Below are 57,671 nucleotides of genomic sequence, written 5' to 3'. Positions count from 1 at the left end.
GGCCGCAAGCCGCTGTTGTGGATCGGCTCGCTGGGCATGGCGGTGAGCCTGGGGCTGGTCACGGTCGCGTTCGCGACCGGCTCGCTCGACAGCGAAGGCAAGCTGGCGCTGAGCGACAACATGGGTCTGCTGGCCCTGGTCGCGGCCAACGTCTACGTGATCTTCTTCAACCTGTCGTGGGGCCCGGTGATGTGGGTCATGCTCGGCGAGATGTTCCCCAACCAGATCCGCGGCTCGGGCCTGGCGGTCGCCGGACTGTTCCAGTGGGGCTCGAACTTCGCGATCACCATGACCTTCCCGGTCATGCTCGCCGGAATCGGCCTGGCCGCGACCTACGGCTTCTACACCATCGCCGCGGCGGTCTCGATCTTCTTCGTGATCCGGTTCGTCCACGAAACCCGCGGCCGCGAACTCGAACAGATGGAGGGGTGAGCGCCCGCGTATAGCAGATGCCCTATCGGCATCTGCTGCGGGTGCGAACGCCCGACCATGGATGGTCGGGCCGGACGACCCGAAGCCGGCTCTTTTGCGCCAGGGATGGCCGCGCATCTGCCCGAAGCCGCGAGGCACTGCCTCGCGCCCTGGGCGAACGCCCCGTGCGCTGCGCGGGGCCGGCCAGCAGGGCCGGACTCTTCGATGAGAGCTTCATCGCGGCTCACGCCGCTCCTGCGAGCATCTCATCGGAGCAACCGATGCCGACCGGCATCCGTTGCGGGTGTCGATACCCGCAGCCTCGTTCAGCGCCGCAGCGCCTCGCCGGGGATGTGCAGTTCCATCGACAGCGCGAGGTGGTCGGACAGCGCCGCCGGCAGCGCGATCGCCTCGGCGCAGACCAGTCCGTCGCTGGCGAGGATGTGGTCGATCGCGCGCTGTGGGCGCCAGCTCGGGAAGGTCGGCACCTCGCAGGCCGGCGGTTGCAGCCGGGTCTCGCGGAACAGCCGTTGCATTTCCGGGCGATCGGCGGCGCAGTTGAAGTCGCCCATCAGCACCGCGTGCGGATGGGCATGCAGCAGCTCGGCGATGAAGGCCAGCTGCGAGGCGCGCGACTGGCTGCCCAACGACAGATGGGCGACCGCGACCAGCAGGCCGGTATCGCCGTCCCCGAAGCGGGCCAGCAGGACCCCGCGTCCGCCGATGCGGCCGGGCAGGGGGTGGTCGGTGACCTCGAGCGGCTCCAGCTTGCTCAGCAGGCCGTTGGCGCTGGAGGCGACTCCGCCGACGCGCCGGTTGGGCTGGTGGCTCCAGTAGTCGAAGCCGCCGCGCTGGGCGAGGTAGTGGGTCTGGTTGGTGAACCCCGAGCGCAGGCTGCCGGGGTCGCTCTCGTTGAGGCCGACGATGTCGTGCTCGCCGGCCAGCCGCGCGATGGTATCGAGCGCGCCGCGCTTGTTGCCGGCCGGGAGCACATGCGACCAGCTGCGGGTCGCGTAGTCGCTGTAGCGGCGGGTGCTGGAGCCGGCCTGGATGTTGGCGCTGAGCAGCCGCAGGCGTTGCCGGTCGTTGCTGGACTTCGACATGGCGACGTGACTGCGGCCGCTCCGGTGGTGCGCTTTACTGGCCGTCGGCGCTGGCGGCCGGCTTCATGGCCGCGCGCTCCATCGCAACCAGATGGTCGGCGATGCGCAACTGGTCCTCGTGGCTGCGGCCGCCGATCACCCGGTACTTGCCGTTGACGACCAGGCTCGGGGTGGAGTCGACGCCGCTGCGCATCAGGAACTGGCCCACGCGCTTCATCCGCGCGTTGACCGAGAAGCTGTTCATCGTGCCGGCGAACTGTTCGGCATTGGCGCCGAACTTGACGTAGAACGCGGCGATCTCTTCCGGCTTGGCCACGGTCGGCGGGGTCGGCATGCTGCGCTCGAGGTGGACCGCGCGGAACATCGCGTCATGGGTCTTCTCGAGCAGGTTCATCGAATCGGCGGCATAGAAGGCGCGCGCATACGGCTCCCAGTAGCCGCCGAACGGCGCCGCCAGCGGCACCACGTTGACGTCGGCCGGCTGACGCGCCTTCCAGGCCTTGAAGATCGGCTCGAACTGCGCGCAGTGCGGGCAGGTGTAGCCGAATACCTCGACCACTTCGATCTTGCCCATCGCCGGCGCGAACGGTTGGCCGCCGGCAATCTCGGCGTAGTCGGTGCCCAGCACCGGGGCCGGGCCCTCGGGTGGCGTTACCGGGTTGTCGTTGGCGGCCGCCGGCTGGGGGGCCTCGGTGCCGGCTTCGGCCGAGGCATCGTCGCCGGCAGCGGCTTCGCCGGCCGGTGCGGCGGCGGTTTCGGCCGGTGCGGTGGCGGCTGGCGCGGCGGAGTCGGCCTCCGCGGTCGGGGCGGCGGTCTCGGACGAGCATGCGGCGAGCATGGAGACGAACAGCAGCAGCGGCAGCAGGCCGGTCTTGGCGAGGCCAGTCTTGAAAATCCGGGAGGTCATCAGGCGTTCTCCACAACGGGGGTTCGGGCGGCCCGCGGACATCGGTGGACGATGGCGTGCGCCGCAGCGTGGGGCAAGGATACCGGCCGTGGGCGACGGCCGGGAGGGCAGGGTGGGCAATGTCGGCACCCGGGGCGACGCGATGCGGGGGCGTGGCCGCCTCAGCGCGTGGTCGCCAGCTCGCGTTTCACCAGGGCACCGGCGATCCGCAGCACGTCCTCGAACGAGCGTCCGATGACCCGGTAGCGGCCGTTGACGATCAGGGTCGGGGTGCCTTCGACACCGCTGTCGATCGAGAATTCGCGGGCGGCCGACACCTGGTCGGCCACCGCCTGCGAGGCCATCGCGCCCCGCAGCCGGGTCGCGTCGACGCCCTTGGAGGCATAGAAGGTCACGACTTCGTCGGCGGTCGGGTTGCGCGGCAGCAGCCCCTCGTCGTGGATCGCGCGGAATGTCGCATCGTGGGTGCGCGCCAGGCCGTCGACGGCCTGTGAGGCGAAGAAGGCGGCCGCCAGCGCATCGTTGGGGCTGCGCGGCAACGGCAGGTAGCTGACCCGCACGCGGCGCCCCTGCTTGTGCTTCCACTTCTCCAGCATCGGCGCGAAGTCGGCGCAGTGATGGCACCAGTAGCCGAACACCTCGACCACCTCGACCTTGCCGTCGTTGGGGCCCATGCGCTGGCCGCCGTGGATCTCGGCGTAGTCGACGCCGGGGACCAGGGCCGGTTCGGCGGCCCTCGCCGCGTCGGGCACCAGCGCGAGCGTGGCCAGGGCCAGGGTGAGCAGCCAGGCGGGCAGGAGGGAGCGGTCGGGGCGTGCAGTCATCGTGGCGACCTCGTCATGTAGTCGGAATGGCTTGGAAATCCGGCTGCGTGCCGACCTGCGCAAACGAAAACGCCGACCGCTAGGCGGCCGGCGTGGATGTTGCTGGCGGCGTCACCCGGAACCGTTGCTCGGACCCCGGAAGCGTCCGGGAAGTTCCGCGGCCACCGGGAGCGGCCCGCCGTCAGGCCTCGGCGGCGTCGCCGGCCTCGGTTTCGGGCTGCGCGTCGTCGGCCGGCGCCGGCTCGGTCGCGGCGGGCGCCTCGGTCGAGGGGGCCGCCGGCAGCGCGGTGGCCGGTGCGTCGGCCGCGACGTAGTCGTCGGCGCGCGGGTGCAGGCCCTGCATGTAGCTGGACAGGGCGCCGATTTCCTCGTCGGTCAGCGCGTTGGCGACCGTCGCCATCACGTTGAACAGGTGCGGATCGCGCTCCTGGGTCACGCCGGCACGGTATTCCTCGAGGCGGCGCTGGGTGTAGGCGGCCTGCTGGCCGGCCACCTGCGGGTAGGCCGGACCGGGGTTGCCGGCGCCGTCGGGCCCGTGGCAGGCCATGCAGGCGGGGATGCCGCGGGCCGGGTCGCCGCCGTGGAACAGCTTCTCGCCGACCTCGTAGAACTTCATGCCCTCGTTCGGGCCGCTGGCGACGACGCTGTCGTCGGCAACGCCGGCGCCGGCCTTCTGGGTCGCGTAGTAGGCGCCGATGTCGCGGGCGTCCTGGGCCGACAGCGCGTCGGCGAACGGCTTCATCACCGCGGCCATGCCGGTGTTGCGCTCGCCGCTCTTGAACAGGGCGATCTGGTGCGCGAGGTAGCGCTCGTTCTGACCGGCCAGTCGCGGGTACTGCGGATCGCTCGGGTTGCCGTCGACACCGTGGCAGGCCGCGCAGGTGCCGGCCTTGGTCGCGCCCGCATCGGCGTCGCCCCAGGTGACCTGCTCGGGGGCGGCGTTCAGCGGCGCGGCTTCCACCGGCTCGCTTTCCGGGATCGGGGTGACCGTGGTCTGGGCATAGGCAACGGCAGCGGCCGCCAGGGCGGCGATGCCGATCATGCCGAGGACGCGGGCTTGGCTCATCAGGCTGGGCTCCGAACTTTCTCTGAAGTGGCGGGCAAGTGCTCCGCCGGAACCTCGGAATTATCGTCTGCGGCCGTGGGCGGGTCAACGCGGGCTGAACGGCGCCGGCTTGCGGGGCCTCTCCGGTCGCCCCGTGGCGGACCGTCGGCAGGGCCACGCCCGGCGTGCGATCCTATGGCCATGGCCCATTCCCCCGATCCCAAGCGCGCCGCCAAGCCCGATACCGCGGGCAAGCCGGCGGCCAACCCGCTCGCCCGTGCCCAGTACCTGCTGGCCGCGCATACGCCGGCCCAGCTGCCGCCCGACGGCGGCTTCGAGGTCGCCTTCGCCGGGCGTTCCAATGCCGGCAAGTCGACCGCCCTCAACGCGCTGTGCCAGCAGAACGCGCTGGCGCGGGTGTCCAAGACGCCCGGGCGCACCCAGCAACTGGTCTATTTCAATGTGCCGCCGACCAGCGACCGTTATCTGGTCGACCTGCCCGGCTACGGCTATGCCAAGGTGCCCAAGGACCTGCAGGCGCACTGGCAGGCATTCCTCGACGGCTACTTCGGAAGCCGCATGGCGCTGAAGGGCCTGGTCGTGGTGATGGACATCCGCCATCCGCTGAAGGACTACGACCGGCAGATGCTCGGCTACGCGGTCAGCCGCGGCCTGCCCGCGCACGCATTGCTGACCAAGGCCGACAAGCTCGGTCGTGGCCAGCAGGCCAAGGCGATGCAGGCGGTGCGCAAGGAACTGCAGTCCGCATACGGCGACAGCGTCGGCGTGCAGGTGTTCTCCGGTGCCGCCAAGCTCGGCGTCGACCAGGCGCGCAAGGTGGTGGCCGACTGGCTGGAAATGTAGCGGCGCCGGCCGCGCAAGGACCCGGGGCGGGTGTCGCCGCGCCGGGTCGTCGGGGCATGACGCCGTTGCGAACCTTGCCTACAACGGCCGGATATGGACCTGGAACGCGAGATCGCGCACACCGCCGGCGTCGAACAACTCGATCCAGCCCGGCGGATTGTCGTCGGCGATGAACCAGCCCTGGCCGCCGGCGTAGTGGCTGCCGTTGGGGCCGGGATGGACGCCGCAGTCGCCGTCCTTCGCGGTCAGGGTGAAGGCGTACTGGCCGGGGCCCAGTTTTGCCGGCGAGGTGAACTCGATCATGCGCATGCCGATCGCGGGGGTCGGAATCGAGGTGAACACGTAGCCGGGCACCTTTTCATAGGCCAGCACACTGCCGTTGGGCTTGCCGCCGCTGGTCTTCTCGAGGGTGACCTGGACGATCGCCTTGGGCTGGCAGCTCATCGGCACCATCACGTGGCTGACGACGCCGGCGCGATCGAGGGTGAACGACTGCGCCAGTCGTTGCGACACCGAGCCACCGAGGGCGAGGATGCTGGCGGCGTCGATGTTCGGCTGTTCGGCCTCGACCTCAGGCGGAGGCGCGGCGAGGGCGGACGGGGCCAGTACGGCGATGGCGAGCGCGGCGGCGAGTGCGCCTGCGGTCGGAGCGCGAAGACTCATGTGCGGATCCTCCTTGAATGGATGCAGTCGGTTCGCTGCAGGATGAACATACGTAAGCCGCTGCCGATACCGGCAGTCGCCATCGCGCCCGCATGGGGCGGCAGCGGACATCGGCAGCGCCGCGTGGGGTTCTCCCGCTGGTGGGCCGCAGTGTTCTGCGCGCCGCGCTTGTCGCATCCGGCCCCCCCGCTACACTGCGCAGAGTCCGTGCCCGTACCGGGTGCGGACGCTGTCGTCCGGACCACCGCGCCGCGGTACCGGCTGTTCGCCAATCCGTGGCGGTCGCGTAGCGGCTGCCCGCGCCTTCCGCCCCACGAGGTGCATGTGTCCGGTCCCAGCAACACCAAGGATGTCGCCATCGAGAGCCGACACGATCTGCTCGAATTCCTCAGCACGGGCACCCGGGCCGCCGTCGACTGGGCGATCGGCACCGAGCACGAAAAGTTCGGCTTCCGCACCGACGACCTGCGTCCGCCGACCTTCGACGGCGAGCGTGGCATTGAAGCCCTGCTCAAGGGGCTCGTGCAGTTCGGCTGGGAGCCGGTCACCGAGCACTTGCCGGGTCAGCCGGAACGGGTGATCGCGCTGTCGCGCGACGGTGCCTCGGTGTCGCTGGAACCGGCCGGCCAGCTGGAGTTGTCCGGCGCACCGCTGCAGAACCTGCACCAGACCTGCCGCGAGGCGACCACCCACCTGCGCGAGGTGCGCGCGGTCGCCGAGCCGTTGGGACTGGGTTTTCTCGGCATGGGCTTCCAGCCCAAGTGGCGCCGCGAGGACATGCCGTGGATGCCCAAGGGGCGCTACAAGATCATGCGCGAGTACATGCCCAAGGTCGGTTCGCTCGGCCTGGACATGATGACCCGCACCAGCACCGTGCAGGTCAACCTCGATGTCGCCGACGAGGCCGACATGGTGAAGAAGTTCCGGGTGTCGCTGGCGTTGCAGTCGGTCGCCACCGCGCTGTTCGCCGATTCGCCGTTCACCGAGGGGCGTCCGAACGGCTTCCTGAGCTATCGCTCGCACATCTGGACCGATACCGACCCCGACCGCACCGGCCTGCTCGATTTCGTGTTCGAGGACGGGTTCGGCTATGAGCGTTACGTCGACTATCTGCTCGACGTGCCGATGTACTTCGTCTACCGCGATGGCCGCTACATCGATGCCAGCGGGCAGTCGTTCCGCGACTTCCTGCAAGGCCGCTTGCCGGCGTATCCGGGTCAGCGTCCGCTGTTGCGCGACTGGGCCGACCACAGCACCACCGCGTTCCCCGAGGTGCGGTTGAAGAAGTACCTGGAAATGCGCGGCGCCGACTCGGGGCCATGGAACCGCATCTGCGCGCTGCCGGCGTTCTGGGTAGGCCTGCTGTACGACGCCACCGCGCTGGACGCGGCCTGGGACCTGGTCCGCGACTTCAGCATCGAGGAGCTGCACGCATTGCGCGACGGAGTGCCGCGGCATGCGCTGAAGCTGCCGTTCCGCGGCGGCAGCGTGCTCGACCTGGCCCGGCGCGCGCTGGAGATCTCCGCGCACGGACTCAAGCGACGCGCCAACGTCAACCCCAGCGGTGCCGACGAGAGCGTCTACCTGGAGCCGCTGATGGAGTTCGCCGAGGCCGGCATCACCCCGGCCGAGCGCAAGCTGGAGCTGTTCCACGGCGCCTGGAACGGCAGCGTCGATCCGCTCTTCCGCGAGTTCGCCTACTGAGAGCCGACGGCGCCGTCGCGGCGCTCGTTAGGCGTTGGCAGGCAGCCGCCGCAGTGTCTGGCGGATACGGTCCAAGTAGGGTTTCTGCAGCTTGCGCGCATAACCGGGCAGGCGTCCGGCGCGCGTCAGCGCGGCTTCGCCGATCCCGCTCGCCTGTGCGTGCTGGCCCCAGTCGGCCAATTGCTCGACATAGCAGGCTACCGGCTCGTAGCTGCTGCTGTAGTCGACCAGAGCCTCGAACTCCTCGCGCGCCTTGTCGCGCTCCCCCATCGCCGCGACCGCGCGGGCATAGGTCAGGTGACCGTCGGCGGAACGGTAATCGGGCTTGTCGGCGATCAGCCGGTCGAGCAACTCACGCGCCCGCGGCGCATGGCCGGACTCCAGGTAGGCGCGGGCGAGCTTGACCTGGATGTCGGGATCGTCGGCGTGGATGCCACGCAGCGCGGCCTGGTAGTGCGGTACCGCCTCCGATGCGCGCCCGGTCTCGAGCAGGGCATCGCCGAGCCGCATCCGGCTTTCGGTGGTCGGGCTGTCCTCGAACGCGGTCATCGCCAGGCGCAGTTCGCGATCGGGATCGACCACCTGGCGCACACCGCGGTGCAGCGCCCGGGCCTGCGGCGAATGGCGCTGCTCCGGCAGCCAGATCGCGACCGCGTAGACGATGCTGCCCAGCAACGGGAACATGAAGAGGATGATCAGCCAGTAACGGTCCTGGCCGCTGCGGATCGCGTGGACGGCGAAGAACAACGCGACGACGATGTGCAGACCTATGCCGATGGGCATGACCGGAAGACGCTCGCAGTGGATACCGGAGCGCATCTTCGGCGAACGACGCCGGCAATGCCAGCGTCGCGCCAGGACGCGACGGTCAGCGAGGGCGCGAGCGGCGGCCTATTCCGCGGGTGCCGGGGGAGCCCATCACCATCGACACGCGCACCGTGGCGGCCTGGCCGTTCGCAGGCGGCGCGAAGGTGTACTGCGCCAGACAGTTCTGCAGCAGTTCCGCCGCCTGGGTATTGGGGACGAAGTTCTCCAGCACGGTGCGCCCGGCTTCGCCCGAGGGCAGGATCTCGACGATCCATGACGCCGATGCCGATCCGATCCGGTCGAGCGGCGTGAGGTAGCAGTCCTCGGGAGTGCTGGTCACGCGTATCCGACTGCTGCTTTGGGCCGAAGCGCGCCGGTGCAGGCCTTGTTGGTCCTCGTGTATGCGGCGGGGCAGCGCGGGTCCCTGCTCGGCCAGGTAGGCATCCAGATCCTGGCGAATCAGGCGGCGCGGCGGCGCAGGTCGCGTGAGTCGACGCCATACGAGCTCGGTGCGCGCGAGCAGATGGCTGTTGTAGGCCGAGCGCTGGAAATGCTTTTCGTCCGCGTCGTCGACGTAATCCGCCTGTACCTCCTGCACGAAGTGCAGGTACACCTGGGTCCACTTCATCGCCTCGCGTGCATTGGCATGGCGCATTTCCATTTCGGCCAGGTCGGCGAAGGCCGGCAGGTAGCCCGCCTCCGCCATCGGCAGAATCAGCTCCCGCGCCTTTTCCACGTCCTGTGGGAGGGGGTTGCCGGGCAGGTACGAACCATGTCGATAGAGTTGGCCGAGTGTGTAGCCGAACTCGGGGCATTCGCGCATTGCGGACAGCCGTTGGTAGGCAGTCAACGCCGCGGTGCGTCGCTCGGTCGGCGCATCGGGGTCGAGCAGATCGAGGATGGTGCCTGACGGAAGCGCCGCGTAGGCCGTCTCGCAGGCGTCGCCGCCATCCGGGGGCGTGGCGCCATCGTCGGCGTTGCATACCAGCGGTGCGCCGCCGAGGGCTGCGCACAGCGCGAACCAATGCCACTTCATTGTTCCCGTCTTCCCCTTTCTGATCCCGATGCTCTGGCAGCGAGGCGTCGCGCGCAGCAGGCCGCGGTAGTGCCCACTATCGCATGGGTGGTGACGTGGAGACAGTCCGCACGGTTGTCGGTGGCGACGCCCCGGCGCCGCGGTCAGGGGCGCCGGGAACCGGGTGGTGTACCCGGAATCCGCGCTCAGAACCTCGAGGTCTCCAGGGCCACATCCGCCCATTGCCAGGCGTCACGGAAGCGGCGCTCGGCTTCGGCGGCGGCGCGGGAGTCGCCGCGCGCGCGCTCGGCGGCGGCCAGCCCGCGCAGCGACCAGCCGTTGTGGGGATAGGCGAGCAGGTCTTCGCGATAGGTCGCGGCGGCGGCGTCGGCACGGCCGGCCTCCAGCAGGGCGGCGCCCAGGTACGGCCGCACCGGCAGCGGCCAGTCCGAGGGCTCGTTGTAGTTGAGCCGGCTCTCGGCGGCGGCGGCCTCGGTCAGCGCGGCCAGCCCGCCGTCGCGGTCTCCCGAAGCCAGTGCGAGTTCGCCGCGCAGCATCGCTTCGGCGACGTCGAGCACGCGGTCGGCCGGATTGATGTCCCACAGCACCAGCGTGGTCATGGCCGGGTCCTCGGCAATGCCGCGCAGCGCGTCCAGTTCGGCGGTCGCCGCCCGGTGATCGCCGAGGCGGGTGTGGGCCATGCCGCGGGCGAAATGCCAGATCGCGGTCGGGTAGGGCTGCGAGGCCGGTGGCGAGGCCGCGAGGATCTCGTCCCAGCGCCCGAACCGTACCCGGGTCAGCAGCGGCGCAACGACGAACTGCTGCATGAAGTTCATCTCGTCCAGGCGCGCCAGGTCGGCACGGCTGGCGGTCTGTCCGGCCGCCTGCAGGGCCAGGGTGCTGGAGCCGTGCAGGCCCGCGGTCAGGGTGGCGAAATGCCAGTTGTGCGGGACGTAGCCGAGCGGATAGATGCCGTTGCTGCCGCGGCATACCGACAGGAAGGCGGCGTCGGCGGTGGTCGCGGACAGGTTGCTGAGGGTCGCGTCGTGGTAGCGGCCGACGCGGATGTAGACATGCGCCGGCATGTGCACCAGATGCCCGGAGCCGGGCGCCAGTCCGCCGAGCAGGTCGGCGTAGGGCTCGGCGCGTCCGGGTTCGGGCGAGGCCTCGACCGCATGGATGTAGTAGTGGGCGGCGCCGATATGGCGTGGGTTGCGCGCGAGCACGCCCTCGAATGCCGCCAGGATCGCCGGCGTGTCGCTGTTCGGGGTGCCGTCCGCGTTCCAGTACGCCCACGGCGACAGGTCCATCAGCGCCTCGCCGTACAGGGTCGCGATGTCGTCGTCCTCCGGAAAGCGGCGGTGGGCGTCGGCCATCGCCTCGGCATAGGCGCGATCGAGCGCGCCGCGGTCCGCCGGCGCCGGGTCGGCATAGCGGGTGGCCAGGGCCTCGATCAGGGCGCGGTCGGCGGGACCGGCGCGGTCGGCCAGTGCCAGCGCGGCGCGCGCCAGGCGGGTGGCGTCGGCGGCGTGGGACGGGTCCATCGGCATGTTGATGTTCGGGCCCAGCACCAGGGCCTGACCCCAGATGCAGATCGCGCATCCGGGATCCAGTCGCGCGGCCTCGGCGAAGGCACGGCCGGCGGCCTCGTGATTGAACCCGTAGGTCATCCGCAGGCCCTGGTCGAAGTAGCGCTGCGCGGCGGCGACGTCGCTGCCGGTATCGCGATGCAGGTCGCCGAAGTCGTCGAACAGCGGCGGCGCCCCGGTTTCCGGGCGGGCATCGGGCGCCTGGCAGGCGGTGGCCGCGACCAGGGCGGCCAGGCATGGTGTCAGCAGGGCGGCGATCGTACGCATGATCATTCACCGGTGTGGGACAGCCAACCAGACGTTGTGGACACCGGATCCCGGTCACCGTCCGTCGGATACCGGAGGCGGGCGTCTCGCAGACGGTTGCGGGCGCAACCGACGCGCATGCGATGTTGCAGTGCGGTACGCTCGGCGGATGAGTGAATCAAGCCAGTTGCACGCCGAGTCTTCGGAAGAGCCGTTGCGGATCGTCGAATTCGCATCCACCGACGCGCTGTTGCGCGAGGACGTCAAGACCCTGGGCGCCCTGGTCGGCGAGATCCTTGCCGAACAACGTGGCGACGCGTTCCTGGGCGAGGTCGAGGCGTTGCGCCGCAGCGCGATCCGGCGACGCGAGGCCGGCGCGCCGGTCGACGAGCTGGCCGCTGCGCTGGCCGGGATCGAGCTGTCCCAGGCCAGCGACCTGGTGCGCGCGTTCGCGACCTACTTCCAGGCGGTCAATCTGGCCGAGCGCGTGCACCGGATCCGCCGCCGCCGCGACTACGAGCGCAGCGGCGCCGGCGCGCAGCCGGGCAGTCTGCGCGACGTGCTGGCGTCGCTGGCCGGACAGGGCGTCAGCGCCGAGGAGGTGCTGGAACTGCTGCCGCGGCTGCGCATCGAGCCGGTGTTCACCGCCCATCCGACCGAGGCGGTGCGGCGCGCGCTGCTGGAGAAGGAGCGGCAGATCGTTGCCTGCCTGGTCGACGACATCGACCGCGGGCTGACCCCGGCCGAACGCCGCGCCGACCGCGAGCGCATCCGCCTGGCGCTGACCGCGAGCTGGCAGACCGCCGAGGCGCCGGCCGCCAAGCCCAGCGTCGCCGATGAGTTCGAGCACGTCGGCTTCTATCTGTCGGAAGTGCTGTACAAGGTGCTGCCGGTATTCCACGAGGCCTTCGACGAGGCATTGCGCGAGAACTACGGCATCGGCGACACGCCGTCCAAGGGCATGCCGTCCGGGGATACGCTGCCGCCGCTGCTGGGCTTCGGCACCTGGGTCGGCGGCGACATGGACGGCAATCCCAATGTCGGCGCCGACACCATCGTCGCCTCGCTGGTCGGCCAGCGAGGACTGGTGCTGGCGGCCTACCGCCGCGACCTGGCCGCGTTGGGCGAGCTGCTGAGCCAGTCGCTGCACCGGGTCGCGGTCGACGCCGCGGTGCTGGAGCGCCTGGAGGACTACCGGAAGCGGTTGCCGCTGGCGGCCGCGCGACTGCGTCCGCGCCATGCCGACATGCCGTACCGCAATCTACTCGCGCTGATGATCGAGCGCATCGACCTGACCGTGAAGGAGGCGCCGGGCGGCTACGAGGATGCGGCCGGCTTCCTCGCCGACATCGAGGCGATCGAAGCCAGCCTGCTCGGCAACGGTGGCGAGCACGCCGGACTGTTCGCGGTGCGGCGCCTGCGCCGGCGCGCGCAGTGTTTCGGCTTCCATCTGGCGACCCTCGATCTGCGCCAGGACTCGGCGGTGCACGATGCCGCGCTGGCGGCGGTGTTCGACGACCCGCAGTGGGCGCAGCGCTCGCCGAGCGAGCGCGCCGGACGCCTGCACGGCATCGTCGACGGCAGCGTCGAGACGCCCGCGGTCGAGCCCGAGCCGGCGGCCGCCGTGCTGGCGGTGTTCCGCGCCGTCGCCGAGTTGCGGCCGCGGTTCGGCGCGCGCGCGTTCGGCCCCTACATCATCAGCATGAGTCGCAGCGCCGCCGACGCTCTGGCGGTGCTGGCGCTGGCGCGGGTCGCCAAGTGCACCGACGATGCCGGCGAAGTGCCGCTGGACGTGGCGCCGCTGTTCGAGACCGTCGACGATCTGGCCGCCGCGCCCGACACCCTCGAGGCGCTGTTCGCCGACCCGCTGTACCGCGCCCACCTGGCCGCGCGCGGCAACCGCCAGATGGTGATGCTCGGCTATTCCGACAGCGCCAAGGACGGCGGCATCGTCGCCTCGCGCTGGGCGCTGCAGCAGACCCAGATCGCACTGACCCGGCTCGCCCACGACAGCGGCATCCGGATCGCGTTCTTCCACGGCCGCGGCGGTTCGATCAGCCGTGGTGGCGGCAAGACCGAGCGTGCGGTGATCGCCGCCCCGCGCGGCTCGGTCGACGGCACCCTGCGCCTGACCGAGCAGGGCGAGGTGATCCATCGCAAGTACGGCATCCGCGCGATCGCGCTGCGCAACCTCGAACAGACCACCGGCGCGGTGCTGCGGGCGACCCTGCGGCCGCGGCCGCCGGAACCGCGCGAGGCCGGTTGGCGGAAGATCGCCGCGCAGCTCGCCGCCGACGCGCGCACCCACTACCGCGCGCTCGTCCACGAACATCCGGACTTTCCGGCCTACTTCCGCGCCGCGACCCCGATCGACGTGATCGAGCGGCTGCGGATCGGCTCGCGTCCGGCCAAGCGCGCCAGCGGTGGCGGCGCGCCGGGAATCGGTTCGCTGCGGGCCATCCCCTGGGTGTTCGCCTGGGCGCAGAACCGCTGCGGCCTGACCGCCTGGTACGGCGTCGGCACCGCGCTGCGCACGGCGCTGGACACGCACGGTCGCGATGCCCTGGCCGAGATGGCCCGCGACTGGCCGTTCTTCGGCACCCTCGTCGACGATGTCGAGATGGTGCTGGCCAAGTCCGACCCGGCGATCTTCGAGCGCTACTCGCGCCTGGCCGGCGAGCTGCACGCGACGATGCACCCGGGCATCGCCGAAGAGTTCGAACGCACCCGCGACGCGGTCCTCGCGATCAAGGGCGAGAACGACCTGCTCGCCCACGACCGCCGTCTGCGCCAGTCGATCCGCCTGCGCAACCCCTACGTCGACCCGATCAGCCTGCTGCAGGTCGATCTGCTCGCGCGCTGGCGCGAGGCTGGCAGCCCCGACGACGAGCGCCTGCGCGCGCTGGTGGCAACGGTCAACGGGATCGCGGCGGGCATCCAGAACACCGGGTAGCCGGCGGGGCGGGCAGCGGTCCGGCGGCGCCGGACGCCATCGCTATGCGGCGCAACCGAGGGACGTGCGGTCCCGTCGGTTTCGCGGCGCATCCCGTCGATCCGGAATTTGGACCTCCGCACCGGCGTCCGGATGCGTCGCGGGCGGCTGTGGCCAGCCGCCGCAATCCGCAACCGATCGGGCGGATCGAATCGCCGCTTCCGGGGCCGGATATTCCGGGTGGACGGGGCTTTTGCGTCGATGCCCGGGCATCACGGTCGCTGTGCTATACGTGCGCCGCGACGACTGTCAACAGGGCGTCGCGTCGGCAAGGGGAAGACACTGCATCAGCATGGCTGCGCCGGCCACCGGCCCGGCGCCAGCACCATACGACTGAACGATTGTCGCGCCAAGATCACTTACCTAAGGAGCATGGGTATGTTCACGAGATGGATCCGAACTCTCGGCCTCGCGTCGCTGGGCCTCGTCGCAATTGCACACGCCGGCGAGCCGGCCAGGTTGAGCGCGCAGGAGTCGAACGACCTGAGACAACTGATCGACAGCGCGCCGGAGCGCGGCGAAGCGGCGCTGATGGATCTGTCCGATCCCGCCAACGAGCGGGCCTATCGGGCCCTGCTGCGGCTCAACGGCCTCACGCCGGAGAACCGCCCGCACCTGTACCGGACGCTGGCGCAGGTCAAGGCATCGCATCTGGCCCTGCGCGCGAACGGCGAGGCGCTGCCGGCGCTGTCGCCGCGCAACGCCGCCTTCATCGGCGCCGACACCCCGAGCGACGACTACGCGGTACTGAACATCGGCACCAACGACTGGAAGACCATCGATTCCACCGCGTTCAGCACCATGTTCAACGGCTCGCACTACTCCAACACCATGGTCACGGTCACCAACGACCAGGGTGAGGTCATCAAGACCAATCATGCCGAGGAGTGGGACGGCGGCCGCGACATGGCCGTGGACAGCGGACTGGGCGAGAACAACACCGGCGGCGCGATCGACGCGCTGGGGGTCTATTACGGCGAGGACAACACCGGCAAGCCGTACGGCCCCGTCTACGCGGTCATGAGCGGTGGCTACTTTCCCAAGCAGATCAACAACGACAAGCCGGTCGTCACCACCACCAACGACCACATCGTGGTATGCCTGAACCGGGCCAATCCCGACCCGTCGGCGCCGACCGAATGCGACTACGGCCCCACCGACCCGGGCCACATGCCGCCGAACATCAAGTTCCCCTTCAAGGGGTCGGTGCAGTATTTCGGCAACATCGACGTGGACCCGGCCACCGGCAAGCCGGCCAAGGGCAGCTACAGCGTGTCGTTGTCGCTGACCGGGCGCACCACCGGCGGCAACTGCAAGCTGGTCGATATCGGCGAGTCGTTCATGAACGACCCGAACACCAAGGTCAACGGCAACACGATCACCTGGGACCTGGAGCCGGCCGACTTCGGAACGGTGTGCTGGCAGAACAACGAGTACTACACGCTGACGCTGGCGTTGATGCTCAATATCGAGAGAGTGCCGGTGTGGGCGACGATCACCAATGCGCCCAACACCAAACCCACGGTATCGACGCTCATCACCAAGGACCTGCAGCTGCAGTACGGCTGCATCGTCGAAGGCACGCCCATCCTGATGGCCGATGGCAGCCTCAAGGCGGTGGAGGACGTGCGCCGCGGCGATCGCCTGCGCGGTCGTGATGGCGGCCCGGTCGTGGTCGAGTGGCGCACCACGGGGTGGGATACCCGATCGGTGGAGCTCACCGACAGCGCGGGCAGGAACGTGCGGCTGACCCCGCTGCACCCGGTCGCTACCCGCGGCGGCATGGTCCAGGCGCGCGAATTGAAGGTCGGCGACGTCATCTACGGTCCCGACGGCGAGAGCCGCTTGGTCGAGGTGTCGATGCAGCAGGTGCCGCAGGCGTTCAACGTCTACAACCTGGGCGTGCTGGGCGGCGACGGCGCCTTCATCGCCGAGCGAGATGATGCCGCCTTCTTCGCCGGCTCCGTGCTGGTGGGCGATGCGGCGGTCCAGGGCGAACTGGCCCGCAAGCGCGCCGCGGCCGACCGTGCCGGCAGCCCGGCGCAGCTGCGCCATCGCGTTCCGGCCGCGTGGCACGCGGATTTCGACAACTGGGTGAAGGAACAAGCCGCCTCGGTGAAGCCATGAGCGGCGCGGGCAGGGACACCACCTCGCCGATGGTGATCACCTCGGCGAGCTATGACGGTTCGGCGGTCACGGTGGAGTGGGAGCCGTTCTCCGAATCGGGACTCTCCGGCTACATCGTCACGCTGCTGCAGGTCTCGGTCGGCATGAACAACGTGCCGGTCGACGACCCCGACGCCGTTTCCAAGACATTCGGGGTCCTGCTCAAGGCCGGCGACGAGTACCAGGTCTGGGTGACGCCGATCCTGCGTCCGGGATTTCCCGACACGGCCAACCAGAGCAACGTGGTTCCGATCCCGTATCCCCCCACCGATGCATCGCAAGGGAGTGCGAAATGACCATGCAGAATATCGGTTCACGGGCCGCCGCCCTGGCGCTGGCGACCCTGTTGGCGATGGCGCCATGGGCGCCATCGAAGGCGCAGGCGGACGCGGCGGCGATGGAATCCGGGCGGCTTGAGCCGGCGCCGCGGGCGCGTCTGCTCGATCTGGACGATCCGCTGCAGCAACGCGCCTATCGCGACCACCTGCGGCATGCCGGCGTTGCGGCGGACAGTCCGCTGTACCGGTGGACGGGCGCCGGTCAGCGGCGGGCCGGCATGAACCTGGCCACCAGAAACCAGGTCCTCACCCTGCTGGGATTCGGCAGCGACGACGCCGGCAAGACAGTGTCCAGCGGTGCCCTGTACGTCTCCGACGACGATGTCTACAAGATCACCCTGACCCTGATGGTGACCGGCCCGGGCGGCGCCGTCGTCGCGAGCGGCACGACCGAGGTCACCGAAAGTCCCTCGGCGGTGGTCAACGTCTCCGGAGGCGAGAACCCGGAGCAGCGTCCGCTCAACGCGCTGGCGACCGCGAGCGTGCTGTATTCGGACGGTTCGCATGACGTCTATTACGCCAGTGGCGACGTTGCCGGCTATCCGACCCGGGTCGAGAACCAGGCCCCGGCGCTCAATGCCGAGGCACCCGACAACACCGACGTGCAGGTGTGCATCAATCGCGCCACCGCCGCCGGAGCGCCCGCGCCGGCCTGCAACTTCGTGCTTGCGGCGATCGACTCGCCGCCCCCGCTGCAGTTGCCGGTGGCCGGGGCGGCGGTGTTCGACGGCGATATCGACGTCGACGGCTCGGGCAAGCCGAGCAATGCCAGCGCGACGCTGGTGATGCTGGCGCCGGACGGGACCGCCTCGTGCCGGATCGCCCAACTGGACGATGCCTTCTTCGACGACCCGGGGACGCGGGTCGAGGGAGACACGCTGAGCTGGTCGTTCGATCCGCTGCGCTTCGACAACGGTTGCGCGATCGCCACCGGGGCGTACGACTTCTCGCTGGTCGTCTCGGTGCGCGTGCAGGGACGCCCGGCCTGGGCCACGGTGAGCAGCCAGATCGACGAGGACACCGTCACCGCGCGCGAGATCCCGCCGGTGCAGGTGGTCGCCGGCTGCATCGCCAAGGGCACCCGGGTCACCCTCGCTTCCGGCGTCGCCCGGGCGGTGGAGCAGCTGAAGGTGGGGGACCGGGTCCAGAGCGAGGGCGGCGACCTGGAGATCGCCGCCATTGCCTCGGGCATGCGCGAGGCGTCGGTGACGCTGACGCTGGCCGGCGGTCAGAGCGTGCAGGTCAGCACCATCCACGCGATTCCGACCCGGCGTGGCATCGTCCAGGCGCAGGAGCTGCGGCTGGGCGACGAGTTGACCACCAGCCGCGGGACGTCACCGGTGACCCGCATCGTCGCCGAGGTGTTGCCCGAACCGCTGCAGGTCTACGACCTGGTCCTGACGCCGGCGCGGGTGTCGCCGAAGCAGGGGGCGACCTACTTCGCCGGCGGCATCCTGGTCGGCGACGGTGCGATGAAGGCGGCATTGGCCGGGGCGAAAGCGGAAGCAGAGGAGCAGCATCCATGAGCGCCAAGAACACGGACAACGATACCCGCAGCGCCGGCGGTTCCACCGCGGCCGCGGAGCAACCGATGGTGGTCACCTCGACCTCCTACGAGGCCGATGTCGTCACCGTGAACTGGGAGGCGGTGAACTACAACGGGGGCGAGGGCTTCGTCATCGGCATCATCACCGGCGCCACCCGGCTCAACAATTTCGAGGTCGGCGATCCCGCCGCGACCGGCAATCAGGTCGACTTCACCTGCGATCCGGGCGGGGTCTACACCGTCGTGGTCGAGCCCATCATCCGGGGCCGGCCCAAGGATTCGTTGAGCTCGACCCCGGTGGGGATTCCATACCCCTGATCCGAGCGGCCTGATCCGGCCGGCCCGATCTGTCCGGCCGGATCAGGCCGGGCCACCGCCTTCCCCGACGGGAGGGCGGCGGCAGGACGTTCAGGCCACCTGTCCGCTGAAGGTCAGCACCAGGTAGATCCCGACCAGCCTGGCCGGGTCCAGGCGGTCCCCCAGCTTCAGTTCGGCGGGGATGTCGGAGCGCTTCACCTGCAGGACCCAGTTCGCCGCCGCGTCCAGCTCCACGTCGAGCGAAGTCGCCACCGAAATGGTGTCCTTGGCGAAGGTCAGCGGGGTCGGGTCGGCCTCGCCCGGCACCGACAGCGTGACCGGCATCGGGCCGACGAAGGTGGTGTGCTCGACCACCAGCTGCAGGTAGGCGCCCGACAGCGATACCGCCCCGTCGATGTTGAACGGGAACAGGTTGCGCGGCACGCGGAACTGCAGGGTCTGCACGGTGTCGTCCGCGGCGGGGTTCATGAAGGCGTACCACGCGCCGGTGTACTGGCTCAGCTCCAGCAGGCGACCGCCGGCGATGTCGGTGGGGAGCATGTCGGTCACGGTCTTGCGGAACCCGGGGCCGCCGGCCTGCGCGGTGTAGTCGATCTGCAGGATCACGTCCGAGATCGTGCCCAGGTCGAAGCCGTTGTTGCGCTGGGGCATGTCCAGCTGCCATTGCGACACCGCACCGGTGCCCTCGAAGGGCGCGTAGCGGTCTTCGCCGGACTCCACGCCCGCGCCATCGTCGTCGATCGCGCGCGACACGGCGATCTGCTGCTGGCCGCGCCAGTTCAAGCGCAGCGCGCCGTCGACCGGCGTCGAGGTCTCCTCGCCGAGCAGGAAGGCGACCGCCTCCGGATCGTCCTTCATCAGGATCGTGTTGCTGGTCTGGGTCAACAGGCCGTGCAGGTCCTGGTACGGTCCCACGACCGAGGGCACGGTGACCTTCAGGCCCTGGATCCGGCGACAGTAGTGGCCCGGGTAGTCCAGGTCGAACAGCAGTTCGCTCAATCCGAAGCTGCAGGTGCCGGTGTTCTGGAGATCCAGCAGGGCCTTCGGGTTGAGGTCGCGCAGCGAGACGGTCTTGCTGATGCTCAGGCGTCGCGTGTTGCCGGACAGGAAGCTGCTTTCCATCTGGCTCAGCCCCAGCAGCAGGCCCTCGCCCGCCAGCAGACCCTTGCGCCCGCTGTCCCAGTAGCGGAAGTCGACGAAGGTGGCGTCGCTGTCCATCTCGTACTGGTAGGCCCGCTGGGCCGCCATCGCCAGCTCGAAGGCGAGCTTGTAGGTCTGGAAGTACAGTGTGGACAGCCGCGATGACATCCAGTTGTACAGCTCAGCGTTGGTGAACTTCTCGGTCAGGAAGCGCTCGGTGTCGTCGGCCTGGCTGATCTGCAGACCGTTCAACTGCAGATCGCGCTGGGCCATCGTCACCCGCGCCTGCGCGGCGGCGATCTGGCTCTGTTGCTGGCTGGCCTCGTAGCCGGCCAGCTGCGCCTGCAGCGACCACTCCTGGCTGCGGCGCTGGTAGCCGGCCAGCACCGAACTGAGGGAGGAGGCGAAATCGAAGTTGCGCGAGATCGTGTCGAAGATCGCCGAGGCGGCATCGAAGGCGAAGCCGATCTGGATGCCGCCGTAGGTCATCGCGAACGGCGAGCCCGCGTTCGGGATCAGGTGGGCGGCGCTGGACATGGCCCGCATGACGCCGGACTGGGTCTGGAACACGTTGGCCAGCGCCATCATCGCGATGTTGACCTCCTCGGCCGGCGACAGTCCCTCGTCGATCAGGTTCGCGTAGTAGTTCTGGCGGTAGACCGCCGAGGCATAGGAGGTCTGCAGACCGGCCAGGGATTGCTCGGCATCGATGACCTGCTGTTCCTTCATCTGCGTGCCGAGGCTGAGTACGGCACGCTCCTGCACGTTCTGCAGCAGCGCCAGCGCCTCGGCATCCTTCTTCTCCAGCGCCGCCAGCAGCGAGCCGCCGAAGCCGATCAGGGTCTGGGTCAGCGACTTGGCCCGTTCCAGCATGGTGCGGAAGCGGTAGTTCGGCGCCGCCGCCGGACTGTGGTCCATCACTTCCGGCAGCTGTCCCCCGTTCCTGGCGACCGCCGCGACCAGGACGTTGGGGTCGATCGGCGGCTGGTAGAACGGCAGTTGCCGGACCACGCCGGCCAGGTTCATGCAATGGCGCAGCTTGTAGAGGCGGTCCTCGATGCGCGACCAGTAGGCGACCAGGTCGGCGTTTTCGCCGACGCCGAAATAGGTCTGCATCAGGTTGAACGGGGCCGGGTTGTACTGGAACCGGGCCGGCGGTGCGGGCGGCAACGCGGTCTCCAGCTCGATCAGGAACTGCGGGATGTCGTCGCCGTAGGTGTCGAGGATGTCCTGGAAGTTGAGCGGCGCCGGCGTCGGCATGGTGCCGCGTTCGCGCGGCCTGGGTCCGAGCAGGTCGTAGGCCATCAGGTACAGCAGCAGCGCCTGGTTGAGCGACTCGCGCGTATCCAGCGCGAACTGCGCGTCGCCCCAGTCCAGCAGGTTGTCGATGTAGTGCATCACCATCGTCTTCCTGAAGGCGCTGGGACGCAGGTCCGCCACCGAATACGGATCGAACGGGTGCTTGTTCCAGCGCAGGATCGCCGCGTCGTCGGACAACTCCTGCGACAACGACGGCATCGAGGTGTCCTCGCGGAACGGCTGGAACTGCCAGAACACCGCCGGCTGCGGCGCATCCGGGTCCTGCACCGCGGCGGTGGGATCGAACACGAAGTCGTACCAGCGCTGCGCCTCGGCGAAACGCTGGTTGGCGCTGAGCATCGTCGCCAGCAGGAACGGGATATGGAAGAAGACTTCCTCGAAGTACGGCCGGTACGCGCCCTTGAAATCGACCTGTCCGCCGCAGAGCACGTCCGGCGGAATCGTGTTCGGCGGCGGCGGCATGCCGCCGCCCTGCGGCTCGCAGGTTGCGGTGATGTTCGGCGTGGAGCTGTAGAAACGGGTGAAGCACAGCGAGCCCGGTCCCGGCGCGACCTGGGTGGCGTTGGACAGCAGGGCCTCGATGCCGCCGGAGAACAGCGCCCGGTTCATGTGTCCGACCGCGCCCGTGCTCAGGCGGGTGAACTGCACCACCGCGTCCTGCACGTTGATCGGTTCGTCGCTGTAGGCGGCGCAGCTCAGCGACACCTCGTCCGGACCGTCGGCCAGGGACAGCGCGTTCGGCGCCATGCTGACGATCTTCTCGATCTGCTTGAAGGTGACCTCGGTGGTCACCGCCAGGAACGCTTCGTCGCCGTTGTCGAAGACCCACCAGCCGGGCATGTTGGCCACGCCGATCACCTGGGCCTGACGGGACAGGCTGTACAGGCAGGAGGTGGTGACGCCGCCGGCATACACGCGCTCGTAGTAGTCCGAGCCTTCCGAGAGCATGTTGTCGATCAGCACGTTCTGGCTGGGAATCAGCCGGAACGTGTTCTCGTACGCGGTGGCGCCGAAGGGTTGCGGCGCGCCGTCGTGGTCCTGGAAGAAGGCCCACGCTTCGCTGATGGAGAGGGTGTCGTCGAGCACGGCCACCGGCAGCAATTGCACCGAGCCCGGGGTGCCGGCGGGTACCGCATTGGCGACCCGTGAGGCGTTGTAGACGCTTTCGTTGAGCTGGAGGCGGTCGGCGGCGGGGTCGTTCCTGTCGGGCGGGTTCAGTGTCGAGGTGGTCTTGGCCTCGTAGGCATTGCCGAAGGCCACCACCAGGCGTTCGGACATCCCGGGCGCGTTCGGCACCACGGTGACGTAGGGCCGGTACCAGTACGGCTGGCCGACATCGATGCCCGACAGCGGGTCGTCGCTGTTCGTGCTCAGCAACGAGGTCGAGTAGGTGTCCGGCATCGCGTCGAACACGATGCCGCTCAGCACCGGCTGCGGCGCGGTCCAGGTCTTGTCCAGACGCTGGTAGGAATAGCGGATCGAACCGCGCAGGCTGCTGACGTTCTCCTGGCTGGTGCCCTCCATAAGGCCGATGCTGGCCTCCTCGGTCTCCACCCAGAACAGGAACAGGCGGCCGAAGGCGTGGACCGGGGTGACGCTGGGCGCGGGGATCTTGAGGTCGATCTTGTGCCAGGCCGACCAGATCACGCCGTCCTCCATCGTCCGCAGGTAGTAGCCGAACGGTTCGTCCGCGGTGCGGCCGACCATGATCAGCTGGTCGACCAGCTCGCCGGTATCCGGGTCGGGCGCGGTGCAGTAGACCGAGCCGACCGTCTGCAGCTTGGCCAGCTCGTCCAGCGAGGTCAGGTACTGGGTGAAGGCGCTGGTCACCGCCGCATCGGTGATCTCGCCCTGCTGCAACTGTTCCAGCAGGGTCGAGAACAGCGGCGTGCGGGCGCGCCTGAGGGTGGGATCGATGTAGCTCTCGGGATAGATGAAGACCTTGCGGTTGGCTTCCCACAGGCGGTAGCTGGACATCCAGCTCCAGGTCAGGTCGGAGATCTCGGCGCTGGTCACGCCCGGCTCCAGCGCCATGCGGCAGCGCTGCAGATACATCTGCGCGGCCAGGGTCAGCTCCAGGATCGGTGTGGTGGTATTGCAACTGCCCGACTCCACGTCCATCAGCAGGTATTCGCTCAGCCCCTGCGGCGAATCGATCATCGAAATGTCCGGACGCAACAGCAGCACCGCCAGCGCCACCAGCGCGTCGCGGCGATTGGCCGCCACCGCGTCGACCGCCGGCCGCGACATCTCGGCCCAGGCGGCGTCCCCGTACTTGGCCTTGAGCATGTCCAGCGCCGATTGCGCCAGTCGAGCCCAGCGGGCCCAGGCCGAGGCGTCGCCTCCGGAGAAGGTCGGCAACGGCATTCGCGGGTAGCGGGCGCTGGATGCCAGCGCCAGCATCGACTCCAGCTCCACGCCGGAGTTGTCCGCGCTGTTGAAGCACACGCGCATGCGGTCGAGACCGGGCAGGCTGTTGAAGCCCTCGTTGCTGCCCCACAGCGCCTCGATCAACGCCGCGGACTGCTCGACCGGCCAGCCGGTGACCACCTGCAGGGACTGCAGCTTCACGTACGGCGGCTGCATCGGCGCCATCAGATAGCCGGCGATCATGAAGCCGGTGGTCGAGAACGCCCTGATCAGGCGCGCATAGGTCGCCAGCAGGTACAGGTCCTTGAGATTGGGGTGGGCGAGGTCGACGAAGCCGAACGCCACCGGGATCAGGCAGGCGGTTTCCATGTCCGCGGCCTCGATGCCCAGCTTGCCGGCCGCATAGGCCAGGCGATCGGCATTGACCAGCGCATCGACCACCGCGCCGATGTCGGTCGGCGGCGTCAGCAGGATCTGCTGCGGCACGCCCAGTTCGCCCAGGGTGAGCGAGGTCACCGCCTGGGCCATCTCGACCTCGTCTTCGTACAGCAACGACAGCTGGGTATAGATGCCCAGCAACTGCTCGCCCAGCGCGTCGCCGACGACCGCGATGGTGTGGACGATGTCGCCACTGGCCTGCAGCAGCACGTCCTGCACGGCATCGATCTTGGATTTCTGCTTGGGATCGCCCGGGAACAGGAACGACAGGTCGGTGTCCGGCGTGACCTCGGCGGTCAGCACGTTGTCGGCCAGGATGCCGTTGGCGTTCAGCTCGGCATGGGCCTGTTCGGCATCGGCCTGGGTAAGCGGGCGGACCTGCAGCGCCTTCACGGTGACCGGGAACAGCGGCGCCACCGCGCCGAACTGCGGCGGGCTGGACAGCAGCACCACACCGTTGGCGTCGATGCAGCCGGCCTTGACGAAGGCCTTGAACAGGTTCGCCGAGCGCTCCGGATCGATGTTGTCGAACACGAAGGAGTGCGGTTCCAGCAGCCAGGCCTTGCCGAGGGTGCGCAGGGTGGACAGGAAGGACGGGATCGTCTGCGGGTCGAGGGCGCCGGGCAGCTTGCCCAGCACCGGGCCGTTGGTGATGTAGCCGATGTCGTCCAGCGACAGCCCGGCCTGGTCCGCCGCATCCTTGAACGCGACCAGCGCGGCCACCGCTTCCAGCGTCCCGGGTATCCCGTCGCCCAGCAGTTCGATGGCCTGCATCAGCGCCGGGAATTTCAGTTTGAGCGCGCGCGCCAGCCGCGCCAGCGCGTAGAAGCGCGACAACCTGGGAACGTCGAGCAGGATCGGCGCTGGACCGCCGACGGCGGCGGCCAGCTGCCGCACATCGGCCTCGCTCAGTCGCAGCGCGCCGGCAAGCCAGGCGAGGACACGCCGGCTGTCGCCATCGTCGGCGTTGGGCGACCATTCGATCGGATCGGAGGTGAACAGCGGATTGTCGGCGTAGCGGGGGCGGTACGGCGAGCCGTCCTCCAGCACGCGGGTGACGTTGAAGACACGGTCGAACAGGTCGAGCGGGCGGACGTCGCTGCCGCGACCGTAGGTCTTGACCGTCGCGAACAGGCCGCAGGCCTCATCCAGGGACAGGGACAGGCGTTCCTGCAGGCGTGCCAGCAGTGCGAGCTGGGGCAGGGCGGCCTCGTCGAGGTTGCCGCCTGCCGCGCAGGCGATCGCCCAGTCGAGGTCGGCCAGCGGCCAGGCGCAGCTGGCCGCCAGGCGCAGGAAGCGGTTGATGCGATCCAGGCGGTCCAGGCTCAGGCCGGTCAGCAGGTCCAGGCTGTAGTTGGCGTCGGTCAGGTCGCTGAGCACCGCGACCGGCGCGCCGCCGTCGGTCGCGTTGATGTAGAAGCGGCCCGCCAGGCCGGCGGCGATCTCATCGGGGCTCAGGTTCTGGCTCAGCAGGTCGCAGACGCCGGGCGTGTCGACCCCGGTCACCTTCGAGAACACCGCCAGTTGCGCCACGCTCTGGGGCGGATAGGCCTGCGCCGCCACGCCGGTCTGGTCGGCGGGCCAGGGCGTGTCGACGCTGATCGTGGTCGCGCTGTCGACGCTGTTGATCACCCGCAGGGTGCCGCCGACGTTCACCACCCAGCCGACGACCGCGTCGGTGAATCCGCTGCCGGTCATCGCCAGCTGGTCCTTGGCGACCGAGACCTCGCCCAGGTCGGTGGCCAGCGCGATGGGCGAGGGCGCGTCGGACCCGGCCGGCAGGCCGTAGTACTGGGCCAGCGTATCGGCGGTGGTGTCCGCGGTGACGACGATGGCGCGCTGCTCGCTGCTCAGCGCCAGCAGCTCGCTGGCGACATCGACCGGCTGCGGCATGTCCGCGCTTCCGCCGTCCTGGGCGAGGAAGTCCTCGTACACCGAGGCCAGCGACTGGCCGTCGATGCCCAGGGTGGCGCGCAGGCCGAGCAGGTGCAGGTTCTGCGGCAGGAAGAACGGAAACACCCGGGTCGCGATCGCGTAGTCGGTGTCGGCGCCGAGCGCGCCGCTCAGGCGCTTGGAGATGACCTCGTTGATGATGGCGACCTTGGACACCGGGTCGAGCGCGTTCGCGCAGGTCAGCGGCGTGCTGAACATGTCCGGCCGCCGGGTGGCGAGCTTGTACGCGTCGGCGATGCCGGGGTTCTCGGCGACGATGGTCTCCTCGATCACCCGCATCAGGTCGACGAAATACGCCGAGGGGCCCAGCACCGACTGGCACTCCGGCACCTTCATGTAGTCCAGGGTGCCGAACAGGTCGGTGTAGCTGGGCAGGTCGGCCACCGCCTCGACCAGTTCGTCGCCGGGCTGCAGATAGCGGTTGTCGCGCACGTGCGGTGCCAACTGGTCGCGCAGTCGCGCCCATGCGTGGGTGACCCGGGCCTGGATGCCGCGGGCCTCGTCGTGCACGCGCGCGGCTTCGTCGGCCGAGCCCAGGCAATCGGTGTACTCGCTGATGAAGCGGCGCCGCGGCACCGCCGCGACATGATGCGCGCTGGTCAGCCCTCGCGCCTTCAGGGTGTCGGCGCCGGCGGGCGCGACGCCGATCTGGGCCATGCGCTGGTAGTGATGCAACGAGGCCCGCGCGGCCGCGTGCTCGTCGCCGTCGAGTCCCAGCCGGGCCAGGGTGTCGCGGTCCCACAGGTTCAGCGCGAGCAGGTCCTGGCCGGACCGGGCGGCCGGCAGGGCGGCCAGGGTGGGGTGGGCGTGGGCGATCTCCGAGAGCGCTACGCGCAACTTGGTTGCGGGCCGGCGTGCGCCGACGGGAGTGCCTGGAACGGAGGAGTCGAGCATGGCGAACCTCGTTGCATGGGGCAGAAGAAGGGGACGGCGCGGGCCGCGGGGCCGCGCCGTCAGTAGAGATTGGTCGACGGGTAGCCGTGGCCGCCGGACTGATTGGGGAAGAACGTCGGCGACGGTTGCGGCGACCACAGCAGCATCGGCTGCTGAGGAGGGGCGTAGCCCTGGACCACCGGCTGCGTGAACGACGATTGCGGAATCGAGCTGAGCAGCGTCGAGAAGCTCGGCAGCAACGGCTGCGTCGTGAAGACCGGCTGCGGCGGCGGGGGCTTGAACGCATCCATCGGATCGTCGCCTTTCAGCGTCCTCAGCCCCTGCCAGTGCAGCAGCAGACCGGTGTAGGCGGGCAGTTCTGTGGTGTAGATGTTGCCGAACTTGGCCGCGCCGACGGTGTGGAACGCGCCCTCGTGCTGGCCGACCACGCCGTAGCTGCTTCCGCCGCGCGAGAGCGCCCACAGGTTGCTTGCGCTGGTGGCGTATTCGGGCAGGAACTGCTTCTTGGCGCCGTGGTGCAGCTCCACGGTCCGGTAGAAATCGTCGGAGGCGACGATGTCGCCCATCTCGGTGTCGTTCATCGCCCGGGTGAAGTACGGCGAGCGCATCTTCGTGTAGGACTTGATGCCGCCGGTGTCGTCGTCCACGCCGGCGTTGCCCTGGGCGGTGCGGAACACGCTGAGCAATTCCGGGTTGGATGCGATGTGCAGCGGCTTGAACTTCTCGAACATCGACAGCACGCGGTATTCGAGCTGCGGCGACAGGCGCGCGTCGTAGCTGCCGGTCGCCTCGGAGTTGTACTTGTATACGTAGTCGTTGATGTCCTGGGCCAGCTGCTGATAGGCGTCGGATTCGCTCTGGCTCAGGTAGCGGTAGTTGCTCTCGAAGGTGCTGAACGCCGTGGTCGTCCCCGACGGCGGCACGTTGATCTTGGCCCTGCAGCCGCCGCTGGGGTCGACATACGACAACGGGTTGCAGCCGACGTACTGGTACAGGTTGGGGCTGTCGACCGGTCCGTTGGGATCGGGGCTGAGCCATCGCGCCAGCCAGGTCACGTAGTAGCGGTCGCCGAAGAAGTACAGCCCGGTGGCGTCGTCGCATTCCTTGCCGCAGAAGCGGTAATCCTTGAGCTCGACCTCGGTCTGCGAGTTGCCGGCGATGATCGCGGTGCCGCCGTAGGGGAAGTACTCCTCGTAGCTGATCACCGAGCCGTCGGCCTCCACCTCCAGCGCCGCGGAGCCGGTGACGGTGGCGAGCTGGAACCGCCATTGCGGCGAGCGGCCGTCGCTGGCGGGCCAGTGGTAGGCCATCAACAGGCGGCCACCGCCTTCGCCCACCGATATGCCGGTGCGCACGACCTCGGGCGGACCGGATACGGGCAGCTCGCGGACCAGTTCGCAGCCGTCCAGATAGACCTTGTCCTCCACCTGCAGGCCGCCGGCGGTGAGGCGCTGGGTGACCCGCCGCACGCGTTGGCCGGCGCTGTTGTAGACGTAGTACTGCGCATCGTCGTCGTCGCCGCTACGGGCGATCGTCACCGCGCGGTGCGGCTTGTTGCGCCAGTCCCAGTCCATCGAGCGCAGATGCTCGAAGTCGACCATGTTGCCGTTGGCGTCGTAGGCCGCATCGGGATCGGCCCCGCTTCCATCGCCGTCGTCGAGGACCACGCGGTTGGAGGATTCCGACACCGAGTACCGGCGCGTCCATGACAGGCCCGACTCCGGTGTGGTGTGCTCCAGCAGGGTCAGGTTGCCCGAGTCGTCGTACCTGTAGCTTTCCTGGTAGGGCACCAGCTTGGTGGCGTCGGTGGGGTTGTCCGGGCACAGCGGGATATACACGCTCTGCTTGAAACCGGTGCGGTAGCTGTCCGCGCCGATCGCCGGGTTCTCGCGACCGCTGGCCTGGCGCAGGCGATAGATCGCGTCGTAGCCGTAGTCCTGGCGCGGTCCGATCTGGGACTGGTTGCAGAACACCAGCGGCACCGTGGCGTCCTCGGCGCAGGTGACGTTGCCCACCGGGTCGTAGGTGTAGGCGATCCGCTGCAGCGCCTTGCCGTCGCCGCGCCGCGAGGTGTCGATGCCCAGCAGCCGGCCGGTGCTGTCCTCATAGCGGCGAACCGCGAGCAGGTCGCTGCCCAGCTGCGCGGAGGCGCGCTTGCCTTCCGGCGAGTAGACCGCCTGCGCGAGCACCTGGCTGGGTGCCGTGGCCCCGGCCAGGGTCAGGTCGGCGGAGGCCATCCATCCGATCGCGTAGTAGTCGTTCCGTTGCCGGCTGCCGTCGGCGCAGGTCTTGTCGATCAACTGTTCGAAGGCGTTGCGCTCGCTGAGCGTGGTGCGTGCCGGTTCCAGCGCGACGGTCTTGCCCGGCGACCAGTCGACCTCGTCGACGTAGTCCACGCGCAGCTGGAAACGGCTGCTGACCGGCTTGCCGCCCAGGTCGAACGGGCCTTCGCTGAGCACGCCGGAGGCGTCGCGCAGCTCGACGCGCCGGCCGATCGAGTTGGTGGCGGCATCGGTGCCGTAGCTCAGTCGCTCCACGACCTGCTGCAGGCCGAGCGCGCCATCCACGTAGATCCCGGTGATCCGGTTCATGGCGTCGTAGTCGCGGCGCGAATGCACACCGCGGCCGTCCCATTGATGGACCAGGCGTCCCAGCGCGTCGTTGAAGGCGATGCGGGTTCCCGAGTCCATGCTGTCCAGCGACATGGTGTTGCCGGCCAGGTCGTAGCCGCTGACGATGTTCCACACCGGCGGATCGCCGGCGGCGTTGCGGGCGCTGAAGCGCGGGTCGGCCAGCGCCAGCGTGCGGCCGTCCAGATCGAGCACGCTGGCGGTCACCATCGACTGGATCTGCGGTGCGTCCGTGCTCCGATTGCGCTGCTCCAGGTCGACCACGCGTCCGAGCGGGTCCAGCCATTGGGTCAGGTAGGTATCGGCGAAGAATGCGGCCTGCTCGAGCGCGCGACGTTCGTCGGCGAATTCCGGCGAGGTATCGCCGATATGGGCCAGGTAGTAGGGCGAGGTCGGCACCGTGTCGTCCAGGTCCCACTGCTCGCCGGTCCAGGCGCGATAGACGTTGCGTGCGATGAAGCCCTTGGCGGTCAGGGTCTCCACGACCCGTCCCTGGGCATCGCGCCAGTCGGTGTCGTACCACTGGCCGCGATCGCCGGTGAATGCGGCCGTGTCGCCGAACCGGGGCAGCCAGCGCTTCACCGCCTGGCCCTGCACATCCAGCTGTACCTGATCGTTGCAGACCCAGGCGTCCTGTTCATGTCCGCAGGCCGCCGCTTCGACCCGGGTCCTGGTTTCCAGGCCACGGCCAAGCGCATCGCTGTAGCTCGCCACCAGCTTCAGGCGCGAGGACTGCCCGGACGCCAGCTGGCTGACATGCAGTTGGCGGGCCACGCTGAGCACCACCGGGGGCTGTCCGCTGCCGATGCCGTAGTCGTAATAGAAGTACCCGGTCATCTGCTGCAGGTAGGCGGCCGGGTCGGCCAGTACCTCGTCGATTCCGGTCGCGGTCCTGGGGACGTAGCCGGACAGGTCGCCGTCGCCCTGGCGGGTGCCGCCCGCGGGCGCATGAAAGCGTGTGGCGACGACCACCCGGCCCAGTGCGTCGGGCAGTACCTGGTCGACGACGCCGTTGACGTCGGTCAGCGTCGTGGCCTGCAAGGTCTGATAGTCCGGCACCGCCCGTGCGGTGCCGTCGGCGTTGGTGATCGAGACCGGCAGCAGCGCGTAGGGATCGTAGCCCACGCTGACGCTGTTGCCGGCCGCGTCGGTGGCGCTCACGGGGCGGTGGAAGCCGGTGGCGTCGGTATAGCGGGTGATGTCGCCCGGCGCCCACCAGAAGTCGCCATCGCGTTGCAGGAAGCCTTCGTCCTGCAACTGTTCCGCGCTCAGGCGATCGCCATAGGTCTGCGCCACCATGCCGATGCTCATGCGTGTGGCGAGCGCGTGGTGCAGCAGTCCCGGCCAGGCGACGCTGCCGAACGGCAGCGCTTGCGCCTGCGCCGCGTCCCAGTAGATCTGGCGCGTGTCCAGGCGCAGGCGGGCCTGCGGTTGCGCGCCGGAGAAGGTCTGTTCCGGCGGGATGACGTGCTGCAGCGCGGTCCGCGTCCGCGCGAGCACCGTGTCGAAATCCAGCCAGCCGCCGGCCGTGGGCGCGACCTGGCCCAATTGGTAGGCGATGTCCTCCAGTGCCGGCACGATGAAGGCGTCGCCGTGCTCCAGCGGCGCGGCGAACCTGGATTGCCGGGCGGTCGCCAGCGCCTCGGTCTGGAACGCCGGCCAGGCGGTGGCGGGCACGCCGTTGGAGGTGTTGCCGCGCCGGTTGGCGACCTCGACCGCAAGCAGCACGTGGCCGTAGGCATCCACCTCCAGGGTGAACTGCTGGCTGATGCGCGGATCCTGCGCGTCGCGCTCATAGACCGCGGTGACGGTCTCGCGCGCCGACACCTGAAACACCGCGTCGTGATCGCCGCTGCCCGGCTGCACTTCGTCCAGGGTGTAGCTGTTGCCGATCACGGTGAACGGCCGGTCCTCCTGCGGGCCGCCATCCAGCCCATAGCTCTCGCTGCGCAGGACCTGTCCCTTCAGCGCGCGCTGGGCGACCCGCAGAAGTGCGGCGTCGGGTGGCGCCTCGAGGGTGCGGATGGCGCTGTCCGGCGGCGCCGGTTGCCGGCCGGCCTCGCCGTGCCAGTAGTCGCGCAGGTATTGCAGGGTCAGCAGGTCGCCGTCGACGAAGGCGCCGGTGGCGTACCAGGTCCGGGTATGCGCGGTGGGGGCGAAGGCCTGGCCGTCGACGGTCTGCTCGGTCCAGCGTTCGACCTGGCCGAATCCGCGGAACGATTGGGCGACCGGATCGTAGTAGCCGTCGTGATACGCCAGCCGCAGGGTGTCGCGTGCGTCGGAGAACGGTTCCGTGCGGACCACCCGGGTCAGCACCTGGACCGGGAACGGCAGCGTGCAGGGCCACGGTCGGCCGGCGAGGGCGTCGTCCAGGGCGAACCGGCTCGAACTGGCGTAGGTCAGTTCGGTGCTGGCGCCCAGGTCGTTGCGAACGGCGCAAAGCAGCCAGGGCTTGCGTCCCCCGGTGAAGTCGATCAGCCACTGCCCCTGGGTGGCGGTGCCCAGCAGCAGGTCGTGGCTGCCGCCGCCGAGCAGATCGGCGCTGCCGGCATAGCTGAGCTGCGAATAGGCCGCCGGCAACTCCACCGTCACCGGCTCGGCGAAGCCGTCGCCGGCCAGATTGAGGTAGACATGGGCCTGCCGTTCGCCGAAGTAGATCAGGTCCGCGCCGCCGGAGCCGCTGATGTCCGCCAGCCGCAACCGGCTGGCGTCGAATCCGCCGGGAAAGACCGGCGCGGCATCGAACAGCACCCGCGCGCCGAACCGTCCGTAGCCCAGGCTCGGCCAGCACTCCACGCTGCCGTCGCGGATGCGGACGATGTGCGCGCCGCCGTCGCCGATGAGATCGGCGAAGTCCACCAGCTCCGTCTGCGACGAAGTGCGCGGGTCGGGCACGCCCGCCTCCAGGACCAGCTCCACCGGCTCGCCATAGCCTTCCTCGCCCCTGCCGGGATACCAGCGCAACGACGCGTCCTGCATCACCAGCAGGTCGGTCAGCCCGCTGCCGCTCAGATCGACGTACTGGGCCGCGGCGGTGGCCGATTCCGGCGCCCATTGCGGAAAGGCCTGGAACGCGCTCCAGCCCGAGTTGCGCCGGTACCGGTAATAGCCGGCCTGGCCGCTCTCGGCCACCACGCAGTCCAGCTGTCCATTGCCCTGCAGACTGGTCAGCAACTGCCGTCCGCTCGATACGTCGCGCTGCACCGGCATCGCCTGCGGGGTGAGCGCCGCCGCGAAGCGTCCATCGCCCAGGTTGCGCCAGAACTGGCAGGCCGACGGGGTGCTGAAGAGCAGCCCCGGCAGGCCTTCGCCCAACAGGTCGGCGACGATCAACTCGCCCTGCGACAACGGCGCCGGGAAGCTGCCCCGTGCCGGCGCCACCGGTTGGAAGCGCTGGCGCGCCGGTTCGAATGGCTGGTAGTCCAGGGCGATCCCCGGCACCTCCAGCATCGTGCATCCGCCGTCGTCGTGGCGATAGCCCCGCTGCACGGCCCGATCGAGCACCGACAGGCCGTCCTGCACGGCGTGGCTCAGCACGGTCGCCGCGACCAGGCAGGGCTGCGCGCCGAGCTCGGGCAGCGCGTGGAACATCAGCACGCCACGGCACAGGCGATAGGTGCGGATCTCGAATCCGCTGCGGTAGCTGGAGAACGGGTCCGGCCGCGCGGGCCAGGTGCGTACCGGCGCATACGGGTCGGGATTGGCGGCCGAGATGTCGTACTCGCCGTAGTCGAACACCACCCGCATCGCGTAGGCCAGGCCGCCCTGGCCGTCGTCGTAGGCGCCGTAGCGGATCTCGGCGATATACCGGTTCGCACGGTGATCGCGTCCCGCGTTGCTGGGCACGGAAGGAATGTTGTCGCCGTCCTCGGCCTTGTAGCGGTACTCGACGCGATCGCCCAGGGCGGTGAGCGAATACTCGATCAACCAGCTGAGCACCCGCGCGGGCGCGTCCGGGTCGGCGATGCGGGCGGCCGGATCCGCGCCCAGCACCGCCACGCTGCCGTCGGCGCTGGCGATGCGCCAATGCTCGTCGTTGTCGCTCAGCCGTCGCCAGCGCTCGAAGCGGGTCCCGTCGCCGTCCACGCGCTTGCGGTAGCGCCGCACCTCATAGTCGATGCCGTGGGCGGAGCGCGGCGAGACGATCGGCCGCCACTGGTCGCCGGCCTGTTCCAGGGCCGGCACCAGCACTTCGCCATCGGCGATGAACTCGTCGCTGTCGTCGTATCGCGGGATGCCGGCGTCGGTCCGTCGCGAGATCCGGGGCAGGGCCAGCTCGAAGCCAAGGCCGAACGCGCCGTTGCTCCCGCCGCTGGTGTAGCCCAGCACCAACTGCGGGGTGACTTCCCTGCACTCGGAGGCGGGAACCGGGATCCGGAAAGTCGCCGCCCCGGTGAAGTCGTCGGCGGCATAGCTCTCGCCCATGCCACGGACGGCTCCGCCGCCGGCGGGCGTGGACAGTTTCGGCAACTCGATCGTGCTTGCCATGAGGCGCTCCCTGCCTGGCAACAGTCACTTCAGTCACTAGTTCCCGCATCCGCTGGAAGGATCGGGCGTCCCCGGCGGCAGCAGTCCTTGCCGCTTGCCGGGACCATAGCATGGGGCCAGAGCCGCGAACGTCACGCCGGCATCATCGCGGAGACTCGTCGTCGGACAGGTGTCGGCAAGCGCTCACGACGGAGAACCAGCGGTCCGGAGGCCTCCGTCGGGAGCGCTCGCCAGGTCGGGTGACGCGTGGGGGTGTACTCCCGGGGAGTATCCTCTATATACTGTACCCCAGTATTGTTTATTGGCCGGAGCCGTCGCATGCCGCACTCGCCGGAAGAAAAGAAGAAGGTGCTGGCGCGGATCCGCCGGATCCGTGGCCAGACCGAGGCGCTGGAGCGCGCGCTGGAGGGCGGTGCCGAGTGCGGGGCGGTGTTGCAGCAGATCGCCGCCATCCGTGGCGCGGTCAACGGACTGATGTCGGAGGTGCTGGAGTCGCACATCCGCGAGGAGTTCAGTCATGCCGCCGCCTCCGAACAACAGCGGGGTGCCCGCGTCGGCGAGGTCACCGCGTTGATCCGCGCCTATCTCAAATAACCCCCGTCCAACATCCCGGCCGATGCGTCCGCATCGGCCTCATGCACACATACATGCACACGAACATGCATACGAACATGCACATGAACCAGGAGTCGCCATGAAGAGCCGTGCCGCCGTTGCTTTCGAAGCCGGAAAGCCCCTGCAGATCGTCGAACTCGACGTCGAGCCGCCGCGCAAGGGCGAAGTGCTGGTCAAGATCAGCCACACCGGTGTCTGCCACACCGATGCCTTCACCCTGTCCGGCGACGATCCCGAAGGCCTGTTCCCGGCCGTGCTCGGCCACGAGGGCGCCGGCGTCGTGGTCGAGGTCGGCGAGGGCGTGACCAGCCTGAAGCCGGGCGATCATGTGATCCCGCTGTACACCGCCGAGTGCGGCGAGTGCCTGTTCTGCAAGTCGGGCAAGACCAACCTGTGCACTTCGGTGCGCGCGACCCAGGGCAAGGGTGTGATGCCCGACGGCACCACCCGCTTCTCCTACAACGGCCAGCCGGTGCATCACTACATGGGCTGCTCGACCTTCAGCGAGTACACCGTGGTCGCCGAGGTCTCGCTGGCGAAGGTCAATCCCGAGGCCAACCCCGAGCAGGTCTGCCTGCTGGGCTGTGGCGTGACCACCGGCATCGGCGCGGTCCACAACACCGCCAAGGTGCAGGAGGGCGACAGCGTCGCGGTGTTCGGACTGGGCGGAATCGGGCTGGCGGTGATCCAGGGCGCGCGCCAGGCCAAGGCCGGGCGGATCATCGCGGTCGACACCAACCCGGACAAGTTCGCGATGGCGAAGCAGATGGGCGCGACCGACTGCGTCAATCCGAAGGACCACGACAAGCCGATCCAGGAGGTCATCGTCGAGATGACCGGTTGGGGCGTCGACCATTCGTTCGAGTGCATCGGCAACGTCAACGTGATGCGCGCGGCACTGGAATGCGCGCACCGTGGCTGGGGCCAGTCGGTGGTCATCGGCGTCGCCGGGGCCGGCCAGGAGATCAGCACGCGGCCGTTCCAACTGGTGACCGGGCGCAAGTGGATGGGCACCGCGTTCGGCGGAGTCAAGGGCCGCAGCCAGCTGCCGGGCATGGTCGAACAGGCGATGGCCGGCGAGATCCAGCTGGCCCCGTTCGTGACCCACACCCTGCCGCTGGAGCGGATCAACGAGGCCTTCGACCTGATGCACGAGGGCAAGTCGATTCGCACCGTGATCCACTACTGACCCCGTCCGCCTGCTCCCGCTCAAGGGAGGCGCATCGGCAGGATTGCCTGTTTCGACGGCGCAGCCGCCCCGTGAGGGGGAGCCACATGGATGTGACGAATCCATGTGCCCCGGGGCGGTGCGGGTATCCGCGGCCGCCGTCATCCCAAGCTTCTGCAGCCCACTCGCGCGCATTCACTCCGCCGCCGGAAGAAACGGAAAAGAAAAGCGAGAACCTCAATGCAACGCATCGAATCCCATGCCTGCTTCGGCGGCACCCAGGAAGTCTGGCAACACCGGTCCGGCGTGCTCGGTTGCGAGATGCGCTATGGCATCTACCTGCCGCCGCAGGCCGCCGATGGGGACTGCCCGGTGCTGTACTGGCTGTCGGGGCTGACCTGCAACGAGCAGAACTTCATCACCAAGGCCGGCGCGCAGCGCTACGCCGCCGAGCATGGCGTGATCCTGGTCGCGCCGGACACCAGTCCGCGCGGCGAGGGCGTGGCCGATGCCGACAGCTACGACCTCGGCCAGGGTGCGGGCTTCTACCTCAACGCGACCCAGTCGCCGTGGGCCGCCCACTACCGCATGCACGACTACGTGGTCGATGAGCTGCCGGCGTTGGTCGACGCGCATTTCCCGACCACCACCGCGCGCGCGATCAGCGGTCATTCGATGGGCGGACACGGCGCTCTGGTCGCCGCGTTGCGCCATCCGGGACGCTACCGCAGCGTGTCGGCGTTCTCGCCGATCGTCGCGCCGACCCGGGTGCCGTGGGGCCACAAGGCGTTCGGCGCCTACCTGGGGCTGGATTCGGAGAGCTGGCGCGAATGGGATGCCTGCGAGCTGATCATCGGCGCCCGGCCCGGCACCGACCGGTTGCCGTTGCGGGTCGACCAGGGCGAGGCCGACGAATTCCTCGACAGTCAGCTGCAACCGACCCGGTTGCAGGCTGCCTGCGAGGCCGCCGGGCATCCGCTCGACCTGCGCATGCGCGCCGGCCACGACCACAGCTACTACTTCATCGCCAGCTTCATCGGCGAACACATCGCGCTTCACGCGCAGGCGCTGCGCGGTTGAGAACGCGGGCATGGCTCAGGCCGCGCGAATGGGCGGCCTGAGCGTGCCGTAGCGGGCGTGTTGGCGTCAGCGCGCCATTTCCGCCTGTTGCGCGGTCTGCTGCTGTACCTGCACGGCGTCCTGCTGCTCGCGGGCCGGGTCCATGCGCTCGCGATGCGCGGCGACCTCGCGGTCCCATCCGGCCCGCGAGGCCGGATCGACCTCGCCGGCCAGCAGCCGGTCCAATCGCTGATGGGCATCGGCGGCGGCCGCTGACGAGTAGGCCGGAGCGGCATTGTCCACGCCGGCCCGGGTCTGTTCCCCGGCCGTCGGAGCCTGGCGGCCCTGCAGATGTTCGCGCGCGGTCTGTTCGACTTCCCGGATGCGCTGATCGAGGCTCGGCAACACCGTGTCCGGCATCGAGTGGCGCGCGGTGGCTTCGCCCGCGGCTTCCCCCACCTGGCCGAGGAAGCGCCGGGTGCTCAGCAGATTGACCACGCCTGGCACGGTCCTGGGGTCGTGCAGGGCGACCGCCGTTGTCACCCCGGTCGCCGTGCCGCCGACCATCGCACCATACGCGGGCGCCTGCCGGCCGGTCTGGCACAGGGCGTCGCCGCCGCGATCGAGCGCCTGGTCGACCTCGGCGCCGTGGCGTTCGTAGCGATTGCGGACCTGTTCGCCGATATCGCGGCCGAGCCCGCTGGCCCGGTCGCCGAGCTCGCGCGATCCGGTCCGGGCCGATTCCGCGGATTCGCGCCCCTCGCGCAGGTCGCTGACGGCCTCGGCGATACGGCGACGCTGCGCCTGCTCGCCGGCCTGTTCGATACGCTCGGCGCTGTCGCGCAAACGCTCGCCGAGCGAGTCGGGCAGCCAGTCGCCGATGCCGCGCAGGGCACCGGACTTCAGGTCCGCCCGGGTCTTCTCCAGGTAGCCCTCGGCCAGGTTGATCGTGGCACTGATTCTCGACCCCGCCTCGTGGGTCTGGGCAACGACCTCGCCGCCCCAGCGTATCGCGGTTCCGGAGGCCTCGCCGACGAAGCGCGCCGAGCCGTCGCCGGCCGCGCCCAGGGTCATGTTGTAACTGCGATACAGATCGCCGACGCCGTCCATCGAGCGGCCGGTCGAACAGAAGGTCCATTCGATGCCTTCGCCGGCACGCTGGCCCGCGCGCGCACCGTAGGCGGCCACATGCAGGCTGGTCAGCAGTGGCGCCGCATCCGGAATCAGTTCGCGCAGCGAGGGAATGTCATCGCGTGCGACCGGGCCGGTGTCGCCGTTGGTCATCGCCGCCAGTCGCGGCTGTTCCTGGCCGGCGGCCAGCGGCAGCTCGCGCAACAACTGCGCGGTGCCGCGCTCGGATATCCGCTCCAGGAAGGCTTCGACGACCGGGTGCGACGACGGCGAAATCTGGCTGCTCATGTACTGCTGGAGCAGGGCGCGTGTCTGCGGCAACTCACGACTCAGCTCGGCCGTCTCGCGGATCACCCCGGCCAATTGTGCGTTCTGAAGGGACCGCAACGAGCTCAGGTTCTCCTGGACGCCGTCGGTCAGCACCTCGCCCTCGACCTGGTAGGCGCGGACGGTGCGGTCGGTGTCGTGGGCGCGAACCTCCGGGTTCTCGCGGACGAAGCGCGCGATGGTCTCAGGGTGCAGCCCGGCAGAATTGAAGGTGGTGGACGGGGCGCCGGTCACCGCCGACATCGCCGAACTCATGCCGCCGCCGAGCGAATGGCCGGCGGTTTCGAATTCCAGACCGGCACGCTGCAAGCGTGCGCCCAGATCCATCGTGCGGTCGTAGTAGTCGGTCTGCAACCCGACCGACTGCGGGAAGTTGTTGCCGATGAAGTCCTCCGCCGTGCTGTCGACCAGGCCGTCGGCCGTCATCACCTCGCCGCGCGAACCCTTGAACACCACGGTGGGCTGGTAGCCGGGGCCGAGTACACCCGCGTCGGGCAGATAGATCTCGGCACGAAACTTGGAATCGGGCGGCTGCAGCAGCCTGAGCAACTCGTCGCTGCTGTAGTCGCCAAGCCGAGGCGTCAACGAGCGTAACTCGTCCAGGTGTTCACTGGCGCGTTTCCAGCCGGGCGGCGGCTCGCCCTGGTGCATGGCGGCGGCATAGACATCGTCGGCCAGTCCCGCCATTTCGCGGTCGTGATAGAGCTGGCGCAGGGCATCGGCCTGGCGCCGGGTCTCCGGGTTGTCCTGGGCCCGCAATTCCCCAAGCAGGGCCTGGCGCTCACGGTGTTCGGCAGGGGTCGACATCGAATTCTTCCTTGGTGTCGGTCATGGTGCTGCCGGGGCCGGGCAGCGGAATATCCTTCTCCTCGGTCGGGCAGCCGAAGTCCGCGCGGGTCTTGCGAATGGTGTCGGACATCCTTTCCGGTTGCGGATAACCGTGCTCAAGCAGCCAGAGCTGGCATTTGCGCTGCCATCGGCGGCCGTTGGCTGTCTTTGCAGGGTACCAGTAGATATCATCGATAACCTGTGACTGTGGAGGCGGCAGCATGCGGTTGTGGTCGGCCGGGTCCATCGGGTCGGCACCGTGCTCGAGCAGCCAGTAGACCTTGTCGAAGTTGGCGAAGGCAGCGTAGTTGCCGGTGATCGAGGCCCCCGGACTGGCCCGGCCGGTGACCTTGGCGCCATGCTCGACCAGCATCTGGATCGACGACCAGGGCGCGCCGTTGACCTTGGCGTAGTACAGCATCGTTTCGATACCCCGGGTCGGGGTATTCGGATCGGCGCCGTGCTCCAGCAGCAGCGTGAGATAGGTCTGGTCTTCCAGCGGGGCGGCGACCTGCAATGCGGTAATGCCGAGGAAATAGGTGCCGCCGCTGCCGTCCTCGTACTTTGTGACACGTTGGTCGGGACTGCGCGCGTTCGGGTCGGCGCCGTTGTCCAGCATTGCCTTCAGCCCCTCGGGGCTGCGGGTCAGCACCGGCCAGGCAATCAGCGGAAGACGGTCGTTCTGCTTGCCGAAGAACAGATCCGGGTCGACGCCTTCCTCGCGCATGAGCCGGCGCACTTCATCGGCCTGGTTGAGCTCGGCCGCCACCGCCAGCGCCTGCGCCCGCGGGTCGTCGAAGACGCCCGCCGCCCGTTGCCGCGCCAACGCCTCGGGCGTGCTCGGCAGCCCCGCCCAGCAGCCTGTCAGCAGGCCATACAGCAGCAGACTGCACAGCAGCCTGCCGATCCATCCGTGATAAGCGCTTGTGGGCGTCATGTCCGCGTTCGCAGGGAGATCCGCCGGCTACGATAGGGTGGCCGCATGTCGAATATCAACGTGCGCGCCTGCGCGGACAAGTCCGTGAGCGTTGTTCACCGGGCGATACGCATGCGATACGCGCATCGACCCGGTTGCGATCGCTGGCCAGGCGGCAGTCGGCGCGGCGGCGAGCTGTCCCTTTCTGCATATCGCCTGCGATGCGAAGGCGGGGTATCGTTGCGCGCATCCACAGGTGACAGGCGGTGCCAATGTCCAACGAAGACCTGGTCTTCTACGTCAAGCTCCACGTCAAGCCCGAGCGCGTCGATGAGTGGCGCGAGGCGGTGACGGAGATCATCGAGAAGATGTCGCGGGAAGACAGCTTCGTGTCCTGCCAGCTGCACCGCGACGCGCAGGATCCGAACCTGTTCACGCTCTACGAGCGCTGGCGCGAACCCTCGGTCGAGGTGTTCCTGCAACGCCAGGCCAAGCCGTATCGCGAAGCTTACGAGGCGCGGCTGCCGGAACTGTTGCAGCGGCCGCGCGAACCCGCCGTGCTGGTGCCGCTTGGCGAATGGCACCGGCGCGACTGAACCGCTCAGCCAGGAGATCACATGCCCAACGACCGCACGATCAACTACATCGAATTCGCCGCCGCCGACCTGGAGACGGTCAAGGACTTCTACTCGAAGGCATTCGGCTGGCGTTTCACCGACTATGGTCCGGACTACACCGCCTTCAACGACGGCGGAACCGACGGCGGTTTCTACCGTGCGCCACTCAGCTCCAGTGCCGCCGCCGGCGCCGCTCTCGTGGTGCTGTATGCCGATGATCTGGAGGCGACGCTGGAGACGGTGACTGCCTGCGGCGGCAAGGTGATCAAGCCGATCTTCGCGTTCCCGGGGGGGCGTCGTTTCCATTTCGCCGATCCGGCCGGCAACGAGCTGGCGGTGTGGTCGGATCGTGGCGGCTGATCGCGGCGGGCACATCCGCCTACGCGATGCAGTGGCCGACGACCTGGCCCTGCTGCGCCATTGGGACGAACAACCGCACGTGGTCGCGGCCGACCCCAACGACGACTGGGGCTGGGAAACCGAGCTGCAGCGTCGCCCCGACTGGCGTGAACTGCTGATCGCCGAGGTCGATGAGGGCGAAGGCTGGCGGCCGCTGGGCTTCATCCAGATCATCGACCCCGCGCGCGAGGACGGCCACTACTGGGGCGACGTCCCCGCCGACCTGAGGGCGATCGACATCTGGATAGGCGAGGCCGCCGATCTCGGTCGCGGGTTCGGCACCGAGATGATGCGGCAGGCGCTGGCGCGCTGCTTTGCCGCGGACGGCGTGGCGGCGGTGCTGATCGACCCGTTGGCCTCGAACACCCGTGCGCACGCGTTCTACCAGCGCCTCGGTTTCCGTTTCGTGGAACGGCGCTGGTTCGGCGATGACGACTGCCACGTCTACCGCCTCGACCGCGGCGACTGGTCGCGACAAGGCGTGTAGGAGCGGCGTAAGCCGCGACAGGGCGCTCAGGCCGCGGTGACGTCGCGCAGTTGCCAGTGGCGCCCGGCCAGCAGCCGCAGCCGGTGCTTGAGCACGTCGCCGGGCAACGAGGTGGTGACGACCAGGTCGATATGCAGATCGTGCTGCTTGCCGGCCACCGTCGCCTGCGGATCGGTCGCGCCCAGGGTGGGATCGACCTCGTCGGGCTCGTCCTGCATAAGTCGCCAGCGTTCGAACAGTGCGTCGTGGCGCAAGGCCTCCTGCAACTGCTCGGCGAAGGCATCGCCGCCCTGGGCGGTGAACGACAGCGACGGCTCGTCGCCGCGCGCGGCGTTGCTGTCGGGGAGCGAGAGATAGTAGCGCGTCGCCATGGGATCCTTTCCTGTGCTGGGCCAGTGACAGGTTAGGGCATCGAATATTCGCTACGCGTCAAGCCGCCCAACCGCCGCTCCCTGCCAGGCGAAACGAAGGGACCTCCGAGAACGACACGAGTCGGATGACCGTAGGAGCGGCGCAAGCCGCGAGGGCCTTCCCATGAAAGCCCCATCGCGGCTTACGCCGCTCCTACAACACAAGGGCCCGGGCGCAGCCCCCAGAGTCAGGTGCGAATGGGGATGTGGAGGCGCAAGCACGCCCGCAGGCGCCGAGGCCTGCATGGCAGACCCCGGGCGATATCCGGGCGCAGCCGGATATCGCCCCGGATATCGTCTCGTCAATGCACGTGTCCGCCCGGTGCTCCGTGGCCCTTCGGGCAGTGGCAGATCGCGGTCGGTCCGAATTCCAGGCCGAAGGTCTGGCCGTCGCGATGGCGCTGCCAGTAGAACCGCGGCGCTGCCTCGCCATGGTTGCCGACCTCGGCCATGTCGGCGTCGACATCGAACAGGCGACCGTCGACCATCACGTAGCGGGTGTCGATGGTGCTGCGGATGTTTTCCAGCGGATTGCTGTTGAGCACCACCAGGTCGGCCTGCTTGCCGGCCTCGATCGAGCCGATCTGCGAGGACAGGCCGAGCAGGTCGGCGCCGTCGAAGGTCGCCGCGCGCAGCGCCTCGAAATTGCTGAAACCGCCCTGGGTCAGCATCCAGGTCTCCCAGTTCGGCGACAGGCCCTGCAACTGGCCGTGCCCGCCGACCTGGATGCGGATGCCGGCATCGCGCAGGGTCTTGGCCGCCTTGGCCACCTCGATGTGCCAGTAGTCCCAGTCCGGCGCGGTCTCGCGGCGGATGCTGCGTGCGTCCAGGGTTTCGCGCGGGAAGAAGCGGTTGAGCTTGGGGTCCTCCCAGACGTTGTCGCGGGCGTACCACCAGTACTCGCCGGACAGGCCGCCGTAGCTGACCACCAGGGTCGGCGTGTTGCGCACGTCGGTCTGCGACCACAGCTGCACCACATCCTTGTACAGCGGAGCGACCGGCAGGTTGTGCTCGATGCTGGTGGCGCCGTCGAGGATCATCGTCATGTTGTGGTGGAAGGTGCTGCCGCCTTCCTCGACCACCAGCATGCCCAGCTCGCGCGCGGCCTGGTTGATCTGCTGGCGCTGCTCGCGGCGCGGCTGGTTGTAGCTCTTGACCGAGAAGGCGCCGTTGGCCTTCATCCGCGCCAGGTGTCCGCGCGCGTCGTCGAGCGAGTTGACCACCGCCTTGAAGTCGCCATCGGCGCCGTACAGGATCGTGCCGGTCGAGAACACCCGCGGGCCGACCATGCGCCCGGCCTTCTGCAGCTCGCTCTCGGAGAACACGAACTCGGTCGTCGCCGATGGGTCGTGCATGGTGGTGACGCCGAACGCCAGGTTGGTGTAGTACGCCCAGTTCTGCTGCGGCACCACGCCCTGGCCGAAGTGCGCGGCGTGCGCGTGCACGTCGATGTAGCCGGGCACGATGGTCTTGCCGCTGGCATCGATCACGTGTGCGCCGGCCGGTACCGGGACGTCGGCGCCGATCGCGGCGATGGTGTCGCCGCGCACCACCAAGGTGCCGTGCTCGATCACTTCCTCGTTGTTCTCGGCGTCGCGCATGGTGACGATGCGCGCATTGGTGAAGGCGAACACGTCCTTCGGCGTATCGACCGGAACCTGCAGGCCGACTTCGATGCCGCCGTCGTTGCTCGGTTCCGGCAGCGTCGCCGGGGCGCCGGGCAGGAACGCGAAGCTGTCCTTCAGCGCGCGCGAGAAATAGCGGTCGCCGACCATCCAGTGCAGCGAGCGGCTGTCCGCACCCCAGTGCAGATAGCTGCCGACGTTCTCGGTGACCCGGGTCACCGGCACCGCCTTGGTGTCCTTGCTCAGCTCGACCGCCTTGCCGGCGGTGGCCAGCGGCGCGACATAGGCGTTGAACAACTCGGTGAACGCGACCCATTGCCCGTCCGGCGACAGGCTGACCGAGTCGACGTACTTGAGGTTGAAGACCTCGCGCGGGTCCTCGCCGCGCAGGCCGACCGACATCAGCTTCTTCTCCAGGCCGCCGCCGGTCAGGTAGTAGATGCGCTGGCCGTCGGCGCTGAATTGCGGCGCCTCGCCCGAGTCGGCGACCCGCACCGGGGTGCCGCCGCCGGCCGGGATCACGTAGACGCCGCGGTCGCCCGACCACAGCGAACCGGTCAGGCCGCCGCCGCCGGACTTGCTGTAGACGATGCGGCGACCGTCCGGAGAGAAGCGCGGCCCGTAGTAGAAGCCCTTCTCCTGGGTCAGCCGGCGACCACTGCCGCCGCCGTCGGCGCTGCGCGCGTAGATCGCGCCCATGCCGGCATCGGACCAGGTCGTGTACAGCAGCTGGCGGCCGTCGGGGCTGAAGCTGGGCTGGTACTCGTAGACGTTGGCGCTGGAGGTCAGGCGTTCGGGGCGGCCGTCGGGCAGGCGCTTGCGCCACAGCTGGCCGACCGCGTGGAACACCATCGTGCGACCGTCGGCGCTGGTGGCGACGTCGCGGATCATCTTCGGGGTGAAACGCTCCTCGTCGATGTGCTGGCTGAAGCGCAGCGGTTCGGCCACGGTCTGCTCGACGCTGGCGGTGAACGGGATGTTGTCGGCGCGGCCGCTGCCGATGTCGACCCGCCACAGCTTGCCCTGCGCCCAGATCACCACCGCGCGGCTGTCCGGGGTCCAGTCGAAGTTCGCGTACGGACCGAAGATCGCCCAGGCCTCCTGCTGGTCGTGCGAGAGGCCGTCCCAGACCGGGCGCACCTCGCCGCTGGCCAGGTCGAGCACGTGCAGCACCGACTTCTCGCGCACGCGCTTGACGAAGGCCAGCGAACGGCCGTCCGGGGACGGCTGCGGGCGCACCGCGCCGCCGGGGGTGGCGAGCAGGGTCTCGACTTCGCCGGTCTCGCGGTCCAGGCGCTTGATCGCATAGATCACCGCGTGCGGGTTCTTGTTGTACTGGAAGCTGGGACCGGGGCTGACGTCCTCGGAGAAATAGACGTGGCGACCGTCCGGCGACAGCGCCGGCTCGCCGAGATCCTGCTGGTCGTTCTTCTTCTCGGTCAGCTGCAGACCGCCTCCTGCCGCGGCGCCGCTGGCGTGGTACTGCCACAGCTCGCCGGCGCCGAGCGAGCGCTCGGAAGTGAAGTGCTTGCGGCCGATGATGAAGCGCCCGTCCGGGGTCCAGGCCGGGTTGTTGAGCAGGCGGAAGTCCTCCTGGGTCACCTGCACCGGGTTGCGGCCATCGACACCGATGCGCCACAGGTTGTTGCCGCCGCCGCGGTCGGAGGTGAAGGCCAGTTCGCGACCGTCGGGCGAGAACCGCGGCTGCACGTCCCAGGCCGGGCCGGAGGTGACCCGCTGCGCGCGGCCGCCGCCGATCGGCAGGGTGTAGAGGTCGCCCAGCAGCGAGAACGCGAGGGTGCGGCCGTCCGGCGACACGTCCACGTCCATCCAGGTGCCCTCGTCGGTCTCGAAGCGCACGGTCCTGACCGGGCCGTGCGGCGCGTTGACGTCCCACTTGGCCTCCGCGTCCTCACCCTCGATGTGGCCGCGGCCGCGCGCGGTCTGCGTCGACGCCTTGGCCGGATCGTTGCCGACGGGGTCGAGTGCGTCCTGTTCCAGCTGCGCGTCCTCGTCCCTGTCGGTGGGCGGCGCATCCTGCGACCAGGCGGGCAGGGCGGGAACGGACAGCGCGCTGGCAAGCGCGACGGCAAGCAGTCGGCGGGACATCATCGGTGCGGGTTCCAGGACAAAAGACCCCGCAGCCTAACCCGACCAGCGGCCGCCGGCATCGGGCCGAAAGTCGTACCCGGCACGGTCGCAGGAGCGGCGCAAGCCGCGATCGGGTTCATCGGGAAGGCCCATCGCGGCTCACGCCGCTCCTACAGGGATCCCGAGCCCCAACGACGACCAAGCCGTAGCCCTGCCTCTTGCCCCATATCCGCGTTCCAGAAAATCGTAGGAGCGGCGCAAGCCGCGATAAGGGCAATCGTGTCGGCGCGCTAGTCGAACGACGGCACCCGCTCGGCGGCGAATCCGACCACCAGCGCGCCCTTGCCGACGTTGACCATGCCGGTCAGGCTCATCACGCTCTCGAACAGCTCGATGTTGTTGTCCGCACAGGCCCGCTTGAGGTCCTGGTAGCCCGGCAACATGCGCATCTCCTCCAGCTCGCCACCGTAGCTGAGGCAGACGGTCGGGGTCATCAGCCCGGCCTGGACCTGCCCGATGGTGACCTGGAGCAGCTTCTCCACCGCCGGCTCGAAGCCCTTGATCTTGGCGGCGGGGCCGGTCTCGCCGCGATACGCGTGCAGTACCGGCTTGATGTCCAGCGCGCTGCCCAGCGCCGCGCTGAGCAGGCTGACGCTGCGGTCGTTCTTCTTGCGGGCCCGCGCGCGCAGGTAGTACAGGTCGCGCGGGATCATGTAGCCGTGGGTGTGCAGGGCTAGGTGCTCGAGCCGGGTGCGGATCTTCGGTGCGCCCTCGCCGGCTTCGCGCAGGCGGATCGCCTCGACCGCGGTGATGCCCTGGGCGGCGAACAGATTCTGGGTATCGATCACCCGCAGCGCGAACGGGGTGGTGTTGCCGGCGGCCGCGCGCGCGCTCTTGTAGTCGTTGAGGATCGCGAAACCGGCCTGCTGGGCGTTGTCGAAGATCGGGCTGCGCGACTTGGTGATCGTCATGCAGAACACGTAGTCGTAGTCGATCACCAGCCGCTCCAGGAACAGATCGTGGATCTGCTGGACGCTGAACGGCATCGTCTCGGCCTCGGCGCCGCGCTCGGCGACGTGGGCGTGCAGGAACTCCAGCGTCGCCTGCTCGTTGCGATGGTCGGCCAGCACCGCCTCGCCGATCCTGACCGTGATCGGCAGGATGGTGACGTCGTGCTGTTGCAGGTATTCCAGCGGCAGGTCGCAGGCGGAGTCGACGACGAGTCCAATGCGCATATGCGATCCAGACGGTCAGGGAAGCGGATTGCGGTCAGGATAGCGCCGAACTGCGGGCACGCTCATGTTGCGCTGCGGCACCCTTTGCCCGCGATCGCCGTCACGACCCGTGGCCGACGCTCTGTCCGCAGCCCCGTCACGCGCGTTCAGCCGCGCCGCTGGACCGCGACCGGCAGCGTCGATACGCGCCGCATCTCGGCCGAATCGAGCAGGCCGGGGTCGGCCTGCACGGCCATCGCGAAGTCGTGCGCATCGTTGCCCCAGAACAGTTCCCCGCCGACTGCCAGGGTCGGGACCCCGTACACGCCGGCCGCCAGTGCGCGCTCGGTGTTCGCGCGCAGCGCGTCCTTGACCTCGGCCCGGTCGATCGCGTCGGCGTCCTGCCCCAGCGCCCGCGCCAGCGGGGCGATCGCGGCGGCGCTGTCGGCCGCCTCGCCCCGGCGCCAGATCGACTCGAAGATCGCATCGACGGCCTCGACCCCGCCGCCGGCGGCGAGGCACAGCCGCAGCGACGGCAGCGGGTTGAACGGGTGCGCCGGCGGGAACCGCAATGTCACGCCCTCACGCCCGGCCTGCCACAGCACGTGGCGATAGGTGAACTCGCGCTTGCCCGGAATCTCCGCCGGCCCCTTCTGTCCGCGCGCGGCCAGTACCGCGGCAAACACGATCGGGACCGGTTCGATCGCCACCCCGGCCCCGTGCAGGGCCCGGATCTTCTGCCAGTGCAGGTAGGCGAACGGCGAGATGAAGTCGAAGTACCAGCTCAGCGGCATCGGGGGGCTCCGGTTCCGACGGGGGGCTTCCACGATACGCGATGCGTCCGTCGGCCCGGACTTGCGGTGACGGCGATCGCGACCGAGACTGGCGGTGGGGTAACCGGGGTCGCGATGAGCCGAGTCTTGCTTGTGCTGCTGATGATCCTGCTGGCTGGCTGCGCGCGCCAGGATGGGGCCGGCATCCGCTCGATCGATCGCCATGTCGACGACCGCCTTCCGGCGGCCGCCGCGGACCTGTCCGCCGATCGCGTGGTCGCCGCCGACGATGCCCGGTTCCAGCCGCTGGCGCGGACCGAGCACCTGGCCGGGGCGGTCGATGGCCGCGGTTGGTGGCGGCTGCGTCCGGAGCCGTCGACGGCCGGCGCATCGGCGACGCACGGTCGCGGGCGCCTGTTGCTGGTCTATTACCCGTACAGCGCGCGGGTCACCGTCGCGTTGCCGCCGGACTACCGGCCACGCAGCGCGTCGATCTTCACCTCCGAGCCCGATCCGGCCTATTCGCGGCGGGCGCTGGTGTTCCCGTTCGAGGGCGACGGTCCGCTCTACGTCGGCGTCGAATCCGCCCGCTACCCGTTGCCGGTCGAAGTCCGCGACGCCCACGACTATGCGGTGCAGGACCAGGCCCACGCGCGCCTGTTGTGGGGCAGCGTGGGCATCCTGATCGGGGTGTCGCTGGCGGTGCTGCTGTTCTGGTCGCTGCTGCGCGAGCGCGTCTACCTGCTGTTCGCGCTGAGCATGGCGCTGCAACTGTTGTACGTGCTGTGCGCCTACGGCGACGCCTACAGCCTGCCGGCGCTGGCCTGGCTGGGACGGTTCGGGGTCGAGGGCATCTGGTTCGTCGCCACCTCGTCGACGATCGTGACCGTGCTGTTCCTGATCGAGTTCGGCGAACTGCGGCCGCGGGCGCCGCGGTTGAGCGGGATCCTCGGCTGGGTCGGCGCGCGGCTGCCGGGCCTGTTGCTGATCGCACTGGTGCTGCCGTGGCCGGCCTACAAGGGCTGGTTCCCGCCGCTGGGCAACGGCCTGCTGCTGCTGGCCAACCTGGTCGCCATCGTCACCCTGGCGGTGGCCTGGCTGCGTGGCAGTCGCCACGCCGGTTTCGTGTTGATCGCCTGGGTGCCGATGATCAGCGTGTCGACCGCCCGCACCGTCCAGCTCGGCGCCGGCATCCCGCTGACCCCGTGGCTGGAGTACGGCCTGCCGCTGCTGATGGCCTTCGCCGCGGTGGTGCTGGTGCTGGGACTGGCCGACCGGATGCTGACCTTCCGCCGCGAACGCGATGCCGCGCAGCGCCACGCCGAGCGCGACGGTCTTACCGGCGCCTACAACCGCGACGGCATCACCGCGCGCCTGGGTCATGCGCTGAACGAGACGCGGCGCCTGCATCAGCCGCTGGCGGTGCTGTTCCTCGACCTGGATCACTTCAAGGCGATCAACGACAACTACGGCCATCCGATCGGCGACGCCTGCCTGCGCGCGGTGGTCGAAGTGATCCGCGACCAGGCCCGGCTCGGCGATCAGCTCGGCCGGGTCGGTGGCGAGGAGTTCCTGCTGTACCTGCCGGGCGCGACGCTGGCCGCGGCGCGCGGCACCGCCGAACGGTTGCGCTCGGAGGTGCAGACGCGCTGTCGCGAGGTGATGGGGGCGCCGGTGCGGCTGACCCTCAGCATCGGCGTTGTCGAATGCGAGCCGCGCGACACGGTCGAATCGCTGATCCGGCGCGCGGACGAGGCGATGTACCGGGCCAAGCACGCCGGCCGCAACCAGGTCGTGGTGCTGGCTTAGGTGCCGGGAGTGAGAAAATGGAAGTGAGGAGTGAGAGAAAGGCAAACGCCGAAGCTTTTCCTCTCGCTCCTCGTTTCTCACTCCTGTCACTCACCCCCGGCCGGGTAGGCGCGCGGCAGGCCGCCCTGGTCGCGCGGCAGTTGCGGGCGCAGGTAACGGTCGCGCAGCTCGGTCTGGCGGCTGCGCATCGGCACCGCCTGGCCGTTCATCCAGACCTGCAGCGCCACCGCGTCGACCTCCAGCGGGTCGCCGCTCCACAGCACCAGATCGGCGCGGCGGCCGACCGCGATGGCGCCGACCCGGTCGGCCACGCCCAGCGCCTGCGCCGGCACCGTGGTCAGTCCGGCCAGGCCCTGCTCCCACGGCAGGCCGTGGGCGACCGCGTTGCCGGCCAGCTGGCGGATCTTGCGCGCATTGTGCGAGGCGTCGCCGCCCTGGCTGAAACCGACCTGGACCCCGGCCGCCGCCAGCCGCGCGGCGTTCTCGAAGCTGGAATGGATCGCGTCGAAGCTGGACGGCAGGTTGGCCAGCGGGTCGACGAACACCGGAACCTTGGCCGCGGCGATGTCGGCCGCCAGTTGCCAGGCCTCGGCGCCGCCGGCGATCGCGATCCGCACGTTCTGGCGTTTGGACCAGCGCAGCAGCTGGCGGATGTCGGCGGCGCGGTCGATGCCGACCATCACCCGGCCGCCGCCGTCGAGGTAGCGCAGCAGGCCGCGGCGCCCGGCCGGGGTCAGCAGGGCGCTGTTGGCATCGAGCGGAATGCGCCCGCGGGCCTCGTCGATCAGCTGGTCGAGCAGCATCCATTGCGCCGCCCGCGACTTGCCGCTCAGGCCCGAGGCCTGGCTGCCCAGGCGCACGAACAGCACCCGGTTGCCGATCGGGTCGGCGCTGCCGTCCAGCCGCACCACGCCGCCCTGGCCGCCGATGATCGAGCCGCCCTCGGGCGTGCCGGCGCCGAGCAGGGTCCAGCCGATGCCTTCGATCCGGCTGACCGGGATCAGGACCGAGGCGGGGTTGTAGGCGAGGGTGACGTCGAACTCCGGCCGCACCACCATCTGCTTGGTTTCCGCGCCCAGCGCCAGCGAGGCGTCGACCGTGCTTTCCTCGGCCGAGACCTCCTCCAGGCCGATCTCGGTGATGCCGCCGAACAGGGTCGGGGTCAGCGGCCGGCCGCCGGCATCGACCACCCGGACCCCGGCCGGGGCGGCCAGGCCGTTGCCGATCGCGCGGATCGTGCCGGCGCCGATCAGCACGTCGGCGTTGTCGAGCGTGCCCTGCGCGGTCGCGGTGTGGACGCGGGCATTGCGGACCAGCAGGTCCTGGGCGGGAGCGCCGGCCGAGGCCAGGGCGAGGACGGCCGCGGCCAGCGCGGTCAGGGACAGGCGCTTCATTCGACACCTCCGGTCATGCCGGCGCGGTCGCTGGCGCCGTGGCCGAGCATGAAGTCCGACGCCGGTTGTCGCGCCGGGTCGGCCAGGTCGTACACCCGCGCGCCGTCGACGTAGACCTGTTCGGCCCGGGCGTAGACGCTGAACGGGGTGCGGTTCCAGACCACCACGTCGGCCATCTTGCCCGGCTCCAGGGTGCCGGTCCGGTCGAGGATGCCCAGCGACTTCGCCGCGTTGGCGGTCAGCCAGCGGATCGCGCGCTCGGGCGGGATCTCGATCCCGGCCAGCCTGGCGTGGGCGATCACCTTGGCCGCCTCCTGGTTCAGCCGCTGGATGCCCTCGGCGGAGTCGGAGTGGACGATCGCGCAGCTGCCCTCGGGGCGGTCGACCAGGGCGATGTTCTCCTGGATGCCGTCGAAGGCCTCCATCTTGAAGCCCCACCAGTCCGCCCACAGCGCGCCGCAGGTGCCGGCCTCGGCCAGCCGGTCGGCGATCTTGTAGGCCTCCACGCCGTGGTGGAAGGCGGCGATCTTGAAGCCGAACTCGTCGGCGAGGTCGAGCATCGTCATCATCTCGTCGGCGCGGTAGCAGTGGATGTGCACCTGGATGTCGCCGTTGATCGCCCCGGCCAGGGTGTCGAGCTTGAGGTCGCGCTTGCCGCCGGTGGCCTGGTCGCTGTCGGCGCCGTTGCCGTCGCCCTGCCACCAGCGGCGCTTGCCGCCGTCGCGGGACTTGGGCGTGTTCTTGGCCAGGTACTCGGCGGCGTCGATGAAGGCCGCACGGTAGCCGGCGACGTTGCCCATGCGCGTGCCCGGCGCGGTGCCGCGACCGCCGTAGACGCGCTTGGGGTTCTCGCCGCAGGCCATCTTCAGGCCCCACGGCGCGTCGGGGAATTTCATCGCCTGGTAGCTGGTGGCGGGCACGTTCTTCAGGGTCACGCCGCGGCCGCCGACCAGGTTGGCGCTGCCGGGCAGGATCTGCAGCGAGGTCACGCCGCCGGCCAGCGCGGCGGCGAAGCCCGGGTCCTGCGGCCATACCGAGTGTTCGGCCCAGACGTTGGCGGTGACCGGCGAGGTCATCTCGTTGCCGTCGCTGTGGGCGTTGACCCCGGGGCTGGCATAGACGCCCAGATGCGAATGCACGTCGATGATGCCCGGGGTGACCCACTTGCCGGTGCCGTCGACGAGGGTCGCCGCGTCCGCCGAAAGCCCCTGGCCGACCTCGACGATGCGGCCGTCGCGCATCAGCACGTCGGCGCCGTCCAGGCGCTGGCCGGTGCCGGTCAGCACGGTGGCGTTGCGGATCAGCACCGGCGGCGAGGCGATCGGCCGGTAGGTGCTCGGGTACGGGTCGTCGATGAAGCGCGGCTTCGCGCCGTCGCGGTCGGCGGCCGTGGCGGCGCCGCAGGCCAGCGTGGCGGCGAGCGCCACGGCGAGTGCGGCGTGGGCGGTTCGGAACATGCGGGCATTCCCCTGGTTGCGCATGGCGTGTTGCGCATGGCGTGCGCGTGATGTGGCGCGGAAGACAACCTTGCGACCGTAGAGGCCGCCATTGGCGGTGCCAACCCTGACGAAGGTCATGGGCCGTGCCCTCCCGGCTGCGGCGACGGCCGCGATACCCCATAAGATGGCGGGACTCCCCCCGACCGACCGCGATGCCGAGATGAAGAACAAAGAAGAAATCGTCGAAAACTGGTTGCCCCGTTACACGGGGGTGCCGCTGGACGCCTTCGGCGACCACATCCTGCTGACCAACTTCGGCGGCTACCTCGACGTGTTCGCCCGCCTGACCGGGGCCGAGGTGGTCGGCCTGGACCGGCCGATGCCCAGCGCCACCGCCGACGGCATCACCCTGATCAACTTCGGCATGGGCAGCCCCAATGCCGCCACCGTGATGGACCTGCTGTCGGCGATCTGTCCGAAGGCGGTGCTGTTCCTGGGCAAGTGCGGCGGCCTGAAGAAGAAGAACGCGCTCGGCGACCTGATCCTGCCGATCGCCGCGATCCGCGGCGAGGGCACCAGCGACGACTACCTGCCGCCGGAAGTGCCGGCGCTGCCGGCGTTCGCGCTGCAGCGCGCGGTGTCGACGATGATCCGCGACCTCGAGCACGACTATTGGACCGGTACCGTCTACACCACCAACCGCCGGGTCTGGGAGCACGACGAGGCGTTCAAGGAACGGCTGCGCGCGATGCGCTGCATGGCGATCGACATGGAGACCGCGACCGTGTTCGCTGCCGGCTTCGCCAACCGGATTCCCTGCGGCGCGCTGTTGCTGGTGTCCGATCAGCCGATGATCCCGGAGGGGGTCAAGACCGAGGCCTCCGACGCCAGGGTCAGCGCCAACTACGTCGACGCCCACATCAACGTCGGCATCGAGGCGCTGCGGCTGATCCGCCGCCACGGCAAGTCGGTGCGCCACCTGCGCTTCGACGAATGAGCGCCGGCGACGTTGTCGAAACCCGGGTCCGTGCCGCCACCGCGGCCGATGCCGCCGCGTTGGCGGCGGTCGGCGCGGCCAGCTTCCTGGAGGCCTTCGCCGGGGTGCTGGACGGGGCCGACATCCTCGCCCACTGCGCGCGCCAGCATGCCGAGCCGGTCTACGCCGACTGGCTGGCGCGCGCCGATACCGCGCTGTGGCTGGCCGAGACCGGCCGCGGCGCCGCCCCGGTCGGTTATGCGGTGCTGACCCCGGCGGCGCTGCCACTGCCGGACCCGCGCGCCGACGACCTGGAACTGAAGCGGATCTACCTGTTGCACCGCTTCCACGGCGGCGGTCTGGGCGCGGCCCTGCTGCGGGCCGCGGTCGGGGAGGCGCGTCGGCGCGGCGCCCGGCGGCTGGCGCTGGGCGTCTATGCCGGCAACGAGCGGGCCCAGGGGTTCTACCGCCGCGCCGGTTTCCAGACCGTCGGCGAGCGCCGCTTCCAGGTCGGCCAGCGCCACTACGAGGACGCGGTCATGGCCTTGGAACTGTGACCGCGAACGCCCGGGTTCGCAACGCTTGAGACCCCTCGCGGGCACACTATCGACATCGCAGGAGCGGACATCGGGCGCGTGCATGGGCACGCGATCACAGGGTCGGTAGAAGGAGCGCAAAGGGATGGAAAAGCTGGTGTATCTGATCGTCGGCGCGGCGCTGACCTGGGCGTTCTATTTCGTCCAGCGGCGGGTCGAACGACGCGGCGAGGTCGATGCGATCGAGCGTCACCAGAAGCTGCTCGCGCTGATGCGGGGGCTGGAGACCGCCGAGACCGATCTCGACGAACTGCGCCGCTTCGAGCACCGCCTGCTCGGTCGCGCCGAGACCGCGGCGCGCATCGCCGACAGCTACTTCAGCAAGGCCGAGGAAGTCGCGCGCCACGCCCGCGACGTGGAGGGCGTCGACGCGATCGACCACGAGGCGGCCCAGGCCTTTCGACGCGTCGACGCCGAGCTCGGCGAGTTGGTCGTGCACCTGCGCCGCCAGCTCGACGGCGAGGCCCTGCACACCTTCGAGCAGGCGCACGCGCGCTGGCTCGATTACCGCGAGCGCTACGCCCGTTTCATCGCCTCGTCCTACTCCGGCGGCGCGCTGCGTCCGTTGATCCACGCGGTGACCCTGGAGAGCGTGACCCTGGCCTGGATCAGCGAGCTGGAGATGCAGCTCGGCGACGAGGATGAGGACGGCGAAGGCGAGGACGGCGGCGATGCGACCGAGCCGGAAGTCGAGGCCGGCGCTTGAGCCTCGCCGAAGCGCTGCCCTGGCTGGGCCTGGCGGCACTGCCGCTGCTGGCGGCGGTCGCGCGTGCGCTGATCGAGCGCGAGGCGACGCGGATGTCGCCCGTGCTGCCCTGGCAGGCGCTGGCCTGGGATGCGAGCCGCGACGCGATCCTGTGTTCGCTGCGGTTCCTGCTGTTGGGGCCGCCGATTGGGGCCGCGGTGCTGTGGCTGGTGATGCTGGCCACGGACGGCGCCGGCGCGATCGGCAGCGCCTGGAAGGCCGGGCTGATGATGCTGGGACTGGGGTGGCTCTTCGGTGGCGTTCAGGCGCTGGTGGCCGGTGCCGTGGCGGGCCTGCTGCGCCCGCTCGGGGGCTCGGTGCCCGCCTACGCGGCGGTGACCGTGTCGGGGTTGCTGGCCTGCGGATGCATGGCCTTCGTGTTCGGTTTCGCCGAGGGCGCCCGCGCGCTGGAGCGGGTCGCGCTGCTCCTGCTGCTGCCCGCGTTGGTTGCCGGCCCGGTCTGCATGTGGACGCTGCATCGGGACCGCGATCGCGCGCGCGCCTGTTAGGGTATGGCGCCCCACGCAAGCTAATGAGGTGTATCGCCATGAACGTGACCGCAAAGGAAGTCGTTGATTTCTGGCGCGATGCCGGCCCCGAGCGCTGGTTCGCCAAGGACGAGACCTTCGACGACATGTGCGAGATGGCGTTCGAGGACGCGATGGACGATGCCGCCGCCGGCAAGGGCGAGGCCTGGATGAAGTCGGCCGAGGGCGCGCTGGCGCTGGTGCTGCTGCTCGACCAGATGCCGCGCAACATCCACCGCGGCACCGCCCGTGCCTTCGCCTACGACGAGATCGCGCGCCGATACGCCGGCGAAGCGGTCGATCGCGGTTACGACGCCGAGATCGACCCGGCGCTGCGGGCGTTCTTCTACCTGCCGTTCGAGCATTCCGAGGACATCGGCGACCAGGAGCGCTCGGTCGAGCTGCACCGCAATCTGGAAGGCGAGGGCGCCGACAAGTGGGCGGTGCTGCACAAGGAGATCATCGAACGCTTCGGCCGCTTCCCGCATCGCAACGCGGTGCTCGGCCGCGACACCACGCCCGAGGAGCAGGCCTGGCTCGACGCCGGCGGCTTCAAGGGCTGAGCGTGCGTTCCGGCAGCGTCTTCCGCCAGTCCCGCGGCGACAGCCCGCAGTGCTGGCTGAAGGCGCGCGACAGGGCGGTCGCGCTGCCGTAGCCGACCGCCTCGGCGACCAGGCCCAGCGGCCGGCCGCGCCGCAGCAGGTCCTGCGCCAGCGCGATCCGGTAACCGGCCAGATAGGCCATCGGGGTCTGCCCGACCGTGCGCGCGAAGGCCTCGGCGAAGCGGCTGCGCGACATCCCGGCGCGCGCGGCCAGCTCCGGCAGCGTCCACCCGTTCTGCGGCGCGTCGTGCATCGCGGTCAACGCCCGCGCCAGTTGCGGGTCGGCCAGGCCCGCGAGCGGGCCGTCGTCGAGCCGGCCCTGGTCCATCAGCCGCCGCAGCACCATCACCAGGACCACCTCGAACAAGCGATCGACCACGTGGCGATGGCCGCACAGGCCCGAGAACGCCTCCTCGAACAGCAGTTCCAGCACCCCGGCGCCGCCGGCGGGCAGCTGCTCCAGCGGCATCACCACCAGCGGTGGCAGCGCGCGGGTCACCGGATTGTCCGGGGTCGCGCCGAGGCGGACATTGGCGCAGGCCATGTCAGCGCCGCGCTCGGGATCGGTGAGGAAACGGTGCGCGCGCGGGCGCGGGTACAACAGCAGGCTTGGCGTTTCGATCAGCTCGCGGCCGTCGTCGCCGTGGCGGATCTCGACGATGCCGCTGCGGATCAGGTGCAACTGGCCGGCATCGGCGTGCTCGGGGATCTCGTTGATCCCGCACAGCGGGCCGGAGTGGAACATGCCGGCGCTGACACTGAAGCGCTGGAGCAGGGCGTGCAATCGGTCCATGGCGGGGCCTGGGGGATCGGGAGGGTGAGCGAATCGCCGATTGGGACGATGGGTGGATAATTTCGGACTATACGTGACTTTTAGTCCCGTCGTCTGCGCGACATTGTCCTGGCGCCGCTTCCGGCGTTCACATCACAACCAGGAGAACCCCATGTCCCGCATCCCGCAGACCACCCTCGACAGCGCCCCGGCCGCCAGCCGTCCGACCCTGGAAGCGATCAAGGGCGCATTCGGCGTCGTTCCCAACATGTTCGCTACCGTGGCCCAGTCGCCGGCCGCCCTGGCCGCGTTGTGGGGCAGCTTCGGCGCACTGGGCGGCGGCCGCCTGCCGGCCGCGCTCGGCGAGCAGATCGCGGTCGCGGTCGCCAATCGCAACGAATGCGGTTACTGCCTGGCCGCGCACACCGCGCTGGGCCGCAAGGCCGGGGTCAGCGCCGAGGCGATGGCCCAGGCCCAGACCGGCCACAGCGACGACCCGGCCACCGCCGCGGCGCTGGCGTTCGCGTTGAAAGTGGTCGAGCGCCGCGCCCAGGTCGACGACGCCGACGTGCAGGCGCTGCGCGACGCCGGTTTCGACGACGAGGCGATCGTCGAGATCCTCGCCCACGTGGCCCTGAACCTGTTCACCAACTACGTCAACGTCGCCTTCGACGTACCGCTGGACTTCCCCCAGGTCGCCCTGCGCCGCGCCGCCTGAGCCGCGATCCCCGGGCTGCGCCCGGGAATCCCCAAAGTTTGCTGTGCAAACCTTGGGCCCCGCCGTTGCGCTTCCAGACCCCCAATTCGTGCCTGCGGCACGAATGGGGGTCTGACTCAGGGGGGGCATGCCGTACCGCATTTCGTAGGCGCGGCGTGAGCCGGCGACCCCCGGGCTGCGCCCGGGAATCCCCAAAGTTTGCTGCGCAAACCTTGGGCCCCGCCGTTGCGCTTCCACACCCCCATTCGCGCTGCGCGCGAATCGCCCCCTGACTCAGGGGGCTGGGGCCGTGCTGCATCGCTTTTCGTAGGAGCGGCGTGAGCCGCGATCCCCGGGCTGCGCCCGGGAATCCCCAAAGTTTGCTTCGCAAACCTTGGGCCCCGCCGTTGCGCTGCCAGACCCCCATTCGCGCTGCGCGCGAATCGCCCCCTGACTCAGGGGGGCTCATGAGGCAGACAAGCGCTCTTCGTAGGAGCGGCGTGAGCCGCGATGAAGCGTTCATGGGAAGGCCCGGTCGCAGCTCACGCAGCTCCTACAGGTCAATCCCGCGGCATGTCGATGCGCGCATCGAAGCCCCGAGGAGTCTTCATGGGAAGGCCCGGTCACAGCCGGATCTCGCAGCCCTCAGTAGCGCGCGATCGAGCTGTCGATATCGGCCCAGG

General features: G+C 69.5%; 41 protein-coding genes (2 of these 41 only partly in view). 21 read left to right on the top strand and 20 right to left on the bottom strand.

Annotated features, from left to right (window positions below):
* A protein-coding gene (locus C9I47_RS16345) for a sugar porter family MFS transporter (RefSeq protein WP_407067487.1) crosses the window boundary here: on the top strand, positions 1 to 432 show its 3' end. The gene continues 999 nt to the left of window position 1, outside the view; 432 of the gene's 1,431 nt are visible here — the last part of the coding sequence; its start codon lies off the left edge, out of view; it ends in the stop codon at positions 430 to 432.
* A gap of 305 nt (positions 433 to 737) precedes the next feature.
* Here the strand turns inward: C9I47_RS16345 and C9I47_RS16340 are convergent, their stop codons facing one another.
* The 4 genes from C9I47_RS16340 to C9I47_RS16325 all read right to left on the bottom strand — a co-directional run bounded on the left by C9I47_RS16340 (position 738) and on the right by C9I47_RS16325 (position 4,311).
* The gene (locus tag C9I47_RS16340) at positions 738 to 1,514 is read right to left on the bottom strand and encodes an endonuclease/exonuclease/phosphatase family protein (protein WP_111267708.1); all 777 of its coding nucleotides are present in this window, start codon (positions 1,512 to 1,514) and stop codon (positions 738 to 740) included.
* Positions 1,515 to 1,548: 34 nt separating this feature from the next.
* A complete protein-coding gene (locus C9I47_RS16335) occupies positions 1,549 to 2,421 on the bottom strand; it encodes a thiol:disulfide interchange protein DsbA/DsbL (RefSeq protein WP_111267707.1) in 873 nt (290 codons plus the stop codon).
* A 161-nt stretch (positions 2,422 to 2,582) separates the two neighbouring features.
* Entirely contained in the window at positions 2,583 to 3,245 is a 663-nt protein-coding gene (locus tag C9I47_RS16330; protein ID WP_111267706.1) for a thiol:disulfide interchange protein DsbA/DsbL, read from the bottom strand.
* 181 nt (positions 3,246 to 3,426) lie between these two features.
* Complete coding sequence (locus C9I47_RS16325; RefSeq protein WP_111267705.1) at positions 3,427 to 4,311, bottom strand: c-type cytochrome; 885 nt, start codon at positions 4,309 to 4,311, stop codon at positions 3,427 to 3,429.
* Positions 4,312 to 4,491: 180 nt separating this feature from the next.
* On the opposite strand from C9I47_RS16325, the gene yihA reads away from it, so the two are divergent.
* Positions 4,492 to 5,154 carry a ribosome biogenesis GTP-binding protein YihA/YsxC gene (gene yihA / locus C9I47_RS16320; RefSeq protein WP_111268200.1) on the top strand — a complete coding sequence of 221 codons (663 nt, stop codon included), beginning with the start codon at positions 4,492 to 4,494 and terminating at the stop codon, positions 5,152 to 5,154.
* Between the two features lie 78 nt (positions 5,155 to 5,232).
* On the opposite strand, the gene C9I47_RS16315 is transcribed toward yihA, so the two are convergent.
* Positions 5,233 to 5,817 carry a hypothetical protein gene (locus C9I47_RS16315; protein ID WP_111267704.1) on the bottom strand — a complete coding sequence of 195 codons (585 nt, stop codon included), beginning with the start codon at positions 5,815 to 5,817 and terminating at the stop codon, positions 5,233 to 5,235.
* 357 nt (positions 5,818 to 6,174) lie between these two features.
* Between C9I47_RS16315 and C9I47_RS16310 the strand changes: the two genes are divergently transcribed.
* The gene (locus tag C9I47_RS16310; RefSeq protein ID WP_407067529.1) at positions 6,175 to 7,521 is read left to right on the top strand and encodes a glutamate--cysteine ligase; all 1,347 of its coding nucleotides are present in this window, start codon (positions 6,175 to 6,177) and stop codon (positions 7,519 to 7,521) included.
* Positions 7,522 to 7,548: 27 nt separating this feature from the next.
* Here the strand turns inward: C9I47_RS16310 and C9I47_RS16305 are convergent, their stop codons facing one another.
* The 3 genes from C9I47_RS16305 to C9I47_RS16295 form a co-directional block, all read right to left on the bottom strand.
* Entirely contained in the window at positions 7,549 to 8,304 is a 756-nt protein-coding gene (locus C9I47_RS16305; protein WP_190238545.1) for a tetratricopeptide repeat protein, read from the bottom strand.
* An 85-nt stretch (positions 8,305 to 8,389) separates the two neighbouring features.
* A complete protein-coding gene (locus tag C9I47_RS16300; protein ID WP_111267702.1) occupies positions 8,390 to 9,364 on the bottom strand; it encodes a hypothetical protein in 975 nt (324 codons plus the stop codon).
* Between the two features lie 185 nt (positions 9,365 to 9,549).
* Positions 9,550 to 11,199 (bottom strand): hypothetical protein, encoded by a 1,650-nt coding sequence (locus C9I47_RS16295; RefSeq protein WP_223250189.1) that lies wholly within the window; start codon positions 11,197 to 11,199, stop codon positions 9,550 to 9,552.
* A gap of 148 nt (positions 11,200 to 11,347) precedes the next feature.
* Between C9I47_RS16295 and ppc the strand changes: the two genes are divergently transcribed.
* The 5 genes from ppc to C9I47_RS16270 all read left to right on the top strand — a co-directional run bounded on the left by ppc (position 11,348) and on the right by C9I47_RS16270 (position 18,538).
* Positions 11,348 to 14,131 (top strand): phosphoenolpyruvate carboxylase, encoded by a 2,784-nt coding sequence (gene ppc, locus C9I47_RS16290; RefSeq protein WP_111267700.1) that lies wholly within the window; start codon positions 11,348 to 11,350, stop codon positions 14,129 to 14,131.
* 498 nt (positions 14,132 to 14,629) lie between these two features.
* Entirely contained in the window at positions 14,630 to 16,297 is a 1,668-nt protein-coding gene (locus tag C9I47_RS16285) for a Hint domain-containing protein (RefSeq protein ID WP_111267699.1), read from the top strand.
* Positions 16,294 to 16,632: a hypothetical protein gene (locus C9I47_RS16280; RefSeq protein WP_111267698.1), complete on the top strand. Its 339-nt coding sequence runs from the start codon at positions 16,294 to 16,296 to the stop codon at positions 16,630 to 16,632. The genes C9I47_RS16285 and C9I47_RS16280 overlap by 4 nt, the downstream gene beginning before the upstream one ends.
* On the top strand, positions 16,629 to 18,200 hold the full coding sequence (locus tag C9I47_RS16275) for a hypothetical protein (protein ID WP_190238544.1): 1,572 nt from the start codon (positions 16,629 to 16,631) through the stop codon (positions 18,198 to 18,200). The genes C9I47_RS16280 and C9I47_RS16275 overlap by 4 nt, the downstream gene beginning before the upstream one ends.
* Positions 18,197 to 18,538 carry a hypothetical protein gene (locus C9I47_RS16270; protein ID WP_111267696.1) on the top strand — a complete coding sequence of 114 codons (342 nt, stop codon included), beginning with the start codon at positions 18,197 to 18,199 and terminating at the stop codon, positions 18,536 to 18,538. Before C9I47_RS16275 ends, C9I47_RS16270 begins: the two co-directional genes overlap by 4 nt.
* Positions 18,539 to 18,628: 90 nt before the next feature.
* Here C9I47_RS16270 and C9I47_RS16265 read toward each other — a convergent pair whose 3' ends face one another.
* Both C9I47_RS16265 and C9I47_RS16260 read right to left on the bottom strand, forming a co-directional pair.
* On the bottom strand, positions 18,629 to 26,596 hold the full coding sequence (locus C9I47_RS16265; RefSeq protein WP_190238543.1) for a Tc toxin subunit A-related protein: 7,968 nt from the start codon (positions 26,594 to 26,596) through the stop codon (positions 18,629 to 18,631).
* Positions 26,597 to 26,712: 116 nt separating this feature from the next.
* Entirely contained in the window at positions 26,713 to 33,771 is a 7,059-nt protein-coding gene (locus tag C9I47_RS16260; RefSeq protein WP_111267694.1) for a SpvB/TcaC N-terminal domain-containing protein, read from the bottom strand.
* A gap of 318 nt (positions 33,772 to 34,089) precedes the next feature.
* Between C9I47_RS16260 and frmR the strand changes: the two genes are divergently transcribed.
* The 3 genes from frmR to fghA all read left to right on the top strand — a co-directional run bounded on the left by frmR (position 34,090) and on the right by fghA (position 36,634).
* Positions 34,090 to 34,365, top strand: a complete 276-nt coding sequence (gene frmR / locus C9I47_RS16255) for a formaldehyde-responsive transcriptional repressor FrmR (RefSeq protein ID WP_111267693.1) — start codon at positions 34,090 to 34,092, stop codon at positions 34,363 to 34,365.
* Between the two features lie 100 nt (positions 34,366 to 34,465).
* Positions 34,466 to 35,575: an S-(hydroxymethyl)glutathione dehydrogenase/class III alcohol dehydrogenase gene (locus tag C9I47_RS16250; RefSeq protein ID WP_111267692.1), complete on the top strand. Its 1,110-nt coding sequence runs from the start codon at positions 34,466 to 34,468 to the stop codon at positions 35,573 to 35,575.
* 219 nt (positions 35,576 to 35,794) lie between these two features.
* On the top strand, positions 35,795 to 36,634 hold the full coding sequence (fghA, locus tag C9I47_RS16245) for an S-formylglutathione hydrolase (RefSeq protein ID WP_111267691.1): 840 nt from the start codon (positions 35,795 to 35,797) through the stop codon (positions 36,632 to 36,634).
* A gap of 66 nt (positions 36,635 to 36,700) precedes the next feature.
* On the opposite strand, the gene C9I47_RS16240 is transcribed toward fghA, so the two are convergent.
* Together C9I47_RS16240 and C9I47_RS16235 are read right to left on the bottom strand one after the other, a co-directional pair.
* Positions 36,701 to 38,878, bottom strand: a complete 2,178-nt coding sequence (locus C9I47_RS16240; protein ID WP_111267690.1) for a phospholipase — start codon at positions 38,876 to 38,878, stop codon at positions 36,701 to 36,703.
* Complete coding sequence (locus C9I47_RS16235) at positions 38,853 to 39,836, bottom strand: ankyrin repeat domain-containing protein (protein WP_111267689.1); 984 nt, start codon at positions 39,834 to 39,836, stop codon at positions 38,853 to 38,855. Before C9I47_RS16235 ends, C9I47_RS16240 begins: the two co-directional genes overlap by 26 nt.
* A gap of 251 nt (positions 39,837 to 40,087) precedes the next feature.
* Here C9I47_RS16235 and C9I47_RS16230 point away from each other — a divergent pair, with 251 nt between their 5' ends.
* The 3 genes from C9I47_RS16230 to C9I47_RS16220 are packed head-to-tail and all read left to right on the top strand — an operon-like array spanning position 40,088 to position 41,318.
* Complete coding sequence (locus C9I47_RS16230; protein ID WP_111267688.1) at positions 40,088 to 40,411, top strand: putative quinol monooxygenase; 324 nt, start codon at positions 40,088 to 40,090, stop codon at positions 40,409 to 40,411.
* Between the two features lie 21 nt (positions 40,412 to 40,432).
* On the top strand, positions 40,433 to 40,792 hold the full coding sequence (locus C9I47_RS16225; RefSeq protein WP_111267687.1) for a VOC family protein: 360 nt from the start codon (positions 40,433 to 40,435) through the stop codon (positions 40,790 to 40,792).
* On the top strand, positions 40,782 to 41,318 hold the full coding sequence (locus C9I47_RS16220) for a GNAT family N-acetyltransferase (protein WP_223250188.1): 537 nt from the start codon (positions 40,782 to 40,784) through the stop codon (positions 41,316 to 41,318). Before C9I47_RS16225 ends, C9I47_RS16220 begins: the two co-directional genes overlap by 11 nt.
* Before the next feature lie 26 nt (positions 41,319 to 41,344).
* On the opposite strand, the gene C9I47_RS16215 is transcribed toward C9I47_RS16220, so the two are convergent.
* From C9I47_RS16215 to C9I47_RS16200, 4 genes are all read right to left on the bottom strand, one after another.
* Positions 41,345 to 41,689 carry a hypothetical protein gene (locus C9I47_RS16215; protein WP_111267686.1) on the bottom strand — a complete coding sequence of 115 codons (345 nt, stop codon included), beginning with the start codon at positions 41,687 to 41,689 and terminating at the stop codon, positions 41,345 to 41,347.
* 341 nt (positions 41,690 to 42,030) lie between these two features.
* Complete coding sequence (locus C9I47_RS16210; RefSeq protein ID WP_223250187.1) at positions 42,031 to 45,465, bottom strand: amidohydrolase family protein; 3,435 nt, start codon at positions 45,463 to 45,465, stop codon at positions 42,031 to 42,033.
* Positions 45,466 to 45,734: 269 nt separating this feature from the next.
* A complete protein-coding gene (locus C9I47_RS16205) occupies positions 45,735 to 46,679 on the bottom strand; it encodes a DegV family protein (RefSeq protein ID WP_111267685.1) in 945 nt (314 codons plus the stop codon).
* A 146-nt stretch (positions 46,680 to 46,825) separates the two neighbouring features.
* Complete coding sequence (locus C9I47_RS16200) at positions 46,826 to 47,452, bottom strand: 2-hydroxychromene-2-carboxylate isomerase (RefSeq protein WP_111267684.1); 627 nt, start codon at positions 47,450 to 47,452, stop codon at positions 46,826 to 46,828.
* A gap of 114 nt (positions 47,453 to 47,566) precedes the next feature.
* Between C9I47_RS16200 and C9I47_RS16195 the strand changes: the two genes are divergently transcribed.
* Positions 47,567 to 49,240, top strand: a complete 1,674-nt coding sequence (locus tag C9I47_RS16195; protein WP_111267683.1) for a sensor domain-containing diguanylate cyclase — start codon at positions 47,567 to 47,569, stop codon at positions 49,238 to 49,240.
* Between the two features lie 86 nt (positions 49,241 to 49,326).
* Here the strand turns inward: C9I47_RS16195 and C9I47_RS16190 are convergent, their stop codons facing one another.
* Both C9I47_RS16190 and C9I47_RS16185 read right to left on the bottom strand, forming a co-directional pair.
* The gene (locus C9I47_RS16190) at positions 49,327 to 50,634 is read right to left on the bottom strand and encodes an amidohydrolase family protein (RefSeq protein WP_111267682.1); all 1,308 of its coding nucleotides are present in this window, start codon (positions 50,632 to 50,634) and stop codon (positions 49,327 to 49,329) included.
* A complete protein-coding gene (locus C9I47_RS16185; protein ID WP_190238542.1) occupies positions 50,631 to 52,091 on the bottom strand; it encodes an amidohydrolase in 1,461 nt (486 codons plus the stop codon). Before C9I47_RS16185 ends, C9I47_RS16190 begins: the two co-directional genes overlap by 4 nt.
* Positions 52,092 to 52,293: 202 nt before the next feature.
* On the opposite strand from C9I47_RS16185, the gene C9I47_RS16180 reads away from it, so the two are divergent.
* The 5 genes from C9I47_RS16180 to C9I47_RS16160 all read left to right on the top strand — a co-directional run bounded on the left by C9I47_RS16180 (position 52,294) and on the right by C9I47_RS16160 (position 55,480).
* Positions 52,294 to 53,070, top strand: a complete 777-nt coding sequence (locus C9I47_RS16180; protein WP_111268196.1) for an AMP nucleosidase — start codon at positions 52,294 to 52,296, stop codon at positions 53,068 to 53,070.
* Positions 53,067 to 53,606: a GNAT family N-acetyltransferase gene (locus tag C9I47_RS16175; protein WP_111267680.1), complete on the top strand. Its 540-nt coding sequence runs from the start codon at positions 53,067 to 53,069 to the stop codon at positions 53,604 to 53,606. The genes C9I47_RS16180 and C9I47_RS16175 overlap by 4 nt, the downstream gene beginning before the upstream one ends.
* A 124-nt stretch (positions 53,607 to 53,730) precedes the next feature.
* Complete coding sequence (locus C9I47_RS16170) at positions 53,731 to 54,351, top strand: lysozyme inhibitor LprI family protein (protein WP_111267679.1); 621 nt, start codon at positions 53,731 to 53,733, stop codon at positions 54,349 to 54,351.
* Positions 54,348 to 54,899 (top strand): hypothetical protein, encoded by a 552-nt coding sequence (locus C9I47_RS16165; RefSeq protein ID WP_111267678.1) that lies wholly within the window; start codon positions 54,348 to 54,350, stop codon positions 54,897 to 54,899. The genes C9I47_RS16170 and C9I47_RS16165 overlap by 4 nt, the downstream gene beginning before the upstream one ends.
* A gap of 38 nt (positions 54,900 to 54,937) precedes the next feature.
* Complete coding sequence (locus C9I47_RS16160; protein WP_111267677.1) at positions 54,938 to 55,480, top strand: DUF924 family protein; 543 nt, start codon at positions 54,938 to 54,940, stop codon at positions 55,478 to 55,480.
* On the opposite strand, the gene C9I47_RS16155 is transcribed toward C9I47_RS16160, so the two are convergent.
* Positions 55,470 to 56,312: an AraC family transcriptional regulator gene (locus C9I47_RS16155; RefSeq protein WP_111267676.1), complete on the bottom strand. Its 843-nt coding sequence runs from the start codon at positions 56,310 to 56,312 to the stop codon at positions 55,470 to 55,472. The genes C9I47_RS16160 and C9I47_RS16155 overlap by 11 nt on opposite strands.
* Positions 56,313 to 56,463: 151 nt before the next feature.
* Here C9I47_RS16155 and C9I47_RS16150 point away from each other — a divergent pair, with 151 nt between their 5' ends.
* Positions 56,464 to 57,009 carry a carboxymuconolactone decarboxylase family protein gene (locus C9I47_RS16150; protein WP_111267675.1) on the top strand — a complete coding sequence of 182 codons (546 nt, stop codon included), beginning with the start codon at positions 56,464 to 56,466 and terminating at the stop codon, positions 57,007 to 57,009.
* Between the two features lie 624 nt (positions 57,010 to 57,633).
* Here C9I47_RS16150 and grxD read toward each other — a convergent pair.
* A protein-coding gene (gene grxD / locus C9I47_RS16145; RefSeq protein WP_111267674.1) for a Grx4 family monothiol glutaredoxin crosses the window boundary here: on the bottom strand, positions 57,634 to 57,671 show its final stretch. 892 nt of this gene lie beyond the right edge of the window; the window shows 38 of its 930 coding nt (coding positions 893–930); the start codon falls outside the window, past its right edge — the gene reads right to left on this strand; its stop codon occupies positions 57,634 to 57,636.

This window comes from Marilutibacter maris (assembly GCF_003233695.1).
GTDB classification, from domain to species: domain Bacteria; phylum Pseudomonadota; class Gammaproteobacteria; order Xanthomonadales; family Xanthomonadaceae; genus Marilutibacter; species Marilutibacter maris.
This window is presented reverse-complemented; position numbering and strand designations above follow the sequence as displayed.

Coding starts and splice junctions, on each gene's coding strand:
- C9I47_RS16340 (WP_111267708.1), bottom strand. CDS start 1,514: ATGTCGAAGTCCAGCAACGACCGGCAACGCCTGCGGCTGCTCAGCGCC.
- C9I47_RS16335 (WP_111267707.1), bottom strand. CDS start 2,421: ATGACCTCCCGGATTTTCAAGACTGGCCTCGCCAAGACCGGCCTGCTG.
- C9I47_RS16330 (WP_111267706.1), bottom strand. CDS start 3,245: ATGACTGCACGCCCCGACCGCTCCCTCCTGCCCGCCTGGCTGCTCACC.
- C9I47_RS16325 (WP_111267705.1), bottom strand. CDS start 4,311: ATGAGCCAAGCCCGCGTCCTCGGCATGATCGGCATCGCCGCCCTGGCG.
- yihA (WP_111268200.1), top strand. CDS start 4,492: ATGGCCCATTCCCCCGATCCCAAGCGCGCCGCCAAGCCCGATACCGCG.
- C9I47_RS16315 (WP_111267704.1), bottom strand. CDS start 5,817: ATGAGTCTTCGCGCTCCGACCGCAGGCGCACTCGCCGCCGCGCTCGCC.
- C9I47_RS16305 (WP_190238545.1), bottom strand. CDS start 8,304: ATGCCCATCGGCATAGGTCTGCACATCGTCGTCGCGTTGTTCTTCGCC.
- C9I47_RS16300 (WP_111267702.1), bottom strand. CDS start 9,364: ATGAAGTGGCATTGGTTCGCGCTGTGCGCAGCCCTCGGCGGCGCACCG.
- C9I47_RS16295 (WP_223250189.1), bottom strand. CDS start 11,199: ATGCGTACGATCGCCGCCCTGCTGACACCATGCCTGGCCGCCCTGGTC.
- ppc (WP_111267700.1), top strand. CDS start 11,348: ATGAGTGAATCAAGCCAGTTGCACGCCGAGTCTTCGGAAGAGCCGTTG.
- C9I47_RS16280 (WP_111267698.1), top strand. CDS start 16,294: ATGAGCGGCGCGGGCAGGGACACCACCTCGCCGATGGTGATCACCTCG.
- C9I47_RS16275 (WP_190238544.1), top strand. CDS start 16,629: ATGACCATGCAGAATATCGGTTCACGGGCCGCCGCCCTGGCGCTGGCG.
- C9I47_RS16270 (WP_111267696.1), top strand. CDS start 18,197: ATGAGCGCCAAGAACACGGACAACGATACCCGCAGCGCCGGCGGTTCC.
- C9I47_RS16260 (WP_111267694.1), bottom strand. CDS start 33,771: ATGGCAAGCACGATCGAGTTGCCGAAACTGTCCACGCCCGCCGGCGGC.
- frmR (WP_111267693.1), top strand. CDS start 34,090: ATGCCGCACTCGCCGGAAGAAAAGAAGAAGGTGCTGGCGCGGATCCGC.
- C9I47_RS16250 (WP_111267692.1), top strand. CDS start 34,466: ATGAAGAGCCGTGCCGCCGTTGCTTTCGAAGCCGGAAAGCCCCTGCAG.
- fghA (WP_111267691.1), top strand. CDS start 35,795: ATGCAACGCATCGAATCCCATGCCTGCTTCGGCGGCACCCAGGAAGTC.
- C9I47_RS16240 (WP_111267690.1), bottom strand. CDS start 38,878: ATGTCGACCCCTGCCGAACACCGTGAGCGCCAGGCCCTGCTTGGGGAA.
- C9I47_RS16235 (WP_111267689.1), bottom strand. CDS start 39,836: ATGACGCCCACAAGCGCTTATCACGGATGGATCGGCAGGCTGCTGTGC.
- C9I47_RS16230 (WP_111267688.1), top strand. CDS start 40,088: ATGTCCAACGAAGACCTGGTCTTCTACGTCAAGCTCCACGTCAAGCCC.
- C9I47_RS16225 (WP_111267687.1), top strand. CDS start 40,433: ATGCCCAACGACCGCACGATCAACTACATCGAATTCGCCGCCGCCGAC.
- C9I47_RS16215 (WP_111267686.1), bottom strand. CDS start 41,689: ATGGCGACGCGCTACTATCTCTCGCTCCCCGACAGCAACGCCGCGCGC.
- C9I47_RS16210 (WP_223250187.1), bottom strand. CDS start 45,465: ATGATGTCCCGCCGACTGCTTGCCGTCGCGCTTGCCAGCGCGCTGTCC.
- C9I47_RS16205 (WP_111267685.1), bottom strand. CDS start 46,679: ATGCGCATTGGACTCGTCGTCGACTCCGCCTGCGACCTGCCGCTGGAA.
- C9I47_RS16200 (WP_111267684.1), bottom strand. CDS start 47,452: ATGCCGCTGAGCTGGTACTTCGACTTCATCTCGCCGTTCGCCTACCTG.
- C9I47_RS16195 (WP_111267683.1), top strand. CDS start 47,567: ATGAGCCGAGTCTTGCTTGTGCTGCTGATGATCCTGCTGGCTGGCTGC.
- C9I47_RS16190 (WP_111267682.1), bottom strand. CDS start 50,634: ATGAAGCGCCTGTCCCTGACCGCGCTGGCCGCGGCCGTCCTCGCCCTG.
- C9I47_RS16185 (WP_190238542.1), bottom strand. CDS start 52,091: ATGTTCCGAACCGCCCACGCCGCACTCGCCGTGGCGCTCGCCGCCACG.
- C9I47_RS16180 (WP_111268196.1), top strand. CDS start 52,294: ATGAAGAACAAAGAAGAAATCGTCGAAAACTGGTTGCCCCGTTACACG.
- C9I47_RS16175 (WP_111267680.1), top strand. CDS start 53,067: ATGAGCGCCGGCGACGTTGTCGAAACCCGGGTCCGTGCCGCCACCGCG.
- C9I47_RS16170 (WP_111267679.1), top strand. CDS start 53,731: ATGGAAAAGCTGGTGTATCTGATCGTCGGCGCGGCGCTGACCTGGGCG.
- C9I47_RS16160 (WP_111267677.1), top strand. CDS start 54,938: ATGAACGTGACCGCAAAGGAAGTCGTTGATTTCTGGCGCGATGCCGGC.
- C9I47_RS16155 (WP_111267676.1), bottom strand. CDS start 56,312: ATGGACCGATTGCACGCCCTGCTCCAGCGCTTCAGTGTCAGCGCCGGC.
- C9I47_RS16150 (WP_111267675.1), top strand. CDS start 56,464: ATGTCCCGCATCCCGCAGACCACCCTCGACAGCGCCCCGGCCGCCAGC.